The organism is Luteimonas sp. Soil_C_16 (genome assembly GCF_057657295.1).
The window spans coordinates 56783-111980 of record NZ_JBDGIS010000009.1; the positions used below are offsets into that span (position 1 = coordinate 56783).

Consider the following 55198-nt stretch of genomic DNA (forward strand, 5'->3'; position numbering starts at 1 on the left):
TAGACACGCCCGACACAACTCCGAGATAGGCGATGCACAGCGCCAGCATATTCGCATCGTAAGAAAGCGAGGTCGCCAGATAGAGCGACATGGGAACCGAGCCCAGTAAGAACAGCGCCCAACGACCGAATCCCGCCGCCCGCAAGCCGACAAAACCGAGAGCGAGATATATGAGGAGATTTAGAAACTGCGAACCGTAATAATAGAAACCGAAGTCCCCATCGACGCCACAAGTAACCGCATGTCCGAACCAAGGCGAGAGATACATGAGCGGCGAAGCGCCCGCAGGCGCAGCGACTCCTTCGCGCGGCGAATGTTGGCAGGCGAGTGGAGCCGCTGCAACGGCGCCCAGCTCCTCACGAGAGAACTTTTGGCCGTGCACCGTCTGGAACGGGCCGTAATTACCGAGTAGGTTGGGACGCTCACGACCTTCATCAGCTCCGACAATCTGGCCAGAGGCCATAAGCGCGATCTTGCTAGCATGCGCGAACTCGTCGGGAACCGCTCCGGGTGGCCGCACGACAATGAAGCCCAATCCAAGCACCAATCCCAGGATCAGGAACAGCTCGGGCAACCGTCTATCGAGACGTGCATGGACAGCGGCGGATGCTCGACCGATGCGCTGTCTGTCGTCGGAGGTCATTCGCCCACCAGCGCCGACGAGTGCAAAGAATGCGATCGTCCAGAGAAAATAGCGCGCGATGTTGAGGCCCTGCGCCAGAACCGCGCCCCCTGGCGCTGGCGGTACTATGAACACGGCCTGCGGATCGGGATGTCCATTCTCTACGCGCCAAGACGCACAGCCGTCAGTGGCAGAAATGGATTCGATCCCAGCTGACGCGATCGGCACAGGTTCTAGATCGATACTTTGTCCTATGCCCGGCAGCCAGCTGAGTGAAAAGGTAGGAGCGCAAACTGAAAACGCAGAGCCGGCAGGAGGATCAACGCGGAACGCGCGCGCCGACAATCCCCCAGACAGATCTACCATCCCGCTGTTGCGCCACACCGAACCCGACTCACTAAAGCCGGAACCGTTGTCATGGAAAATCTGAAAACCGCCGTCGCCGTTTAAGTGGAACGAAATCCTCGTAGCCGGATACAGCGTCAGGAGTGCCGCGAGCATCGCAGTCGCCGCGAATGCAAGCCAGTGCAAAGGTGACCTGCGCACGAGCGTACGAGCACCCCTTGCAGCGCGTTTGATCGTGGACACATTCGATCTAGTCATGTCCACTCACCCCTCAAGCATCGCAGACGCGACACCGGTCGCAGCAGTTGCTACGCCGCCTCCACCCACGAACGGATGCGCGACATCTGCAACATCGTAGGGTCGCATGTCCCTTGAAAGCGCCGCGCGGCACTCCGAAACGAGAGAGGCTGCGATGCCAGCCGGAGACAGCATGACGGCGGACTTCAGGCCCGGGAACGTGCCTTCCATGTTCTTGTTCTGGAAAGGGTTGGTTACGACCCCCATCCCGAATGCCGCCATCTCAAGCGGCGGGTAGCTGGGATGCGGCGAAACCATCAGACTCAACCCCACGGCAGAAGTACTTAAAAGCTCTCCGTACGCGCCGATATCGAGCTTGCCGAGCGCCCGAATCCGAACGCCCCCCAGATCGAGGTCCTCTCGCAGCTCGCCTGCCGAGACCACGTCCCATTCGGCAGCATCGGGCATCGTGGTCGCCCAGATGCGGAGGCTTTCGCAAATGAGTTCGAACGCATTTCGAGCTGTCGAAGGGCGACCGTACACGAGGATTTGCTTGCGTCGCTGGGACGGCGCGTCGATCTGCGCCGAAAGGGCGGGCCTGAGTCCATCGTTCAGCGTGGGCTCGAAAACGAAGCGGTCTTGGAATGCGATTCCAATAAGATCGAAATAGTCGGACAGCTGGGAGGTATTGAAGATGGCGATGTCCTGGTCAGGACGATACGTGCCCAGTGCCACAAACGACTGCGACGACCAGGGATAGAAGCCGGGTTCGAAATCCTGGATCAGATATCCCGAGCGGCTTTTGATGCCGTAATAATTCTGTTGCCAGGCAGAAAGCTGCTGCGCCGCATACGCCGTCCACCAAGCAGTCGACAGCCAGCGATCTCCCGCCGTCACGGGGAGCGTGCGAGCGTAACGATCATTGAAGGCGACGATCTGACGCGGTGCGGGATCGTCGTCCTCGAGGTTCACGAGGACGTGGTCAGGAAAATGCTGCAGCGCCTCCACTTCGGGCGCAGCGTCGGTCAGGATGATCCGACTGCGCGGAAAGCGCTCGAGCATCTCGCGATACAGTACGACGGCAGTGTGGATGCCGCCGAAATAATGGCGGGAGTTGATCGAAGGGAGTAAGAGATTGAGACGCGCACCTTCGCTTCCGGACACGCGCGCGTGACACGGCACGATTTCGGCGATACTCGTTTGAACGGGTGTTCCGGAAACGGGGCCCTCAAGCCGTGCTGCCGCCCAACGCAGTGCGCGTACCAGTGTCGAGCGCCTCACGGGGCAGCCGCCGGACGGAATCGTGGCAGCGGCGACATGGGGTCGAGATTGGGGCTGAAGAACGGATCGCCCTCCTCCCGATATGGCGCATACGCCACCATCGACATCTCGAAATCACCCTGTGGAACTTCGCGCGGATCCCGCGTCTTGGACTCGTGGTGGATCATCACGGAGTCGGCGACGTACAGATTCGAATACCCCGCCCGGTACGCACGCAGACACAACTCGACGTCGCTTCCGCAGACGACGAAGCCTTCATCGAAGCCGCCGAGCGACTCGAACTTCGCTCGTTCGATCGCCATGCACGCGCCAGTGACCGCCAGGACATTTCGCCGGAGTGCCGGTGAAACGAACAGATGCTGGTGGTGGGTTGGCGACGCGGCCTTGAACACGTGGTCGGCCCACCCGCCCATTCCCACGACCACGCCTGCGTGTTGGATCGTCCGATCCGCATACAGCAGCATCGGACCACACACCGCGATATCCCGCCTAAGCGCGTTCTCCACCAGGCGCTCCAGCCATTCGGGGGAGATCACCTCCGTGTCGTTGTTGAGGAATACAAGCACGCTGCCCCTGGCGTCCCTGGCCGCAATATTGTTGAGACACGACCAATTGAACGGAACGTGGGCAGGCAGCACACGCGTATCGGCTGTCGCGGCGACACCGGTCAGCCAGTCAAGCGTGTCAGGCTGAGTGGAACCGTTGTCGACGATCAGGATCTCGTAGTGACGATACGTCGTCTGTGCACGGATCGAATCGACGCACGCCCTCAACAGATCCAGCCCATCCTTGGTAGGGATGATGATGCTGACCAGAGGCGGGGGCGAAGGTATCGGGTAACGGACGTCGTAGCAGAACGCGTGCTCACCATCGCATGCGCGCGCACCGGGGGAAATCTCATCCAGATGGGCTTGGATCGCAGCGCGTCCGGCGTGGTGCGCATAAGGCTTGGACGACGCGTTCGCTGCCGTCGATCCGGAATGGGCGCGCCAGTGGTAGAGCACACGTGGCACATGTGCAACGCGCGCGCCTGCAGCGACGCAGCGCAGCACAAGATCGTAGTCCTGGGAGCCGTCGAAGTCTGGACGCAGCCCGCCCATCCGCTTCAAGAGTGCCATCTCGACGGCGACGAGGTGTCCCAGGTACATCTGGGACAAGAAAAGGTCGTGACTCCAGTCCGGTTTGAAGAACGGAGCGGCGCGGACGCCCTGCTCGTCAATGATGTCGTGGTCGGTGTAGACGACATCCGGAGCATCTTGCAGAAAAGCCGCCACGACGCTGGCCAAGGCTGCAGGATGCATCAGGTCGTCGTGATCGAGGAAGCAAGCCCAGCGACCGCGTGCCAACGCGAGTGCCGCGTTCGTAGCACCTGCGATTCCCGCTCCGCCGCTTCCGAAGTCGACTCTGATCCGAGGATCGCCAGCCAACTCGGTCAACAGCGCGAGGACGGCTGGCGAGTTGGACCCATCGTCGTGAATGCAAAGCTCCCAATTTCCGTACGACTGCCCACGCACACTCCCCACCGCCGCTCGCAGAAACTCGATCGGAGGGTTGTAGACGGGCATGACGATGCTCACCAGTTCGCCTTCGCGAACTTCAGCCACCACCCGCTCGCTCTCGGCCAGCCACGTGCGGTACTCGTCTAAAGTGACTGCGGCTGTGGTCGGCCGCATGGTGTCCGCTTGGGAATAGGCGATCAGCGCGTGAACGAAATGCCGCGGCCCGCCCCTCATCCTCGCGCGAGCGGCGCCGAGCATCGACCTAAAAGAACGGCCTTCCGACTTGGCTCTACGCAATGCACCGAGCGTTGCCGTGACGATCGACCGGATCTTCTGGGGGATTCCATTTGACGCCATTTGAGTGACCCGTAAATTGAATACAGCTAAGTGATCAGGACAGCGCGATTGCCGTAATTGCAGCGATCGAGGCGACCAAGACGATCGCGAGCGTGTACACAGCACGTGTCCGCCCGACGATGGCAGTGCTCGCAACGTGCTCCGCCTCTTGGCACCTTGCGTGCGCCTTTTCGAGTTGCATCTCGAAGTCCAGAATCCGCGCCTTACCTTCTTCTTGCGTCTGGACCAGCAGCTGTGCGGTCGCGGACCACTCGCGTTTCGCCGTATCGAGATCAGCGGATAGACGAGCAGCATCGTCTTGCAGACGGAGCGAGTCGACGCGTGTCGCCGCCAGCGTTGTCACGGCCTCTTCCCAGCCAGCGCGCGCGACATCGAGGTCCCGCGCCAGTGATGTTTCCCGCCGACGCAGCGTCGCGAGCGCGCCGACCGTCTCTTCCCAGCCTGCTTTCGCGACGTCCAGGTCGCGGACGAGCGCCGCCTCGCGGTCGCGAAGCGGCGCCAGTGTCGCCAACGCCTCCTCCCAACCAGCCTGTGCAACGCCGAAATCGCGCTCGAATCGCGCGGCATCTTTCCGGACTTGCTCAAGGGCGGCGGCGGTCTTCCCCCACTCGTTCTTCGTCGTCGTCAGATCGCGCTGCTGGTCCTGGTACATGCCCAAGGTGGATGTCCATTCCGCCTCCGTGCGCACGATGCCATCCACGACAGGGCGGATGACTTCCGGCATTGTCTCGAGAAACGCGGCCACGCCCGCGTGGGCGACCGCCGACCTTTCGATCCATTCGGCGACGCACGCGGCGTCTGTTTCGCGACGAAGTCCAATGAAATACTCGCGATAGCCCTCTGGTGGAAAATCGCTTTCGAACACTGCGGTGTTGTAGAGATGATCCAGGCGTGCAACGAGCGGGCCCAAGCTGGGAGCGCGCTCCTTCATGAAATGCGTGGCCATCAATGCAGACCAGAGTCCCGGACTCCCTTGGGAGACCCGCTGCAGATACGGAACGTGGGCCTCTAGTGTCGATTCCACCGCACCTGCGTCCACCAGACCGAACTCCTGATGTTCGGCAAGCCAAGGATAGTCGCCTCCGAAAAGCTCGGACCAGCACGCATTCGCCGAAGACTCGGCGTCTTTCACCCAAGACGCCTCGATCGGACATCCGATGATCACGAGCCTCGCGGCAACGCGCGCCATTTCCCGGACGGCGCCGTCTCGCAGGTCGGCTGGAATGTGTTCGAGAACATCGAGGCAGACCACCGCGTCAAATGCGGCATCGCCGAAGGGCAACGCAGCCGCGCTCGCGAGTACGAGATCGGCATCGTCGCCACTGGCGACAATATCCGTGTACAGGATGTCCGCTTCGGGGAAGGCCTTCGACAGAATCCGCTGCCGATTCGCCCCGACCTCGAGAATCCTCAGGCGCCCGGTACCCAGCCGCTCCAGTACGGAAACAGCGGTGCCATATCGCTGAAAGTGATCGAACGGCATCCGCGTGAGGTCAGTCTCCATGAACCCTCCACTCATGCTCGATGTAGACAAGCCCCTCACTGAAGTACGGTGCGGAGACGATCACCGTACCGGCACCTGCGATGTAATCGAGGCAGACGAGCCCCTTGTCGGTGAAGATGCCTACATCGATCCTATAAGTGCCGCTCAACAGTGGCAGCGCCGGAATCCGGTACTCGATGCGATGGTCGCCCTGCGCTTGCGGAATAATGACGCGCTCGAGATGCGTGTTGGGACCGAAGACGTGCATGTCGTCTAACGTCTTGATCGCCACGCCGACGAGCAGGCCCTCGACTGCCGCATCCCGAACCGAATAGCGCACTTCGACCGAAAGATCCTGAAAGGGCTCCATGTAGTCGCGTGAAACGGACACCGATCGGATGTGTGCCGGTATGCTGTCCTGCGCGCGCTCGCCCTCTGTGCTCGCGAGTGGATATTCGGTACCCAGCTCGCTGTCGCGGAATCGATCGGCGACGAAGCTCGCATCGCCGCGCAACTTGACCCGCCCGCCCTCGAGCCAGACCGCTGTCTGACAGAAGCGCTTGACCTGCTCAAGTGAGTGGGAAACAAACAGGATAGTCGCTCCATCCGAGCGCAATCGTTCAATTCTAGCCAGACATTTCATCTGGAAGCGGATATCACCCACGGAAAGCGCTTCGTCGATGATCAGCACATCCGGCTCGGTGTGGACAGCCACCGAGAACGCGAGCCTGACGTACATGCCGCTCGAATAGGTCTTGACCGGGCGATCGAAGAAGTCACCGATGTCCGCAAATGCGCGGATGTCGTCGAAACGTGCGTCGATCTCGTCTTTCGAAAGCCCCAGCAGCGAGGCGTTCAGATACACGTTCTCGCGTCCCGTGAAGTCGGGGTTGAACCCTGCTCCAAGCTCGAGCAATGCAGCGAAGCGACCTCGTATCTCGACGCTGCCCCTCGTGGGCTGCAGCGTGCCGCACAGGATTTGCAGAAGAGTGGACTTGCCCGCCCCGTTTCGGCCAATGATTCCCAGCGTCTCACCCTTCCTGACGTCGAACGAAACACCGTCCAGCGCGCGGAACGCACGCCCACCTGACTTCGAGAATCCGAGCGCCTCTGCCAGACGGTGCTTTGGGTCATCGAATACGCTGAAGTCCTTGGTGACGTTCTGGAATCGGATGGCCGGATCTGGCACTGCCGCGAGCAGGATGGAATCATTCATAGGACGTCGGAAAAACCGGTAGAGAGACGTCTGAAGCACGCCAACGCGAGACGTGCGAACACGCAGGAAACGCAGAAATAGAAGGACAAGGCAACCGCGTCGGGTGCTATGCCAGAAAGCGCGGTAGCCCGCAGCTCCTGCATAGGTATTACCAGCGGATTGATTCGGAGGACGAAGCGCAGCGCTTCGGGCATTGCAGAAGGCGGGAAGAAGATCGGGCTGACGAAAAGCATCACACTCGCGGTGATGCCGGTGAACTGGGAGATATCGCGAAGGTATACACCGAACGCGGACAGCAGCCACGCGATGCCGAGCAGCAAGGGGCACATCGCTACCAGCGGCAGGAATGCGGCAAGGAACCAGGCTTTCGGCATCCCGACGAACAACAGGTGCGCGGCGAACAGGATCACGACGCCTATGAGCGCGGTGATGAGCGCGGCAGCCACCCGCACCACGGCCAGCAACTCAATCGGAAATACGACCTTCTTCACCAGATTGGGCTGTCCAAGTACGAGCGCCGGCGAGGCCGTCAGGACCTCCGAGAAGAAATTGAACACGATCAGCCCGGCGAAGAGCATCAGCGCGAATCCGGCTGTGGATTCCGCACCGCTCCAGCGAACCTGGAAGATGAAATTGAACACCACCGTGTAGACGCAAAGCATCAGCAACGGCTGCATCACGATCCAGCCCGAACCCAGGAACGTCGACTTGTAACGGGCTGTCAGTTCGCGCGTCAGGAGCTGGCGAAACAGAAACAGCATGTTGGCGCTGTCACGCATGATGTCAGGTCTTGCCCGGCGCGGCGTGCGTCACACCGGAAAGCGCATGTACGACATCCGCCAGCAGATCGTCGAGACCTTCCACCCCCACACTCAGCCGCACCAGATCATCGTGCATGCCCAGCTCGACACGCCGTTCCGCCGGCACCGACGCATGCGTCATCACCGCAGGATGGTTGACCAGGCTTTCCACACCGCCGAGCGACTCTGCGAGGGTGAACAGTTCGGTACGTTCGCAAAACCGCTTCGCGGCCTCGAAACCGCCCTTGATGCGGACCGAGATGATGCCGCCGAAACCGTCCATCTGGCGCTTGGCAAGTGCGTGCTGCGGATGCGAAGCGAGGCCCGGATAGATCACCTGCTCGACTGCGGCGTGACCATCGAGGAACTCGGCCAGGGCCTGCGCGTTCTCGCAGTGTGCCTTCATGCGCAGGTGCAGGGTCTTCAGACCACGCAGCGCGAGGAAGCTGTCGAAGGGGCCCTGCACGGCGCCTGCGGAGTTCTGCAGGAACGCGAGTTGTTCGGCGAGTTCGGCGTTGTCGCCGACCACCAGCATGCCGCCGACCATGTCGGAGTGGCCATTGAGGTACTTGGTGGCGGAGTGCATGACGATGTCGGCGCCGTGCTCGATCGGGCGCTGCAGGATCGGCGAGGCGAAAGTGTTGTCGACGACGACGATCAGGCCATGCTTGTGAGCGAGGTCCGCGATCGCCCGGATGTCGACGATCTTCAGCATCGGGTTGGTCGGGGTCTCGATCCAGACCAGCTTCGTCTTCTCCGTGATCGCGGCTTCGAACGTAGACGGGTCGGTCATGTCGACATAGCTGAAGGACAGACCGGCGCTGCGGGTGCGCACGCGCTCGAACAGGCGGTAGCTGCCGCCGTAGAGATCGTCCATCGCGATGACATGGTCGCCGCTGTCGAGCAATTCCAGCAGGGTCGCGGTGGCGGCCATGCCGGAGGCGAACGCGAAACCGCGGGTGCCGCCTTCCAGACCCGCCACGCAGCGCTCGTAGGCGAAGCGCGTCGGGTTGTGGGTGCGCGAGTACTCGAAACCCTGGTGCTCGCCCGGGCTGGACTGGGCGTAGGTCGAGGTCGCGTAGATCGGCGGCATCACCGCGCCTGTCGAGGGATCGGGCGATTGGCCGGCGTGGATCGCCAACGTGGCCAGCGCGTAATTGCGATGCCGGGAACTGGATTCGGACATGACAGCTTCCTGAAAGGACGGGAGATTCTAGCCAGCAGCCCTGAACGACAGGTTCAGAGCCGCGGCGATCAACGCGAGGGCGTCACTGCACGCGGCGGCGCAGGTAGTTCAGCAGGTCGATCCGGGTGATCAGACCGAGGAATCTGTCGCCGTCGGTGACGATCGCGACCTGGCCGCGGTCGAACACCGGCAACAGGGCTTCGACCGGAGATTTGACGTCGAGGAAGTCGAGCTTGCTGACCATCGCCGACGACACCGGCTCGCGGAAGCGGGCTTCGTCGCCGTAGACATGCAGCAGCACGTCGCTCTCGTCGAGGATGCCGACGATGCGGTCGCCGTCCATGACCGGCAGCTGCGAGATTTCGTAGAGCTTCATGCGCTGGTAGGCCGTGACCAGCAGGTCGGTCGGCTGCAGGACCACCGTGTCGCGACGCGAGTACGGGCGCAGGATCAGGTCGCGCAGGTCGCCGTGCTGCTCACGCTCCAGGAAGCCGTTGTCGAGCATCCAGTAGTCGTTGTAGAGCTTGCTCAGGTACTTGTTGCCGGTGTCGCAGACGAACACCAGCACCTTCTTCGGCGTGGTCTGCGCGCGGCAGTACTTGAGCGCGGCGGCCAGCAACGTGCCGGTCGACGAACCGCCGAGGATGCCCTCGGTGCGCAGCAGTTCGCGCGCGGCGAGGAAGCTTTCCTGGTCGCTGATGGCGTAGGCCTGCTTGACCCGCGAGAAATCGGAGATGCCCGGCAGGAAGTCCTCGCCGATGCCCTCGACCATCCAGCTGCCCGACTTGTCGTTGAGCACGCCGTCGTTGATGTACTCGGCGAGGATCGAGCCGACCGGATCGGCCAGCACCAGCTCCACGTCGGGCGCGTCCTTGGCGAAGCAGCGCGACAGGCCGGTCATCGTGCCCGAGCTGCCACAGCCGAAGACGATCGCGTCCAGCCCGCCCACTTCACTCATCTGACGGAGGATCTCCGGCCCGGTGCCGTGCTCGTGCGCGGCCGGGTTGTCGGGATTGCCGAACTGGTTGATGAAGTAGGCGCCCGGGGTCTCGCGCGCGATGCGCTCGGCGAGATCCTGGTAGTACTCGGGGTGGCCCTTGGCGACGTCGGAGCGGGTCAACACGACCTCGGCGCCCATCGCCTTGAGATTGAAGATCTTCTCCCGGCTCATCTTGTCCGGAACCACGAGAATCAGCTTGTAGCCCTTCTGCTGGGCCACCAGTGCCAGGCCGATGCCGGTATTGCCGGCGGTGCCTTCCACGAGCGTCGCGCCAGGCGCGATGTCGCCGCGTGCTTCGGCGGCCTCGATCATGCGCAGGCCGATGCGGTCCTTGATGGAGCCGCCCGGATTCTGGCTCTCGAGCTTGAAATAGAGTTCGCAGGGGCCCGCGTCGAGGCGGCGCGCACGCACGATGGGCGTGTCGGCGATCAGGTCGAGAACGGAGTCGGCGATCGGCATTGCAGGTCCGGGTTGCAGCGAGACAGATCGCGATTATCGCATCCGCGGACAACATTCGCGGGCGATGGCAACCGACGAGGATGGCCACCACCGCCCGCGACAGACGAACCTAGTGTTTCTGCATCTGGTCGTACATCTGGGTCAGGCGATCCTTTGCCGCGAGCTTCTCGCGCTTCATCTGCGACAGCGTGGTCTCATCGACGGCGAACACGCCGAGCTCTGCGTTCAGCACCTTCTTGTCCAGCTCCTTGTGCCGGTAGTAGAGCTGCCGGAACTCGACGTTTCCTTTCATGATCTCTTCGAGTTCGGTCTGCGATTGCGCTTCGAACATGGAATCCTCCTGACTGGAAATACGAACGCCCCGACCGGCGACGGGCGGGGCGCTACGTGGGCTGCATCCAGGAACGTGGGGCGGACGATCCGATCAGGTCGCCGTGGCCGTCCTGTGGACGGAATACGGGAACCTCGTGGGGGATCATCTCGGTCATCGGCCTGGCTCAGTGACCGGATGGCGGAAGGAATCGGTGCCACCCGGACAACCGACCCTACTCCTCGGACCGGAGGCCCACAAGGGCGAAAAACCCGTTTGCGTACGCGGCGCCCGGTCAGACGCGAAAACGCTTCCAGCTTGCCCACCCGAGAACCGCGCCACGACGCGGCGCGCAGCCGGAAATCGGCGCAAGTAATTGATTTCAATTGGATTCAGTCTGACGAAAAACTAACAACCATTCGTCGGACGGCGCACTGCCGCGCGTTGGCGCGCAGTGCGTAGGCAGGCCGGTAGACCCCGGCCCGCGTCGCTCAGGGCTGCTCGAGACTCTTGAGCAGCTCGGCCTCGCGCCGACGCAGTTCCGCGTCGCGCTGGCGGGCCGCGCGCAGCTTGGCGGCCTCGCCGGTGGCCACGCCCTGCAGCACGGTCTCGGCCTGCTGACGGGCGGTGGTCTCTTCCTCGGCTGCCAGACGCAGGCGCGCGGCTTCCTCGGCCTGGATCTGGGCCTGGATGCGCAAGCGCTCGGCTTCCTGGCGGGCACGCACGGCGTCCGCGCGGCTGGCTTCGACGATCAGCGCACTGCGCTCGCGCTCGAGCTGGGTCAGTTCGCGACGCGTGGCCTCGGTGCGCGCGGCCAGTTCGGCCGTCTCCACGCGCCACTGGGCAATCTGCAGGGCCGCGGCCCGCTGGCTGCTGCGGACCGTGCCCAGCGCCGCCAGGGACTGACGCGCCTGCAGGCGTTCATAGGCGGCCGTACCGGCCGTGTCGGGATTGCTGTCGATCGCCTGCAGTCGCTGTTGCAGAAGCGCGGCCTCGCCTTCCGGCGCGGACTGGGCACTGGCGGCGAACGGCACCAGCAGTGCGAGGGCCAATGCGTAGGGCGTCATCGATCGCATCGTGCTCATTCCTCCACCCGCAGCCGCTGGCGCAGGTTGGTGATTTCCGCCCGGCGTGCGGACAGTTCGGATTCGGTTTCCGCCTGACGGGCACGGGCGTGCGCGAGGTCGGCGAGCGCGCTGGCCGACAGCGCCAGCGTGCGTGCCTCGTCGGCGCGGTCCATGCCCATCGCGGCCTGCGCCTGCGACAGCGCACGCCGCGCCTGGGTGATGTCAGTGGGCGCGTACTGGTCGGCATCGGCGTCACCGGCGCGGGCGATCGACAGCTGCGCGGCGGCGAGTTCCTCGGTCGGCGGCGGCGTACTCGCGCAACCGGCCAGCGCCAGCACACCTGCGAGCGCGAGGCCCTGCAGCATTGGACGGATGTATGCGAAGCTTGTGTTCATCGAGGAATCGTGCCCGGACGCTTGATCCGGATCATTGTGGTCAGCCGCAGCCGGATGCGCAACGCAGACCGGCAGCACGTGGGGGAGTTCGTACATGGATATCGGCTACTTCCTGAAGCTGATGACCGAGAAAAATGCGTCCGACATGTTCCTGAGCACCGGCGCGCCGGTGTACATCAAGGTCGAAGGCAAGCTCTACCCGCTGGGCAGCACGGGCCTGCCGCCGGGCATGGTCCGCAAGATCGCGTACTCGCTGATGGACGAGAGCCAGATCCAGCAGTTCGAGCGCGACTTCGAGCTCAACATGGCCTACTCGCTGCAGGACGCCGGGCGCTTCCGCGTCAACGTGTTCAAGCAGCGCGGCGAGGCGGGCATGGTCATCCGTGCGATCCGCAGCAACATTCCGAGCATCGAGGAGCTGCAGCTGCCGCAGGTGCTCAAGGACATCATCATGGCGCCGCGCGGGCTGGTGCTGATCGTCGGCTCCACCGGCTCGGGCAAATCGACCACGCTGGCCTCGATGATCGACCACCGCAACGCCAGCACCTCGGGCCACATCCTCACCATCGAGGATCCGATCGAGTACCTGCACCGGCACAAGAAATCGCTGGTCAACCAGCGCGAGGTCGGGCTGGACACGCTGACCTTCCATAACGCGCTCAAGAACGCGATGCGCGAGGCGCCGGATGTCATCCTGATCGGCGAGATCCTGGACGCGACGACGATGGAGGCGGCGATCTCGTTCGCCGAGACCGGCCACATCTGTCTGGCGACGCTGCACTCCAACAACGCCGACCAGACGATCGAGCGCATCCTCAACTTCTTCCCCGAGGCCGCGCACAAGAACGTGCTGATGAACCTCGCACTGAACCTGCGCGCGGTGGTGTCGCAGCGTCTGGTGGCCGGCAACGACGGCCGCCGCCTGCCGGCGACGGAGGTCCTGCTCAACACGCCGATGATCCGCGACCTGCTGCGCCGCGGCCAGGTGCACGAGATCAAGCAGGCGATGGAAGACTCACTGGAGGATGGTGTCGAAACTTTCGACCAGTGCCTGTTCCGACTGCACAAGGAAGGCCGGATCGATCGCGAGACCGCACTGCGTGCCGCCGACTCGCGCGACGGTCTGGACCTCAAGTTCCGGTTGTCCGAAGGCGGCTCCGGCAGCCACGACCCCTACGCGGACGTGTTCGGCACCGACCACTGACGCGATCAGGCGGGCGGCGCGTCCGCCTGTCGTTCCGGCGCTGCCGCCTCGAAGGCCGGCAGCGCGACGCAGGCCGCCTCGATCCGGCGGATCGCCGGATACGGCGCCAGATCGATGCCGAAGCGTCGTGCGTTGTAGAGCTGCGGCACCAGCGCGCAATCGGCGATCGTCGGCGCATCGCTGACGCAGAAATCGCCGGCACCGTGCTGCAGCAGCAGGGCCTCGAACGCGTCCAGTCCATCGCGCACCCAGCGCGCGACCCAGCGCGTGCGCGCATCCGCCGGCAGCTGCAATTCGTGTTCGAGGTACTGCAGCACGCGCAGGTTGCCGAGCGGATGGATGTCGCAGGCGATCACCTGCGCGAGCGCGCGAGCGCGTTGACGCGGAAGCGCGTCGCACGGCAGCAGCGGCACGCCCGGAAACGTCTCGTCGAGATATTCGATGATCGCCAGCGACTGGGTCAGCACCGCGTCGCCGTGCTGCAGCGTCGGCACCAGCCGCTGCGGATTGCGCGCGGCGAACGCCGGCAGGCGCTGTTCGCCGCCGCCCTGCACCAGATGCACCGGCACGCTGTCGAACGCCAGCCCCTTGAGATGCAGGGCGATGCGCACGCGGTAGGCCGCGCTGGAGCGCCAGTAGGTGTGCAGCGTCAGCGCGGCCGTCATCGGTGTTACGCCGGCAGCGCCTGGCGTTCGATCACCTGTTCGATCGCGCCGAAGATGCTCACGCCGTCGGCGTCGAGCATTTCGATGCGCACGGTGTCGCCGAACGTCATGAACGGCGTCTTCGGTGCGCCCTGCTCCAGCGTCTCGACGGTGCGCTTCTCGGCGAAGCACGACGCGCCCTTCGACGTGTCCGCGTTCGCGATCGTGCCCGAACCGACGATCGTGCCGGCGACCAGCGGGCGCGTCTTCGCCGCGTGCGCGACCAGTTGCGAGAAATCGAACTGCATGTCGACGCCGGCTTCCGGTGCGCCGAACCATGCGCCGTTGATGTGCGTGAGCAGCGGCAGGTGCAGCTTGCTGTCCCGCCAGGCGTCGCCCAGCTCGTCCGGGGTCACGAACACCGGGCTCAGCGCCGAGCGCGGCTTGGCCTGCAGGAAGCCGAAGCCCTTCGCGAGCTCGCCGGGAATCAGATTGCGCAGAGAGACATCGTTGACCAGACCGATCAACTGGATGTGGCCGGCGGCCTGCTCGGGCGTCACCGCCATCGGCACGTCGTCGGTGATCACGACGATCTCGGCCTCGAGATCAATGCCGTGGTCTTCGCTGGTCACCTTGACGGTGTCGCGCGGGCCATAGAAACCGGCGCTGGTCGCCTGGTACATCAATGGATCGGTGTAGAAGCTCTCCGGCACTTCGGCGCCACGCGCGCGGCGCACGCGCTCGACATGCGGCAGATAGGCGCTGCCGTCGACGAACTCGTAGGCGCGCGGCAGCGGCGCGGCGAGGCGCGCGACGTCGAGATCGAACACGCCGTCGGCGTCGCCGGCATCGAGCGATTCGGACAGCGCGTTGAGGCGCGGCGCGGCGTTCGACCAGTCGTCGAGCGCCTGCTGCAGCGTCGCGGCGATGCCGGTGGCGCGCACGGCGCGGCCCAGGTCGCGCGACACGACGATCAGGGTGCCGTCGCGGCCGCCCTCCTTCAAAGAACCCAGCTTCATGGCAACTCCGGTTGGCGTCGGCTATCTGTTGCGATTGTAACGAACTCGCGCGCGGCGACGCTCAGTCCTCGCCCTGGAAGGCGCCGGCGCGATAGGTCAGCACCAGCGTGTCGCGATGACCGGTGCCGTCTGCCGGCTGGATCGGCGTGGATTCGTGGATCACGCGATGGTCGTCGAGCAGCAGCACCGCCCACGGTTCGGTCAGGGTGAAGCGCTGCCCGGCCGGGCCGTCGGCCTCGAACACGCGCGTCTCGCCGCCCTTGATGCCACTGCGCCCGACCAGCAGCACCGCGACGAAATCCACGCCATCCCGGTGCGCACCTTCGGGGGTGGGCCGGCCGATGCCGTCGGTGGTGTCGATGCGGAACTGGTGCGCTTCGACGTGCCAGTCGCCGTCGTCGCGCACCTGCGCGAACACGCGGCCGAGTCCGGCGACGAGCCGTGTCCAGGTTGGATCGGCCGCGAGCCCCGGTGCCAGCGGCTCGAACCAGCGATGCATGCCGCCGTGCAGGGCGTTGTAATCCTCGGACTGCCAGTGCGCGCGATGCGCGACCTGCGCGAGCGTGTCGCCGTGTTGCACGAAGCACCCGTGCCGACGCCGGCGATAACGGCCGCCATCCTTGAGATAGGCATCGGGCGGCAGATCGTCCCAGCCCGCGCGCCACGCCTCGAGCGCATCGATGCGCACATTGCAGAGCGATGCGAGCGTCGAGGGTGCGAGCACCGCGCAGCCATGCACGCGCAGGGCGTCGACGACGGCGGCAGGAGCGGTATACGGCGGCGGGAACGCGTTCATCGCGGAATTCTAGAGCCGCATCGATGCGCGTGCATCGTGTCGCCGTGCGCAGACGTGGAATGCAGTCGTCCTGCGAACGGCACGTCGTGAATGCAATCGACACGCGTGAACAGACGCAAAGACGCCGGACGCGAAACTCGAGGCTGCAACGCCATGGCCTGCAGCGCACTCGCCGAAGACAACGGGCACAAAAAAGCCCACCTTTCGGCGGGCTTTTTCGTTTTCGATGTGGCAGCCCCGGAAGGATTCGAACCTCCGAATGCCTGAGTCAGAGTCAGGTGCCTTACCGCTTGGCGACGGGGCTATGAACATATTGTAACGCCGAAACCGCGGTGCTCCGCAAGCTTCGGCGACGCCGGATCCACGCAGTCGCGCGGATCCGGCAACGCACGATCAGCGCTTCGAGAACTGCGTGGCGCGACGTGCCTTGTGCAGGCCGACCTTCTTGCGCTCGACTTCGCGTGCGTCACGGGTCATGAAGCCCGCCTTGCGCAGCTCGACCTTCAGCGTCTCGTCGTATTCGACCAGCGCACGCGAGATGCCGAGGCGGATCGCACCGGCCTGGCCGGTCGTGCCGCCACCGGTGGTGGTCACCAGGATGTCGAACGTCTCGGTGTTCTGGGTCAGCTCGAGCGGCTGGCGCACGATCATGCGCGCGGTCTCGCGGCCGAAGAACTCGTCGAGCGGACGGTCGTTGACGGTGATCTTGCCGCTGCCCTTGCGCAGGAACACGCGGGCGACGGAGGACTTGCGACGGCCGGTGCCGTAATTCTGGGTAATTGCCATGATCAGAGTTCCAGGGGCTGCGGCTGCTGTGCGGCGTGCGGGTGCTCGGCACCCTTGTAGACCTTGAGCTTGCGGTACATGGCGCGGCCGAGGGTGTTCTTCGGCAGCATGCCCTTGACGGCGATCTCGATCACGCGCTCCGGGTGGCGCTCGAGCGCCTGGCCCAGGGTCTCGGTCTTCAGGTTGCCGATGTAGCCCGTGAAACGGTGGTAGAGCTTGTCCGTCATCTTCTTGCCGGTCACGGCGATCTTCTCGGCGTTGACCACGATGATGTAGTCGCCGGTGTCGACGTGCGGGGTGTAGACGGGCTTGTGCTTGCCGCGCAGACGGTGGGCGATTTCCGCGCTCAGGCGGCCCAAGGTCTTGCCGGATGCATCGACGAGATACCAGTCGCGCTGGACGGTCTCGTTCTTGGCAATAAAGGTCTTCATGGAAATACTCGGTGGGTGACTGGTCGGGCTGGTTGCGCCGGTGGCCGGCGGAACGTCGCCTCGCGTTGTAGAGCGTGCAACACAGAAGCGGAATGATAGCCGCCCGCCCTTCGCCACGCAAGCTGGCGGGGCGTCGCGACGCCGGACGCTGGCGCGGCATGGAACGAGGGCCGAGAATGGTACGCGACGCGGCCACCTGCCGCGCTGCAGGAATCCGACCCGATGGCCCTCCCCCGGCCCCGTTTAAATCCCGTCGACCACTTGCTGGTCGAGACCCAGCGCGCGCTCGACACGGTGTTCGGCAATCCGCCGGCCACCCGCCCCAACCCCGCCGTCGAGACGCCCGATGTCGTGCTCAACGACGCGGAGCGTCGGCATGCCGCCGGCCTGATGCGGATCAACCACGTGGGCGAGATCTGCGCGCAGGGCCTGTACTTCGGCCAGGCCGCGGTCGCACGCGAGGCCGGGACGCGCGCGCATCTGCTCGACGCCGCGCAGGAGGAAACCGATCACCTGGCCTGGTGCGCGCAGCGGCTGCGCGAGCTCGACAGCCGCCCCAGCCTGTTCAACCCGCTGTGGTACGGCGGCAGTTACGCGCTCGGCGTCGTGGCCGGTCTGCGCGGCGACGGCTGGAATCTCGGCTTCGTCGTGGAGACCGAACGTCAGGTCGAGGCGCACCTCGACGCGCATCTGCAGACCTTGCCCGAAGCCGACCAGCGCAGCCGCGAGATCCTCAAGCAGATGAAGGAAGACGAGGCGCGCCACGCCGAACACGCCGAGCAGGCCGGCGCGCGCGTGCTGCCATGGCCGGTGCCGTCACTGATGGCGACCGCCTCGAGCCTGATGAAAGCGGTGGCGTACAGGCTGTAGCGCCGTCAGGGCATCAGGGCGGAAGACGTGAGGGCTCGAGTCCTCACGGACGTAAAACGGCCCCGTCATGCGGGGCCTTTTTGCGTCGACCGGCAGCGTGCGCCGGTCAGTCGATCAGGTTGCGACCGTGATAGAGCTCTTCGATCTCGCGGCGCAGGCGCGCTTCGATCTTCATGCGCTCCTTGAACGAGAGATTGCGGGCCTTCTCTTCGAACAGGTACTGGTCGAGATCGAATTCCTTCAGGTGCATCTTCGTGTGGAAGATGTTTTCCTGGTAGACGTTCACATCGAGCGCGTCGTAACGCGACTTGATGTTCTTCGCCAGGTAATCCTGGATCGAATTGATCTTGTGGTCGATGTAGTGCTTGCGGCCCTTCACGTCGCGGGTGAAGCCGCGCACGCGGTAGTCCATCACCACGATGTCCGACTCGAGGCTCTCGATCAGATAGTTCAACGCCTTCAGCGGCGAGATCACGCCGCAGGTGGCGACGTCGATGTCGGCGCGGAACGTCGCGATGCCGTTGTCCGGATGGGTCTCCGGATACGTGTGCACCGTGATGTGCGACTTGTCGAGGTGCGCGACGACGGCGTCGGAGATCACGCCCTTCGCGTCCTTGCGGTCCACCACCGGCTCCTCGGAAATGAGGATGGTGACCGACGCGCCCTGCGGGTCGTAATCCTGGCGCGCGACGTTGAGGATGTTCGCGCCGATGATCTCGGCGACATCGGTCAGGATCTGGGTCAGCCTGTCGGCGTTGTACACCTCGTCGATGTACGCGATGTAGCGCTGACGCTCGTCTTCCGACGCGGCGTAGCACACGTCGTAGATGTTGAACGACAGGGCCTTGGTCAGGTTGTTGAAACCCTGGAGCTTCAGGCGCGGGAGCGGTTTGACCACAGCGGTCGACCCTCGGGGGTTGGGCGAAACGACGATTATGCGGCAAAGCACCCGTAAGCCGCGACCTTGCCGATCACGCGGGTTTGCCCCGGGCAGCCGGAGCGCCTACTCTGCGGCATTCCCCCGATCCGAAGCCCATGACACCAACACCTGTGGCCCTGATCAATCCTCACGCCCCCCGCCCACCGCACCCGATGGCGCCCACGCCGGCCGCCATCGAGCGCTTTCTCGCCCATTGCCACCGCCGCCGCTACCCGCCGCGCAGCGAAGTGTTCCGTCCCGGTGATCCGGCCGGCACGCTGTACTACGTCGTCAGCGGCTCGGTCAGCATCATCACCGAGGAAGACGACGGTCGCGAGCTGATCCTCGGCTACTTCGGTACCGGCGAGCTCGTCGGCGAGATGGGCCTGTTCATCGAGTCCGACGTGCGCGAGGTCATCCTGCGCACGCGCACGCAGTGCGAACTGGCCGAGATCAGCTACGAGCGCCTGTACCAGCTGTTCGACGGCGTGCTGGCCAATGACGCGACCTCGATCATGTACGCGATCGGCGCGCAGCTCTCGCGGCGTCTGCTCGACACCAGCCGCAAGGCCGGTCGTCTGGCGTTCCTCGACGTCACCGACCGCATCATCCGCACCCTGCACGACCTGACCCGCGAGCCGGAGGCGATGAGCCATCCGCAGGGCACCCAGCTGCGGATCTCGCGGCAGGAGCTGGCGCGGCTGGTCGGCTGCTCGCGCGAGATGGCCGGACGCGTGCTCAAGAAGCTGCAGGCGGAGAACAAGCTGACCGCCCGCGGCAAGACCATCGTGCTGTTCGGCACGCGCTAGGAACACCGGCATGAGCCTCGGACATTTCGGCCCGCGGGGCGACCTGCCCGACGCCGACCTGCGCAGTGCGTCGGTGATCGATGCAGACGACGTGGCTGCGCTGCTGTCGGAGATGGGCTATCCCTGCACAGAGCGCGAAGCCCGCGACCGCATCCGCCTGATCACCGACAACGACCGCCAGGCCCTGGTGGTCGCGCGCAGCGGCGGCCGGGTCTGCGGCCTGATCGCGCTCGATTTCATGTATTACCTGCCGCTCGGCTCGACGACCTGCCGCATCACCGCGCTGGTCGTCACCAGCGATTCGCAGGGCAAGGGCCTGGGCCGCGAGCTGCTCAAAGAAGCCGATCGCCGCGCGCGTTTCGCCGGCGCGGCGCGGCTGGAGCTGGTCAGCGGTTCGCAGCGCGCCGACGCGCATGCGTTCTACAAGGCCTGCGGCTTCTCCGACGGCACCCTGCGTTTCATCAAGCGGCTCGGCGACGCCTGACGGGACACACGTCCCGGTCACGCCGTCCTTGCAGACTGTCCTGACCTTCCGGAGTCTGCGCCATGGAACTCGGCGACCAATTCCTGTTCTTCGTGCTCGTCGGACTCGCCGCGCAGCTGATCGACGGCGCGCTGGGCATGGCCTTCGGGCTGGTGTCGTCCTCGGTGCTGCTGAGCATGGGCGTGCCGCCGGCGGCGGTCAGTGCCAGCGTGCACACCGCCGAAGTGTTCACGACCGGCGCCTCGGGCGCTTCGCATCTGGCGATGCGCAACGTCGACAAACGGCTGTTCCTGCGGCTCGCCCTGCCGGGCATGATCGGCGGCGCGATCGGTGCCTACGTGCTGACGCAACTGCCCGGCGACGTGATCCGGCCTTTCATCTACGCCTACCTGCTGATCCTGTCGATCGTGATCCTGCTGCGCGCGGCCGGCCGGCTGATGCCCAAGCGCGAAGTGCGCCGGGTGCCGCTGCTGGGCTTCTTCGCCGGCCTGCTCGATGCCACCGGCGGTGGCGGCTGGGGCCCGGTGGCCACATCCACCCTGCTCGCCCGCGGCGGTACAGCGCGCACGACGATCGGCACCGTCAACGCGGCCGAGTTCCTGGTCACCGTGTCGATCTCGGTGACCTTTTTCCTGACGATGGGCCTGCAGCACCTCGACGTGATCCTCGGGCTGCTGGTCGGCGGCATGATCGCCGCGCCGCTGGCCGCGCTGTTCGTCAAGCACGTCCGCGAGCGCTGGGTGCTGCTCGCGGTAGGTCTGCTGGTGATGGCGATCAGCCTCTACCAGATCGGCCGCACGCTGCTGGCCTGAGACTTCAGACCGCGGGCGTAGCGATCGGATCGCCGCCGCGGTCGGCGCAGCCCCAGTTGAGCACCGGCGTGCCCGGCGGCAGGGCGCGGCGGAACATGTCGACGTTGGCCGCCTTCGGATTCACCACCACCGGCGCCTTCGCGGCCTTGAGCAGCGGCAGGTCGGCGGAGGAATCCGAATACGCGATGTCGATCGCGCCGTAGCCGCGCTCGCGCAGCATGCGCATCTTCTCCTCGGCGTGGCAGTGGCGCGTGGCGACGACCGCGCCGAACTTCGGGCCGACCGCGGTGCCGATCACCGGCACGGATTCGTGCGCGACGAACGCGAGAATGGCGCGGGCGAGTTCCGGCGGCGCGCCGGTGGCGATGACCACGTTGTCGCCGGCGGCGCGATGCGCGTGCAGCACGTCGAGCGCGATCGGCAGCAGCTTGGGTTTGATCTGCGCGGCGTTGTCGGCGACGTAGCGATCGATGAGCCGGTCCAGCACGCCGCGGCTGTGCAGGCCGACGGTGCCGATCCACACGAATCCGGAAATGCCGTAACGACGCGTCGGCAGGGACGCGATCATCGGCCCGAGCACCGGCGCGGCCAGACACGCCAGCGCGGTGCGCCAGACGCTGCGGGTGATCAGCCAGCGGAACAGATGGGTGCCCGAGTCGCCGTCGTAGAGCGTGTGGTCGAAATCGAAGACCACGGTGCGCACGGTGTCGTTCGCGGCGGTGTCCTTGAGCAGCTGGGCGACGACCGGCGTGCCGGTGTCCGCACCGGCGGTGTCCGTCTCGACCGGTGCCGGCGTCGTCGCGGCGGCGATCGCGATCGCCGAGATGTCGGCGACCGGACGGCTGTCCGTCGTCGTGGGCGCGCCCGGCATCGCGAACAGCGTGCGCAGCGCGGTGCCCGGATCGGGCTCGCGCATGAAGGCCTCGCCGACCAGGAACGCGTCGATCCCGGCCGCGCGCATGCGCGCGACATCGGCGGCGGTGTGGATGCCGCTTTCGGTGACCAGACGACGGTCGCGCGGCACTGCGCTGCGCAGTTCCAGCGTGGTGTCGAGCGAGACTTCGAACGAACGCAGGCTGCGGTTGTTGATGCCCAGCAGCGGCGCCGGCACCTGCAGCGCGCGCTCGAGTTCGTCGATGTCGTGCACTTCGACCAGCACGTCGAGATCGATCGACATCGCCAGTTCGGCGATCTCGACCAGCTGACGGTCGTCGAGCGCGGCGACGATCAGCAGCACGCAGTCCGCGCCGAGTGCGCGCGCCTCATAGACCTGCCAGGGATCGACGATGAAGTCCTTGCGCAGCACCGGCAACGCGCAGGCTGCGCGCGCCTGCACGAGGTAGTCGTCGGCGCCCTGGAAGAAATCGATGTCGGTCAGCACCGACAGGCAGGCTGCGCCGCCGGCCGCGTAACTGCGCGCGATCTCGGCCGGCTGGAAGTCGGCGCGGATCACGCCCTGCGAGGGGCTGGCCTTCTTGACCTCGGCGATCACCGCGGCCTGGCCGGCGGCGATCTTCGCTTCGATCGCGGCGGCGAAGCCGCGCACCGGCGCCGCCGCAGCGGCGCGTGCGGCGATGTCGGCCAGCGGCAATGCGGCACGACGTGCCGCGACTTCTTCGTGTTTGCGCGCCAGGATGCGCTGCAGGACGTCGTTCAAGATCAACACCGTGGGCCAGCGCGACGCGCCGGTCTGGAAGGGCCGCCCACGATAACGCAGGCGACGGTGCCCCGGACCGTCAGACCGGGAACACGGCCCCGGGCGCGTCCACGTCTTCCGCCTCGTCGCCGGCTGCGTCGCGCGACCACGCGTAGGCACGTTCGACGCGCGCGATCTGCAGGGCGTACTCGGTGTACCAGCCGCGCCGGTCCTTCTCGCGGATCACGCCCTGACCGTCCTGCGCGCGCCAGGCGCGGATCGAGGCCTCGTCGGTCCAGTAGCTCAGCGTGACGCCGTCGCCGCTCGCGTCGTCGACCGACTCCATGCCGAGAAAGCCGGGCTGCAGCTGCGCCATTTCGACCATGTCGCGCAGCGCTTCGTTGTAACCGGCCGCGTCCTCGCCATTGCGGCGGTAACGGAGGATGGCGACGTGATACGGGGGACGGGGTAACGCGGGATGACGCATGCAGGGATCGCTTCTTCAACCGAAAGGGCAGCATCCATGCGACCTATTCAGCATACGCGTCCGCCGGGGCCCGGGGAACCAGAAACTTCCGATTCAGCTGCCCACGTGCTGCGTCTGTGCGACGAATGCGTCCAGCCGGCGCAAGGCCTCACCTGATGCGACGGTCGTGCGCGCGAGCGCGACACCATCGGCGATCGACGCCGAGACGCCGGCCACGTACAGCGCCGCGCCGGCATTGAGGCAGACGATGTCCTGGGCCAGCCCCGCGGTGCCGTCGAGCGCCTGGCGCACCAGGGCCTTCGATTCGTCGGCATTCTCGACGCGCAGATTGCGGCTGGCCGCCATGGCGATGCCGAAATCCTCGGGATGGATCTCGTACTCGCGCACTTCGCCGTCGCGCAGCTCGCCGACCAGCGTGCCGGCGCCGAGCGAGATCTCGTCCATGCCGTCGCGGCCCCAGACCACCAGCGCGCGCTGCGCGCCGAGTTCACGCAGCACGCGGACCTGGATGCCGACGAGATCGGGGTGGAACACGCCCATCAGGATGTTCGGCGCACCGGCCGGATTGGTCAGCGGGCCGAGGATGTTGAAGATTGTGCGCACGCCCATCTCGCGACGCACCGGCGCGACCGCCTGCATCGCCGGGTGGTGCACGGGCGCGAACATGAAACCGATGCCGGTCGCCGCGATGCAGCGCGCGACGTCGTCGGGCTGCAGATCGATGCGCGCGCCGAGTGCTTCGAGCACATCGGCACTGCCGGACTTCGACGACACGCTGCGGTTGCCGTGCTTGGCCACCTTCGCGCCGGCCGAGGCGACGACGAACATGCTCGCCGTCGAGATGTTGAACGTGTGCGCGCCATCCCCGCCGGTGCCGACGATGTCGACCAGATGCGCCAGGTCTCCATCCGCGACCGGCACCGGCAGCGCGAACTCGCGCATCACCTGCGCCGCGCCGGCGATCTCGTCGACGGTTTCCTTCTTGACCCGCAGGCCGGACAGGATCGCCGCGGTCATCAACGGCGACACCTCGCCGCGCATGATCTGGCGCATCAGCTCGACCATTTCGTCGCGGAAGATCTCGCGGTGCTCGATGGTGCGTTGCAGGGCTTCGTGGGGGGTGATGGGCATGGGGAGACCGATGGTTCGTAACAGCGAATCTTGATGATGCGTCATCCCGGCGAACGCCGGGATCCAGTGTCTTCCGTGCCGACTTCAAGTCGCTGGATCCCGGCGTGCGCCGGGATGACGGTCGAATGCGTCAGCGCTCGAGGAAGTTCTTCAGCAGCGCGTGCCCATGCTCGGTCAGGATCGACTCGGGATGGAACTGCACGCCCTCGACCGGATGCGTGCGATGGCGCAGGCCCATGATCTCCTCGCGGCTGCCGTCGTCGTGCTCGGTCCACGCGGTGACTTCGAGACAGTCCGGCAGCGACGACTGTTCGACGACCAGCGAGTGGTAGCGCGTCGCCTCGTAGCCATCCGGCAGACCCGCGAACACACCGCGGCCCTCGTGGCGGATCGCCGAGGTCTTGCCGTGCATGATCCGCTGCGCGCGGATCACCTTGCCGCCGTAGGCCTGGCCGATGCTCTGGTGTCCGAGACACACGCCGAGAATCGGCGTCGTCGCGCCGAGGCGTTCGATCAGCTCCAGCGACACGCCGGCTTCGTTCGGTGTGCATGGGCCCGGCGAGATCACGATGCGCTCGGGCGCGAGTTTCGCGATCGCATCGACCGACAACGCGTCATTGCGCTCCACCCGGACCTCGGCGCCCAGCGCCTGCAGATACTGCACGAGGTTCCAGGTGAAGCTGTCGTAGTTGTCGATCATCAACAGCATGGGTCAGTCCGCGAGCAGGAAAATGGCGTAGAGGTGTTCGGCGATGGTGACCGTGCCGACGGCGAGGCTTTCGGGCGTGATGCGGCTGCCGCTGACCTGGATGCGGTCGAACGCAACACCGGGGCTCGCCGCGGGCGGCGGTGATGCGCCGCTGCGCGACGATGGCCACTGCCCGGCCTGGATGCCGTAGGCGAAGCTCGGCGCCACGTCGGACACGCTGTACAGCGAACCCAGGCGCGCACCGTAGCTCGTGGCCAGCAGCGCAGCGGTGTCGCGGGTCTGGCGCATGGCTTCGGCTTTCAGCTCTCCGCGCAGCGCAGCCTCGCCGGAGAACGTCGGCTCGATGCTGCCCAGCTGCACGTCCTCACCGGCGGGCAGCTTCGCGAGAAACGCGCGCGTGGCCTCAGCGTTGGGGAACGTCACCCGCAGCGCACGCGTCGCGCGGATGCCGCGATACACGCGTTTCTGGGATTCGTAGTCGTGCTCGGGTTGCACCGAGAACGTGCTGGCATCGATCGAATCGGCGATCGCCCCACCCGACTTCAACCCGTTCAGCAGTGCGCCGAGGTTCGTCTGCACACGCTCGCGCGCGACCTCGGGCTGCATGTCCAGCGCACTGAGCGTGATCGACACGGTGAACCGGTCGGGCACCACGTCACGCGTCGCCTCGCCCTTGACCAGCAGGTGCGGCAGTGAAGGCAACGCATTGACCTGCGCCGCGGCGAACGGCGCACACACCACCAGCAGCAGACCCGCACATCCGCGAACGAAACATCCTTTCATCGTCGTCTCCCTGATCCATGGTGAAAACAGATGTGACGGCTCACAGCCCCTTCGCCGCCTGCGCGACCGCGCGGAACAATGCGCGACCCTTGTTCATGGTCTCGGCCCATTCCATTTCGGGATCCGAGTCGTAGACGATGCCGGCGCCGGCCTGCACGTAGAGACGGCCGTCCTGGATCACCGCGGTGCGGATCGCGATCGCGGTGTCGGCATCGCCGTGCCAGCCGATGTAGCCGACCGCGCCCGAATAGACGTTGCGCTTGACCGGCTCGAGGCTGCGGATGATCTCCAGCGCGCGCACTTTCGGCGCGCCGCTGACGGTGCCGGCCGGGAACGTCGCGCGCAGCACGTCGGCATAGCTCAGCCCGTCCTTCAGGCGACCGGTGACTTCGCTGACGATGTGCATGACGTGGCTGTAGCGCTCGATGACGAAGCGCTCGCCGACCTCGACCGTGCCCGCGCTCGACACATGACCGACATCGTTGCGGCCCAGGTCGATCAGCATCAGATGCTCGGCACGCTCCTTGGGATCGGCCAGCAGTTCGGCTTCGAGCGCCTGATCCTGCGCCGGCGTCTCGCCACGCGGACGCGTGCCGGCGATCGGGCGCACGGTGACTTCACCATCCTTGAGACGCACCAGGATTTCAGGCGAGGAGCCGACGACCTGGGTGCCGCCGACATCGAGGAAATACATGTAGGGCGACGGATTCAGCGCGCGCAGCGCGCGATAGACGTCGACCGGGCGCGCCTGGAACGGCACCGACATGCGCTGCGACAGCACGACCTGGAAGGCATCACCGGCGGCGATGAATTCCTTGGTCTTCGCGACGGCTTCGATGAAGCCCTCGCGAGTGAAGCCGGACACGAAATCGGACTCGTCGAGCGCAGCGGGCTGCAGCGTTTCCGGATACCCGGCGCCGCCCTGGCGCAGGCGATGCGTCAGCGCATCGAGGCGGCGGTTCGCACGCAGCCAGGCCTGCGGTTCGCGCGTGTCGGCGTGGACCACGAGATACAGCCGGCCCTTGAGGTTGTCGAACACCGCGACCTCGGTGCTCAGCATCAGCAGGATGTCGGGCGTACCGAGTTCGTCGCGCACGTCGGCGCGCTGGCCGCTGCGCAGACGCGGCTCGATGTACTCGATGCATTCGAAGCCGAACCAGCCGACCAGGCCGCCGGTGAACCCCGGCAGGCCTTCGATCTGCGGCACCGAATGCGCGGTGCGCAAACGCTCGACTTCGGCGAACGGATCGTCGACCTCGCGCGTCTCGATGACCTCGCCGTGCTCGCGCACGGTCAACGTGTGGCCGTGGAACGCGTATACGCGTTCGGCCGGCAGACCGATGATCGAATAGCGGCCGAAGCGTTCGCCGCCTTCCACCGATTCGAACAGATAGGTGTGCGGGCCGTCGGCGAGCTTGAGGTAGACCGAGAGCGGCGTATCGAGATCGCTCAGGACCTCGCGGACCACCGGTACGTGGGTGTGGCCTTCAGCGGCGTAGTGCTGGAACTCGGTCTGCGTGATCACGCGGCATTTCCTGGACAGTCGGACGAACGGGGGCGACAGAGGCAGTACGCCACCATCGCCAGCCGGCGTCGGACGAACGGAAATGCGGGAAGGCGGACGCGTGCATGGCGGCTACTGTAGCGGCTCGGCCGCGCGCGCGCGACCGCCTCAGACGACCGGGTGCGGCGACGCGACGAGCAGCGGGCAGTCCTTCGGCAGATGCAGCCGCAGGCGTCCGGGCTGGCAGCTGATCGCGAAGCGCCGCGCGCGCGCGGGCTCGCCGTCGAGGTTGAGCACCAGCGGCGTGTCGGACTCGACGACCAACTCCGTCAGCTGGGTGCGCACGGCCACCTGGTCGAGCGCGGCCACCTTGCCCTCGGTCAGCGCGGTGCGCAGCGTGTTGAGCAGTTCGCCTTCGAGCTCGGGCACGATGGTGACGTCGATCAGGCCGTCGTCGATGCAGGCATCGGGACACAGGGCCTGTCCGCCGCCGGCCTGACGCCCGTTGCCGATGCCCAGCGCGATGAAGCCGCCCTGCCACGCGAAGTCCGGGCCGGTGATGCGCGCTTCCAGCGGCTCGATGCGGCCGAGCCGCGACAGGCCGGTGATGAAATACGCGAGGCCGCCGAGCACCTTCTTCAGCCCCGCATGCGTCTCCACGGTGACTTGGGTGCCGAAGCCGCCGGAGCCGAGATTCGCGCACCAGTGCACACCGTCGTCGGTGTCGATGCGCAGCACGTCGATCGGCACGGCCGGCTGGTCGAGCGCCAGGGTCAGCGCGTCCTCGGGGAGGTTCGGCACTTCGGCGGCGGTGGCGAAATCGTTGGCGGTGCCCAGCGGCAGCAGGGCCAGCGACGGCAGCGCATCGGCATCGGCGGTCTGCGCGGCCAGCACTGAGACCACGGCGTTGAGGGTGCCGTCGCCGCCGGCGGCAATGATCGTATCCACCGATTCCGCCAGTGCCTCGGCGGCGTAGCGCTCGGCGTCGCCGGCTTCCCAGGTCACCCGGACGTCGATGTGGACGCCCCGCGCGCGGAGTGCGGCGACCGCGGTGCGCACGGCCTCGTCGCCCGCGGATTTGCCATTGAGGATCAGGCGCCAGAGCGGTGCAGGCATGCGGAGGGTCGTGCGGGTGGTGGAGGTGGCGCGGAGCGTAGCGGATGCCCGGCGCATCGCCGTTAACCGGCCCTCACGCGTGTCATCAGCCGGTCATCGAGGTCCCGGAGCATGGAAGGCCATAGCAGGGACGACGGGCGGAGGCGGGATCAGCCTCCAGAACAAATGCCGCTTCCGCGCAGCGGAAGTTGCCGAGGCCCCTCTCCCGCGTGCGCGGGAGAGGGGGGAACCGTCCGCGGCGCGGACGGCGGGGTGAGGGCAGCAGCCCGACAATTCCTCGAAATGCGAACAACGCGCGACTGCGCAGCGCTCAGACCAGCGGACGATCCGCCACCAGCACGCCATCCGCATCCGCGGCCAGCCAGTCGCCGGGCCGGATCGTCACACCGCCGAAGCACACCGGCACATCGCGCACGCCCTGCCCGCGCTTGTCGGTCTTCAGCGGCACCGTGCCCAGTGCCTTGACGCCGAGATCGAGCTGACCGATTGCGATGCTGTCGCGGATCGCGCCGTGCACCACCACGCCGGCCCAGCCGTTGGCGACCGCCTGTTCGGCCAGCAGGTCGCCCAGTATCGAGCGGCGCGTCGAACCGCCGCCGTCGATCACCAGCACGCGGCCCGCGCCGGCTTCCGCCACCGCTTCGCGCACGCGCGAGTTGTCTTCCAGCGCGTGCACCGTGCTGACGATGCCGGCAAACGCCACGCGCCCGCCGAAATCGCGCAGCGGCAGATCGAGCACGCGCACCGCATCCGGGTGCGCGTCGCAGAGATCGCAGGTGACGACGTCCACGCTCACGCGCGCAGCGAAGTCGCGCGTGCGATTTCGGCGCGCATCGCGTCGACCACCGCGCGATAGTCCGGCTTGCCGAAGATCGCCGAGCCGGCGACGAAGGTGTCGGCGCCCGCCGCGGCGATCTCGCCGATGTTGTCCGGCTTCACCCCGCCATCGATCTCGAGCCGGATCGGCTTGCCGAGTGCGTCGATGCGCGCGCGCACCTGACGCAGCTTGTCGAGCGTCGACGGAATGAAGGCCTGGCCGCCGAAGCCGGGATTGACCGACATCAACAGCACCATGTCGAGATCCTCGAGCACGTAGTCCAGCACTTCGATCGGCGTCGCCGGATTGAGCACGAGGCCAGCCTGGCAGCCTTCGGCCTTGATCAGCTGGATCGTGCGGTGCACGTGGCGGCTGGCTTCGGGATGGAAGCTGATCAGCGACGCGCCGGCCTTGGCGAAGTCCGGCACGATGCGATCCACCGGTTCGACCATCAGATGCACGTCGATCGGCGCGGTCACGCCGTGCTTGCGCAGCGCCTCGCAGATCATCGGACCGATCGTCAGGTTCGGCACGTAGTGGTTGTCCATCACGTCGAAGTGCACCCAGTCCGAGCCGGCGGCGAGCACGTTGTCGACCTCCTCGCCGAGGCGGGCGAAATTCGCGGACAGGATCGAGGGTGCGATGACGGCGGGCTGCATGTGCGATTCCAGGTCGTGAAGTGGGGCGCGGCATGACGGCCGCAGCGCGACATTCTAAGGGGCGGCGACCGCATTGACCTGCTGGAACACACTGACCGCGCCGGCGCCCGCCTGAATTGAAGCGCCGCATTCATTCACTTTTGCAGAGCGTGCATGCATCCCGATTCACGCCCACCTGCGTATCACTCTCGCGCGGCCGCTTCCCCGGCGACCGTGCCCCGCACCGCGCCGACGCAGTTCGGCCGGCAAAAACAAGAATGGAGAGTGACCCCATGAAGATGATCCACGCCGCATCCGCCAGCATCGCGCTGCTCGCCGCCAGCACCGGCGCCGCATTTGCCCAGTCCACCGACGACACCTGGACCGGCGGCTACGTCGGCCTGTACGGCGGCGTCGTGGACAGCCCCGAAGACAACAGCGACGACCGCTTCGTCTTCGACAACAATCTCGATCGCGTGTACGGCGACACCGTGCGCACCGCCGCCGGCGCCGACGCGTTCTCGCCCGGCTCCTGCAATGGCGCCGCCCAGGGCGCGACCCCGGCCGCAGGCTGCACCAAGAACCGTGGCGGCGCCGATTACGGCGTGCGCGGTGGTTACGACTGGCAGATGGGCAGCTGGGTCTTCGGTGTCGTCGGCGAGTACGGCGCGAACGACGTCCGTGACGCGGTGAGCTCATTCAGCACCACGCCGGCCTATTACACGATGTTCCGCAAGGTCGATCGCGTGGCCGCCCTGCGTCTGCGTTCGGGTTACGCCTTCGGCGCCGACTCGGCGAACCTGATCTACCTGACCGGTGGTATGGCGCACGCCAAGATCGACAACGAATTCACCACCAGCAACGCCGCCAACTCGTTCACCAGCAACGGCGACACCTCCGGCTTCGGCTGGCAGGCGGGCGTGGGTTACGAGCGCAAGCTGGGCGAGAACGTCTCGGTCGGCCTGGAATACCTGTTCACGAGCCTGGAAGCCGACGACCAGCGCGTGCGCACCGGTCCGGGCACCGCGCCTGCGACCAACCCCTTCCTGATCGTCAACCGCGCCGGTACCGACATGCGCCGCAGTGACAAGGACTTCGACTACGGCGCAGCGCGCGCCACGGTCAACTGGCGCTTCTGATCCATCGCGCCTGAGTGATTGCGATACCGAGAAGCCGGCGAAAGCCGGCTTCTTCTTTTTGCGTTCGCAGGATGGGTCGAGCGCAGCGAAACCCATCGCGCTTCGCGCAACGCACGTCGTGTGCGAATCGAGGCGCCAGACAGCGCTCTTCGTCATCCGCCCGAACGTCCATCCGCGACGCACAGCGGTATTCCGCGAACTGATTTCGCGAGCGGCGGGATTGCAATAATGGGCGTCGCTGCGCGCGACCCATCCTACGTCGCGCGATACGCACGCATCCGCGATGTCGCGAGACGCGTCAGCGGCGGGTCTTGCGACCGTCGCGGCCACGACGCAGGCGGTCGTAGGCGGCATTGAGTTCGGCGGCGCGGGCCTCGGCCTGGGCGCGCAGTTCCGGCGCGGCCCCGGCGACGCGGTCCGGGTGATATTGCGAGATCAGCTTGCGATAGGCCTGGTCGATCTCCTCGCGCGTCGCCTCCGGCCCCAGGCCGAACACCTGGTGGTCCTTGTAGCGTCGCGGCGCGAGCCAGCCGGCATCGAAGGCGTGGCCGATGATCGCGCCGATCACGCCGCCGGCCGGGTGGCGCAGCAGCAGCCATCCGGCGATGAAGCCCAGCAATTTTCCGTACCAGCGTTGCATGGCCGACAGTGTAGCCGGCCACGGTGCTGCCGGTGCCCGCGACTCACTGCAAGGCGCTGCGGTTCGCACTACACTTGCCGGCCGCTCGCGATCCACCCGGAAATGTCAACCGTGTCGACGACTCTTCTCGAAGCGAACCTCCCCGGCCTCCACCTGCGTCACCGCGGCAAGGTCCGCGACGTGTTCGACCTCGGCGACGAGCGTCTGCTGATCGTCGCGACCGACCGGCTGAGCGCGTTCGACGTGGTGCTGCCCGACCCGATTCCCGGCAAGGGCGAGATGCTCTGCCAGATCAGCAATTTCTGGTTCGAACAGACCGCGGCGCTGATGCCCAATCACCTGACCGGCATCGATGTCGCCAGCGTGCTGCCCGAGGGCGTCGACCCGGCGCTGTACGCGAAGCGCGCGGTGGTGACGAAGAAGCTCAAGCCGGTCCCGGTCGAAGCGATCGCGCGCGGCTATCTGATCGGCAGCGGCTGGAAGGACTACCAGCGCACCGGCCGCGTCAGCGGCATCGCCCTGCCCGACGGCCTGCGCCAGGCGCAGCGCCTGCCCCAGCCGATCTTCACCCCGTCGACCAAGGCCGCCGTCGGTGACCACGACGAGAACATCGATTTCGACACGATGGTCCGCATCATCGGCGCCGACCTCGCCGAACAGGTGCGCGAGGCCACGCTGCGTCTGTACACGTTCGCCGCGGCCTACGCGGCCGAGCGCGGCATCATCCTGGCCGACACCAAGTTCGAGTTCGGCACCGATGCCGACGGTCGCCTCTACGTCATGGACGAAGTGCTGACGCCGGATTCCTCGCGCTACTGGCCGGCCGATGCGTACGAAGTGGGCACCAGTCCGCCGAGCTACGACAAGCAGATCGTCCGCGACTATCTGGAAACCACCGACTGGGACAAGACCGCGCCCGGCCCGACGCTGCCGGCCGAAGTCATCGAGCGCACCCGCGCCCGGTATGCCGAAGCACTGCAGAAGCTGGCCGACATCTCGATCGACTGAGCGCGCTTCAACGCGCGCGGTGCCGGTAGTCTCGGAAGCTGCTCCAGTCTGGGGATCGCACGCCCATGCAGATCGAATCCGTATCGCCCGTTTTCACGGTGGACGACCTGGCCGCTTCGCTGGACTTCTACGTGCGGACACTCGGCTTCGCGCTGGCCTGGTCCTGGGGCGAACCCCCGCACATCGCTTCGGTCTGCCGCAACGGCGTCGAGATCATGCTCAGCCAGCGCACCGACCCCGGCACACCTGGCGCTGCACAGATCTATCTGGGCGCGTCGGATATCGACGCGTGGTACGACGCGTTGACGTCCGCGGGTGTGGACGTGCGCGTTCCGATCGGTGACCGGCCGTACGGCATGCGCGATTTCAGGATCGTCGATCCCAGCGGGAACGCACTGAGCTTCGGACAGGCGATCACAGGCGTAATCTAGGCACCGACACGACCGGATCGACCCTCGGGAGGGGCAGATGGACGCGACGCACGACGACGCACAGGCGCGTCCGATCGACCGCTGGTTCGCCAGTTACTCGGCCGACCACCGCGACGACACCAACCAGTGGATCCACGTGTTCGCCGTGCCGGCGATCCTGTGGAGCGTGATCGCGCTGCTGTGGTGCATTCCCACCGGCACGTTGTTCAAGCCCGGGTTGTGGGCGGGTCTGGCGATGTTCGGCGCGTGGATGTTCTATTACCGCGCCTCGCGCGCGATCGGCCTCGGCATGCTGCTGGTGTTCGTGGCGATGTCGGCATTGACCTGGTGGCTGCAGCGCGACTTCGGCACGCCGTTCCTGTTCCGGCTGGCGCTGGGCGTGTTCGCGATCGCGTGGGTGGCGCAGTTCGTCGGCCACAGCAAGCTGTTCGAAGGCCGCAAGCCGAGCTTCTTCACCGACCTGCGCTATCTGCTGGTCGGCCCGGCGTGGGTCCTGTCGAAGCTCTACCGGCGGCTGCACCTGACTTATTGAGGCGCCACACGTGCGATCCTGTCGCGCCACGCAGGTGCATCGCCCGTGTCGCCCCGCGATCTCGTTCTGGTTCTCGTCGTCTGCATCGCCTGGGCGCTGAACTTCCTCGTCTCGGCCAATGCGCTGCGCGAGATTCCCCCCTTCCTGTTCACCGCGGTGCGCTTCGCGATGCTGGCGCTGCCGCTGGTGTGGCTGCTGCGACCGCCCGCGCCGGGGCAATGGCCGCGGCTGATCGCGGTGTGCCTGTGCATCGGCGTGCTGCATTTCGGCCTGAGTTTTCTCGCGCTGCGGCTGTCGACGGATCTCTCGTCGCCGGCGATCGTCATGCAGAGCTACATCCCGATGACCGCGCTGCTGGCCTGGGCGGTGCTGGGCGAGCGCTTCGCCTGGCGTACGGGCCTGGCGATCGGCGTGAGCTTTTGCGGCGTGCTGGTGCTGGGGTTCGATCCGGTGGTGCTGGCCAATCCGGCCGCGCTGCTGACGATGCTGGCATCGGCCGCGATGCTCGCGATCGGCACCGTGCTGATGAAGCGCCTGCGCGATGTCGACATGTGGAACATGCAGGGCTGGACCGCGGTCTTCAGCGTGCTGCCGCTGCTGGCGATCAGTCTGGTGTTCGAGCCCGGCGGTTTCGACCGGCTCGGCGAGGCCGGCTTCGCCGGCTGGGGTGGCGCGGTCTACGCGGCGTTCGTGTCCTCGCTGCTCGGCCACGGTCTGTACTACGTGCTGATGCAGCGCTATCCGGTCGCGATGGTCACGCCGTGGCTGCTGCTGGTGCCGGTGATGGCGATCGGTCTGGGCGTCGCGTTCTGGGGCGACCGGCCGGGTCTGCGGCTGTGGATCGGCGGGGCGATGGTGCTCGGCGGCGTGCTGGTGATCGCACTGCGCGCGCTGCAGAAGTCGCGCAAGCTGGTCGAGGAACCGATGGCGGGGCCTTGATCCGATCCGGATCCGCCAACGCGCGTCAGCCGATGCCGAACATCGACGGCGCCGGCCGGAACGCCCGCGGCGCATAGCCGAACGCCGCCTGCGCAGGCGCGGCATCGAACACCAGATCCTCGCGCATGCGTGTCACCGCGCCCGGCGGCAGACCCTGCAGACGGCCGGCGCGATGTGCCGCCCACAGCGCCGCATCGAACAGCACGCCCGGCAGCACCAGCAGACGCGGCGCCGGCTGCAGGCAGGCCAGCGTGCGCGCGACCATCGTCCGGTAGTCGAGCGTCTCCCCGCCCGGCAATGCGAACGCCTGGCCGTGCGCGGCCGGCGCATCGGCCGCGGCCTCCGCCGCCGCCGCGAGATCGTCGACATGCACCGGCTGACGCCGGCCGCGCGCATCGGCCGGCAACACGAACACGCCGCTACGCCGCGCCAACGCGACGATCAGGCTGAGGTTGCGATCGCGTCCGCTGCCGTAGACCAGCGTCGGCCGCAGCAGCGTCGCCGCGGCGCTACGCGCCTGCGCGGCCGCGAACACGCGCTCTCCCGACGTGCGCAGGCGCATCGCCAGTTCGCGCTCGCCCGGATCGCTGGCCGCCTGCTTGGTCGCATCGCTGGTCGAACCGAAGGCGACGACGCGCGGGCATTCGATCGCGGCACCGGCGTACCACAGCGAGAATTGGTCCAGCGGGCCGCAGCTGAAGATCGCATCGGCGTGCGCCGGCAGCGTGTCCGGCATCGCGGCGAACGCACCGGTGTGCCAGCGCAGCTGGGGGCCGTCGGCGCGTGGCACGCGCGACAGGGCATCGACGGTCCAGCCGGCGTCGAGCAATCGCGCCAGCAGGGCCGCGCCGATCGCACCACTTGCACCGAAGACCAGCGCATGGCGCGCGCGCGGGGGCGTGGAGGCGGACATCGACGTCATGGGACATAGCATATCGAGCCACGACGACGCTCCGTCGACGGGCATCGGTTAGACTGCCCGGCCCTTGCGTGACCCGCCGGCCGACTGGCCGACCTGCCTCCACAAGGAGCCCGATGCTCGAACTTCTCTTGGCCCTGCCCTTCGTGCTGGCGCTCGCCGTAGCGCTGTCCGCGAATGCGTCCCGCCGCACCATCGCCTGGCTGGCCGGTCTCGTGCCGTTGCTGGGTCTGGGCGTATTGGCCCTGCTGGCCGGCGGCGTCTTCGACGGCACCATTCTCAAGACTCAGTACGCATGGATTCCCGAAGCCGGGCTGGATTTCAGCCTGCGCATGGACGGGCTGGCCTGGACGTTCGCATCGATGGTGCTGGGCATCGGCGGGCTGGTCGTGCTCTACGGCCATTACTACCTGTCGGCCAAGGACAGTCCGCGGCGGTTCTTCACCTATCTGCTGCTCTTCATGGGCGCGATGCTCGGCATGGTCATCGCCGGCAACCTGCTGCTGCTCGCGGTGTTCTGGGAGCTGACCTCGATCAGTTCGTTCCTGCTGATCGGCTTCTGGTCGCATCGCCAGGACGCCCGCCAGGGCGCGCGCATGGCGCTGACGATCACCGGCATGGGCGGTCTGGCGCTGCTGGGCGGCGTGCTGCTGATCGGCCGCATCGTCGGCAGCTACGACCTCGATGTCGTGCTGGCCTCGGGCGATCTGATCCGCGCGAGCCATCTGTATCCGTGGGCGCTGGGTCTGGTGCTGCTGGGCATCTTCACCAAGAGCGCGCAGTTCCCGTTCCACTTCTGGCTGCCGCACGCGATGGCCGCGCCGACGCCGGTCTCGGCGTACCTGCATTCGGCGACGATGGTGAAGGCCGGCGTGTTCCTGCTGGCCCGCCTGCATCCCGCGCTGGCCGGGACCGATCTCTTCTTCTACGTCGTCAGCGGCATCGGCGCGACGACGCTGGTCATGGGCGCGTGGTTCGCGATCTTCCAGCACGACCTCAAGGGCCTGCTGGCGTACTCGACGATCTCCCACCTCGGCCTGATCACGCTGCTGTTCGGCCTGTCGACCGAGATGGCGGTCGTCGCGGGCCTGTTCCACATCCTCAACCACGCGATGTTCAAGGCCTCGCTGTTCATGGCCGCGGGCATCATCGACCACGAGACCGGCACGCGCGACATGCGCCGGCTCGGCAATCTCAGACGCCTGATGCCGATGACCAGTGCGCTGGCGATCGTCGCGTCATTGGCGATGGCCGGCATCCCGCTGCTCAACGGCTTCCTGTCGAAGGAGATGTTCTTCGCCGAGGCGCTGGAGATCGGCGGCCACGGCACGATGCGCTGGGTGATCAGCATCGCGGCGCTGCTGGCCGGCGTGTTCGGCATCGCCTACAGCCTGCGCTTCGTGCACGACACCTTCTTCGGCCGCGGTCCCCGCGCGCTCGACGTGGTGCCGCACGAACCGCCGCGCTGGATGCGCATTCCGGTCGGCGTGCTGGCGATCCTGTGCTTGGTGATCGGCATCATTCCGGCGCTGACCGTCGGCCCGCTGCTGCACACGATGGCGCGCGGCACGCTCGGGGATGCGACGCCGGACTTCAGCCTGTCCGTGTGGCACGGCATCAACCTGCCGCTGATGATGAGCGTCGCCAGCCTGGTGTTCGGCGTGCTGCTGTATTTCGGCCTGCGCAAGCTGCTCGATTTCCATGCGGTGGTCACGCGCTCGACCGGCCGCCAGGTCTTCCAGGTCAATCTGGAGCGCCTGTTCTCGCTGGCCCGCGCGTTCACCGCGCGCGTCGCCAACGGCAGCCTGCAGCGCAGCCTGTTCGGTCTGCTGCTGGTCGCGCTGGTGCTGGCCGGCTGGCCGCTGCTGGGCAACTTCGCCGAGCTGATCGCCAACGGCCCGGGGCCGCGTCCGTTGCCGGTGATGGGCTGGATGATCTGGGCGGTGATCGTGGCCGCGTCGATCGGCACCGTGGTCGTGCACGGCAAGCGCCTGACCGCGCTGATCGTGATCGGCGGCGTCGGTCTGGCGGTGAGTCTGCTGTTCGTCTATCTGTCCGCGCCCGATCTCGCGCTGACCCAGCTGCTGGTCGAGATGGTGACGATCGCGCTGATGATGATGGCGCTGAACTATCTGCCCAAGCAGTCGAAGAGCACGCGCCGTCCGCTGCGCAAGTTCCGCGACGTCGCGATCTCGATCGTCGCCGGCGGCGGTCTCGGCGCGCTGGCCTACGCGATGATGGTCTCGCCGGCCGATACGATCTCCAACGAACTGCTGGTGCGGTCCTTGCCCGAGGCCTACGGCCGCAACGTGGTCAACGTGATCCTGGTCGACTTCCGCGGCTTCGATACCTTCGGCGAGATCACCGTGTTCGGCACGGCCGCGCTGGTGGTCCACGCGATGCTGCGCTGGGCACGCCTGAAACCCGATGAAGTGATGCCCGGCCCGCCGGTGCAACTGCCGATCGCAGCCGATCTCACCCAGCTGCTGTTCCCGCTGGCGCTGACGGTGTCGATCTACCTGTTCCTGCGCGGCCACAACGCGCCGGGCGGCGGCTTCATCGCCGGCCTCGTGTTCGCGGTGCCGGTGCTGGTGAAGTACGTGCTGCAGGGCGCGCGCGCGGTCGAGGCGACGTTCGGCTTCGACTACCTGCGCGGCATCGGCGTCGGCCTGCTGCTGGCGGTGATCGGCGGTGTCGGTTCGTGGTGGTTCGACGTGCCGTTCCTGACCAGCGGGCATCTCGATCTCGAGCTGCCGCTGATCGGTCTGCTGCCGCTTGCCAGCGCCCTCGTGTTCGACACCGGCGTCTACGTGGTCGTGTTCGCCGGCACCCTGCTGATGCTCTCGACGATGGGCACGGTCAAACAACGTCAGGCTGCGGAGGAGGCGCACTGATGGAACTCGCAATCGCTTCCGCCATCGGCGTGCTCGCCGCCTCGGGTGTCTACCTGCTGCTGCGCGCACGCACCTTCGACGTGATCCTCGGGCTGACGCTGCTCTCGTATGCGACCAACCTGCTGATCTTTTCGTCCGGCCGTCCCGTCGTCGGCAAGCCGCCGGTGCTCAAGGACGGCCTGGCCGAGACGCTGGCCAACTACACCGATCCGCTGCCGCAGGCGCTGGTGCTCACCGCCATCGTCATCGCCTTCGCGATGACCGCAGTGACCGTCGTCATCGCGATGCGCGAGCACTCGGACCTGCACACCGACCACGTCGATGGTGAGGAACCCGACGAAGAACAGCGTGGAGGCCGTCGATGAACCACATCGCGATCGCCCCCGTCCTGGTGCCGCTGGTCACCGGCGCGATCCTGCTGCTGCTCGAGCGCAGCCATCGCGCGTCCGTGCTGCGGATGTGGGCGTGGATCGGCATGGCCGCGCTGCTGGTGACGAACGTGGCCCTGCTGCGCGAAGTGCTCGACGGCGACACCGTGGTGTATCTGCTCGGCGACTGGCCGGCGCGTCTCGGCATCGCGCTGGTCGTCGATCGCCTCTCGGCGTTGATGGTCACGACCACGACGCTGCTGGCGATTCCCTGCCTGCTCTACGCCTGCGCGGGTTGGGACAAGCGCGCCCTGCACTTCCACGCGCTGTTCCAGGTGCAGCTCGCCGGCCTCAACGGCGCGTTCCTGACCGGCGACGTGTTCAACCTGTTCGTGTTCTTCGAGGTGATGCTGATCGCCTCGTACGGCCTGCTGCTCAGCGGCGCGCGCGGTGCGCGCATCAAGGCCGGCATGCACTACGTGGTGTTCAACATCGCCGCGTCCACCGTGTTCCTGCTCGCGCTCGGCCTGCTCTACGGCATGCTCGGCACGCTCAACATGGCCGAGATGGCGGTGCGCGTGGCGGCACTCGGACCGGACCAGGCGCTGCTGGTGCGCGCCGGCGCCGGTCTGCTGCTGCTGGTGTTCTGCGCCAAGGCCGCATTGCTGCCGCTGTATCTGTGGTTGCCGGAAGCCTATGCACGTGCGCCGGCCGCAGTCGCCGCACTGTTCACCATCATGACCAAGGTCGGTCTGTACGCGGTGCTGCGCATCTACACGCTGGTGTTCGGCAGCGAGGCCGGCCTGCTGGCCGATTTCGCCTGGCCGTGGCTGCTGCCTGCGGGCGCAGCGACGATGGTGCTGGCCGCGCTCGGCGTGGTCGGTGCGCCGCGGTTGCGCATCGGCGTCGCGTATCTGGTGCTGCTGTCGGCGGGCACGCTGTTCGTCGCGTTCTCGCTCGGCAATGCCGGTGCGATCTCGGCCGGCCTGTACTACCTGCCGCAGAGCGTGTTCGTCACCGCCGCACTGTTCCTGCTGGCCGACATCATCCAGCGTCATCGCGGCGGCACCGGCGACTATCTGATGCCGATCGCGTCGATGCCCGGCAAGACCGTGCCGGCGCTGCTGTTCCTCGTTGCCGCGGTGTCGGTCTCGGGTCTGCCGCCGCTGTCGGGCTTCATCGGCAAGCTGCAGCTGCTGAACTCGGTGCCCGAGGACGTGATCGGCTGGGTCTGGGCCGCGATCCTCGGCAGCAGCCTGATGGCGGTGATCGGCCTGTCGCGCAGCGGCACGCGTCTGTTCTGGCGCGTCGATCCCGTCGCCGAAGGCGTCGAAGCGCCGCCGCTGCGTCGCAGCGAGCTCGCCGCGACGATGCTGCTGCTCGGCTACGGCGTCGTCATGACCGTGTTCGCCGGTCCGATCCTGCGCTACACCGAAGCAACCGCGGCGCAACTGCTGGCGCCGTCGGAGATGATCGAACGCGTCATCGGCGAAACGCCCGTGCTCAGGGAGCCTTCGCGATGACGTCCCGTCAGCCCTTCATGCGGCGCTTCCTGCCGTCGATCCCGCAGAGCCTGACGGTCTTCCTGTTCTGGCTGCTGATGGCCGAGGACTACGGCCCCGGCAACATCGTCATGGCGCTGCTGCTGGCCTGGCTGATGCCGCAGCTCGCCGCCCGCCTGGAACGCGAGTTCGCCCAGCTCGGTCGCCTGCGCGGCATCTGGACGCTGATCGGGCGCCTGCTGTGGGACATCCTGATCGCCAACCTCACGGTGGCGAAACAGGTGCTCGGCCCGAACCACAAGCTGCATTCGCAGTTCGTCTGGGTGCCGCTGGACCTGACCAACATCCACGGCATCTCGGCGCTGACCAGCGTGATCACGCTGACGCCGGGCACCGTGTCCGCCGAGTTGTCGGAGGACCGCAAACACCTGCTGATCCACTGCCTCAGTACCGATGATCCGCAGGCGCTCGTCGCCGAGATCAAGAGCCGTTACGAGGCACCGTTGCGCGAGGTATTCCCATGATCACGATCGCGATCATCGTCGGCATGCATCTGGTCGGCATCGCCATGCTGCTGTCGCTGTGGCGGCTGCTGCGCGGTCCCACCGCGCCCGACCGCATCCTGGCGCTGGACACGCTCTACGTCAGCTCCATCGCCCAGCTGATCCTGTTCGGCATGCTGATGAACACCGAGATCTATTTCGAGGCCGCCCTGGTCATCGCGATGCTGGGCTTCGTCGGCACCGTCGTGCTGAGCAAATACGTCATCCGCCGGGACATCGTCGAATGAGCACCGTTCTCGACGCCGTCCTCGCCTTCCTGCTCGTGGTGGGTTGCTTCTTCACCCTGCTCGGCGCGATCGCGCTGCTCAAACTGCGCGACTTCTTCCAGCGCGTGCACGGTCCGGCGAAGGCCAGCACGCTCGGCGTGGGCTGCATCCTGTTCGCGTCGATCGTCTATCACTGGGTCAACGGCAGCGGCGTGCATCCGCGCGAACTGCTGATCACCGTGTTCCTGTTCCTGACCGCTCCGATCAGCGCACATCTGATGTCGCGTGCGGCGCTGCCGCTGATGGACGACCGTCCGCCGCATCCCGATCGTGTGCCCGATGCGCAGCAGAAGGTCGTCGACGAGGAAGACCCGGCGCCTGCCGAGCGCCAGTAACTCCGGGTCGCGGCGCGTCGCGACCCGGACGTCGCCTGATCAGCCGCAGCGTTCGACGTAATCGACCTGCGGCGGCACGCCGATCCGCCAACCGGTGACCTTGCCGGCCGCATCGGTCTCGAACACCAGCGCGGCGTTGCCGCCACCGGTGTCGGTCACGCGCAGCGTGTGCGCGCCTTCGACGTACTTGTGCGGTGAGGCTTCGACGCGACCTGCATACAGGCGCTCGATCTCCGCGCGCTCCATACCGACCTTGCCGCCGCCCGGCGCGGTATAGCCGTCGTTGCCGACGTCGATGCGCGAGAAGCGGTCGCCTTCGATCATGAAACCGATGTCGTAACGCGCGGTGCCCATCGGCGGCGGCGTCAGGTAGTAGCAGCCGCCCGGCTCGGACGGCTTCGCATCGCCGAGATCATTGCCCCAGGCCATGCGGACCTGCTCGGCATCGCTGCCGAATGCGGCCGGGCCGAAGCCCTGGAACGTCACGACGCCATCGACGACCTCGGGCACGTTGGTGCCCATCGCATTGGCCGGCGGCACGTGCGCATCGGGCTGATCGCCCGGCGGCGCCGGTTCGGCGGCCACGGCCGGCGCGGACGCCGCGGGCACGGGCTCGGCGGGCGGCGCTTCGTCGCGTTGGCACGCGGCGAGTGCGAGGGACAGCACGGCGATGGCCGGCAGGGCGCGATGGAAATGCATGCGACAACTCCTGGAAGGTGACCGGCGGGAGACTAGCGCGCCCGCGTGAACGGGACGTGGCCCACGCTTCCGCCCACCGGGCCGCGGCGTGTCATGGATGTTTCATCGGCGCTTCCCATGCTGCACGCCTGCCGCTGGAAGCCACCGCCGTGCCCGCCCGCAAGACCGAACTCGCGCATCGCGCACTCGCCACCCACGCCGGCTCTCTGGATCTGCGGCAGCGGCGTGCGCTGATCCTGTGCGACGGCCAACGCACCACCGTCGAGCTCACGCGCATGCTCGGCGCGGGCACGCCCGCGCTGCTGCTGCAGTTGCAGACGCTGGGCTATCTGGACGCACTCGATGCGGGGATGTCGGTGCCTGCGCCCGAAGGCGATGCGGACGCGTCCACGGCGGCACCCGCGTCCACGCGTCGCCGTTCGCTGAGCGCAGCACGCATCTACGTGCAGGGCATGCTGGAACTGCAGCGCGCGCCGGCTGCCACGGCGCTGCGTGCACGCCTGGTCGGCAGCGCCGACGAAGCCGAGACGGTGACCGCGATCCTCGAAGCGCTCGCGGGCCTGCCTGTGTTCACCAAACCCGGATACGCGGCGCGCGTGCGCGAGCGCGTGGCGGAAGTGCTGCCGGAACCGCACCTGCCGGCACTGGCCGCGCTGGCGCTCGAAGGCGAAGCCGACGCGGTGGCCTGACGCTGGCGCTCGAAGGCGAAGCCGACGCGGTGGCCTGACGCCGCCGCGCATGGCTCAGCCGCGCGGTGGCACGAAGTTGCGCTGCAGGCCCGCCCAGCAGGCCTGGTAATCGCCCTGGCGATGCACGGCGTCGAGCGCCTGCCGTGTCGGGCGGATCACCGCGCGCGTCTCGAACATGAAGGCCATCGTGCCGCTGATGACGTCGGGCTTGGACAGATCGGCGGCGCTGGCCTTCTCGAACGTCGCTGCGTCCGGGCCGTGTCCGCTCATGCAGTTGTGCAGTGAGCACGCGCCGGGCGAAAAGCCGTCGGCCTTGGCGTCGTACTGGCCGTGCACCAGCCCCATGAACTCGCTGGCGACGTTGCGGTGGAACCACGGCGGCCGGAACGTGTCCTGCGCCACCAGCCAGCGCGGCGGGAAGATCGCGAAATCCATGTTCGCCGTGCCGGGCGTGTCGCTGGGCGAGGTGAGCACGGTGAAGATGCTCGGGTCGGGGTGGTCGAAGCTGATCGAACCGATCGCGTTGAAGCGGCGCAGGTCGTACTTGTACGGCGCGTAGTTGCCGTGCCAGCCGACGACGTCGAGCGGCGAGTGGTCGATCGGCGCCTGCCACAGATGGCCCTGGAACTTGGCGATCAGGGTGAAGTCGCCTTCGGTGTCTTCGTACGCCGCGACGGGCGCGAGGAAGTCGCGTGGATTGGCCAGGCCGTTCGCGCCGATCGGACCCAGATCGGGCAGGCGCAGCGCATGCCCCTGGTTCTCGCACACGTAGCCGCGGCTCGGCCCGTCGGGCAGTTCGACGCGGAAGCGCACGCCGCGCGGGATCACCGCGATCTCCTGCGGCTCGACTTCGAGCACACCGAATTCGGTCGCCAGGGTCAGCCGTCCCTGCTGCGGCACGATCAGCAGTTCGCCGTCTGCGCTGTAGAAAAAACGGTCGGTCATCGACATGTTCGCGGCATAGACGTGGATGCCCACGCCCTCGTGCGCACCCGGCCCGCCGGTGCCGGCCATCGAGAACAGGCCGTCGACAAAATCGACCGGCGTCTCGGGGATCGGCAACGGACTCCAGCGCATCTGGTCAGGCGGCACCGGACCGCGATCGAAACCGTCATGGAATCGCGGCTGCTGGAACGGCGAGAACGTGCCGTGCATCGCCGCAGGACGGATGCGGTAGAGCCAGCTGCGCCGGTTCTCGCCGCGCGGCGCGGTGAACGCGGTGCCCGAAAGCTGTTCGGCGTACAGGCCATGCGCCACGCGCTGCGGCGAATTCCGCCCGATCGGCAGCGTGCCGGGCTCGGCCTGCGTCGCGAACTCGTTGCCGAAACCGGACATGTACCCGCGCGGACCGCGCACTTGCGCGTGGTCCAGCGGCAGCGCCGTCACCGTGTCGTCCGTCGATGCGTTCATGGCTTCACCCGAATGAATATTCCGCCGTGCATCCCCGCGATCGGGGATGACGGCTGCAGACCCGCCTGCGCCGCTCCGCGCCTCAATGGCGCGGCGCACGACGCCGCGCTGGACTCAGAGCACGCCGCGCTGCATCTGGTCGCGTTCGATGCTCTCGAACAGCGCCTGGAAGTTGCCTTCGCCGAAGCCCTCGTTGCCCTTGCGCTGGATGATCTCGAAGAAGATCGGGCCGAACGCGTTCTTGGTGAAGATCTGCAGCAGCTTGCGCTGCTTGGTCTCCGGATCGGCGTCGATCAGGATCTTGTTGCGGCGCAGACGCTCGACGTCTTCGCCGTGCGCCGGAATGCGCTGGTCGATGACGTCGAAGTAGGTTTCCGGCGTGTCGAGGAAGTCGATGCCCTTCTCGCGCATCTGTTCGATCGACGCATAGATGTCGTCGGTGAAGCAGGCGATGTGCTGGATGCCCTCGCCCTTGTACGCGTCGAGATATTCGTTGATCTGCGACTTCGGATCGTTCGACTCGTTGAGCGGAATGCGCACCACGCCGTCGGGCGCGGTCATCGCTTTCGACTTCAGGCCGGTCTTCGCGCCCTTGATGTCGAAGTAGCGGATCTCGCGGAAGTTGAACAGCTTTTCGTAGTAGTCCGACCACTTCTGCATGTTGCCGAAGTAGAGGTTGTGCGTGAGGTGGTCGATGAAGGTCAGGCCGAACCCGGTCGGGTTCTGGTCGGCGCCGTCGATCGCGACGTAGTCGTCGCCGTAGATCGAGCCCGCACCGCCGTAGCGATCGACCAGATACAGCATGCAGTCGCCGATGCCCTTGACCACCGGCGCGTCGACGGCCTTGCTCGATTCGCGATCACCGATCGCCTCGCCACCGTTGTCGAGCACCTTGCCGTAGACGTCGCCGGCCGGCTGCTTGAAGCGGATCGCGAAGCCGCAGGCGGACGGGCCGTGCGCCTTGGCGAAATCGGATGCGAACGAATCCGGATCTTCGTTGAGCAGGAAGTTCACCCCGCCCTGCCGGTACACGGTGATCGCCCGCGTCCTGTGCTTGAGCACCGCGGTGAAGCCCATGTTGCGGAAATAGGTGTGCATGAAATCCGCCTGGCCCGCAGGCGCGGCGAACTCGACGAACTCGAAGCCGTCGATGCCCATCGGGTTCTCGAACGTGGTCACTTCCATGCCGAGATTGGGGGCGGTGTGTGCGTGAGCGCTCATGGGATACTCCGTCGCGATGGGGCCGGCCGGGAACGGGCGGTTTCAGACCGTCCTTTATAGTTACGCATGCAACCTAATTGCAAGGCGCATCGCACCATGACCCAGACCGCGGCCCCTCCTGCTGCCCTGTCCGACCCCGCCGACGCCCACGACGGCCACGGGCACCACCGCCTCGATCTCGAGCAGTTCCTGCCGTACCGGCTGAGCGTGCTGACCAACCGCATCAGCCGCGGACTGGCCGACATCTACAGCGAGCGCTTCGGCATCAGCGTGACGGAATGGCGGGTGATCGCGGTGCTGGGCCGCTATCCGGGCCTGTCGGCGAACGGCGTGGCCGAACGCACGGCGATGGACAAGGTGGCGGTGAGCCGCGCGGTCGCGCGCCTGCTCGAGCGCGCACTGATCGAACGCGAGATGCACGACAGCGATCGCCGCCGCTCGGTGCTGGAACTCAGCGAGGCCGGCTACGCGGTCTACGACGTCGTCGTGCCGCTGGCGCTGGAGTACCAGCGCAACGTGCTGGCGCCGCTGGACGAGGCCGAGCGCGCGACCTTCGCCGCGATGATGGCCAAGCTCGAGGCGCCGCTGAAGGATTGAGTCCGCGCGCTGCGCGAATCGCTCGGCTCAAACAAAAACAGCGCCCAAGGGCGCTGTTTTCGTGTCGAAATCACCGTCCGGTTACGGGCGGCGTTCCTGGTCGAGCCTGGTGCCGGCGGCGACCGGCTCACCGATGCCGTCCTGACCTGCAAGCGTCGGCTCGTCGTCCTTGAGCGTGTCGAGATGCATCAGGCGACGGATCAGCGGCGCGATCAGCAGCATGACCACACCCACGCCGACGGCCAGCCAGCCGACGTTGGAGTAGACCTCCATGACGCGCGCGACACCGCCGCCTTCACCGCCCGTGGCCGCCGAAATCAGGCCGGCCGCGAAATTGCCGGTGGCGGATGCGAAGAACCAGGCGCCCATGATCAGGCTGGCCATGTTCGCCGGGCTGAGGCGGTTCATCGCCGACAGGCCGACCGGCGACAGGCACAGCTCGCCCAGTGTGTGCAGCAGGTAGATCAGGAAGATGAAGATCACCGGGGTGGCGCCCGCGCCTGCGGACTTCGCACCGGCCACCAGCACAAGGAAGCCCGCACCGACCAGCACCACGCCGAGCGCGAACTTGGCCGGCGCCGACGGTTCGAATCCGCGCTTGGCCAGCCACAGCCACACCATCGCGAAGATCGGCGCCAGGGTGATGATGTAGAACGAGTTCAGCGACTGGAACATCGACGCCGGGACTTCCCATCCGAAGATGGTGCGATCCACGGAGCGATCGGTGAACAGGTTTAGCGATGCGCCGGCCTGCTCGAACAGCGCCCAGAACAGCACCGAACCGATGATCAGATACAGCGCCGCGAGGATGCGGTCGCGGTCCTGGCGTTCCAGCTTGAACACCGCCTTCCACAACACGAAGCCGATCAGCAGCACGCCCGAGGCACCGAGCAGACCGCCCACCAGCTTCTGGTGCTGCAGCAGGAACCACACCAGACCGACGGCCGCGACACCGAGGATGTAGAGCATCCATTCGAACCGCAGGCCGCCCAGCACGGGCGCCGCCAGGCGCTCGGGGACACGCGATTCACCACGGCCCATCAGCAGCGGCTTGCCCATCACGAACACCACCAGGCCGAGCAGCATGCCGACACCCGCCGCGCCGAAGCCGTAGGCCCAGCCGTAGGTCTGGCCGAGATAACCGGCGATCAGCGAACCGAGCATCGCGCCCAGGTTGATGCCCATGTAGAAGATCGTGTAGGCCGGATCGCGACGGATGTCCGTGCGCGGGTACAGCTGACCGACCATCACCGAGATGTTGGCTTTCAGGAAGCCCGAGCCCACGATGATGAAGGCCAGCGCCAGCCAGAAGATGTTGATCTCGGCCGCGGACTGGCCGCCGTCGCCTTCGAACGCCATCAGGAAGTGGCCGAAGGTCAGCAGCACGGCGCCGAACAGGACCGCCTTCCGCTGTCCCAGATAGCGGTCGGCGAGGTAGCCGCCGACCACAGGCGCGATGTACACCAGCGCGGTGTAGGCGCCGTAGATCACCGAAGCCTCGGAATCCGAGTACATCCAGTGCTGCACGAGATAGAAGATCAGCAGCGCGCGCATGCCGTAGTAGGAGAACCGCTCCCACATTTCGGCGAAGAACAGCACGAACAGGCCGCGCGGATGGCCGAGGATGGTTTTCTGTTCCTCGGCGGCGTACGGATTCATTGACACGTAGGGCGACTCCTGACGTTGATCGATGCCGCGGACCGGGCCGGGCGACGCGCTAAGTTAGCGGCGCCCGGACCACATGGAAAGTGACCTTCGCCATCCCTGGCCCGTGATCCCGTGCAGTTGCGGCGGTGCAGCAGAACGCGTCAGCGCATTCAGCCGGCGGGGTACACGTAGCTCGCACCCACGCCCAGCGGAATGCCCAGACCCCAGAACGCGAGCAGGAACAGCGTCCACAGGATCGACAGCGCGATCGAATACGGAATCATGATCGACACCAGCGTGCCGATGCCGGCCGAGGTCACGTAGCGCTGGCAGAACACGACGATCAGCGGGAAATACGGCATCAGCGGCGTCAGGATCGTGGTCATCGAATCGCCGACGCGGTAGGCCGCCTGGGTCAGATCGGGCGACACGCCGAGCTGCATCATCAGCGGCACCATGATCGGCGCGAGCAGCGCCCACTTCGCCGACGCCGAACCGATGAACAGGTTCACGACGCCGGTCATCAGGATCAGGCCGATGATCGTCAGCCACATCGGCAGGCCGAGGCCCTTGAGGAAATCCGCGCCTTCGACCGCCATCAGCGTGCCGAGGCCCGAGCCGTTGAAGCCGGCCAGGAACTGCGCGATGAAGAACGCGATGACGATGTAGTAGCCCATGCCACTCATCGACTTGGTCATCGCCGCGATGATGTCGCGATGCGTCTTGACGGTGCCGGCGATGTAGCCGTAGACCACGCCCGGCAGCAGGAACAGCACGAAGATCAGCGCGACGATCGACTGCATCACCGGCGCGGCGGCAACGAGCAGCGGATGGCTGCCATCGGGCACGGCTTCGGCAGGTGCGCGCCACGGCGAGGTCTCGGGCATCAGCGTCAGCGCGAACAGTGCAGCGGCCACCAGCATCGCGACCACCGCCCACAGCAGGCCGCGCTTCTCGGCGGCGTTGAGCTCGTCCATCTTCGGCAGATTCGCCGGATCGCCGTCGACGACCGTGCGCTTGAGGCGCGGCTCGACGATGCGGTCGGTGACGAACCAGCCGATCGCAATGATCAGCAGGCTCGATGCGCTGGTGAAGATCCAGTTGTTGAGCGGATTGACGATGAGCGCCGGGTCGAGGATGCGGCCCGCTTCCTGGGTGAAACCGGCGAGCAGCGGATCGAGCGAGGATGGCACCAGCAGCGTCGCCGAGAAGCCGCCCGACACACCACAGAACGCCGCTGCGATACCCGCCAGCGGATGCCGGCCCGCGGCGTAGAAGATCACCCCGCCGAGCGGAATCACCAGCACGTAGCCGGCGTCGACCGCGACGTGGCTCAGCACCGCGACCGCGACCAGTGCCGGGGTCAGCAGCTGCTTCGGCGTCACCGACAGCACGCGACGCAGCGCGGCGTTGATGAAGCCGGTGTGCTCGGCAACGCCGAGTCCGAGCATCGCCACCAGCACCACGCCCAGCGGCGCGAAGCCGAGGAACACGCGGACCATGTTCGCCATGAAGGCGGTCAGCGATTCGCCCGAGAGCTGGTTGATCACCTGGATCGGCGTGCCGGTACGCGGATCGATCGCCTGGAAATCCACACCCGACAAGGCCCACGACAGTGCCCACACCGCGAGCATCAACAGCAGGAACAGCATCGCCGGATCCGGCAGTTTGTTGCCCACGCGTTCGACCGTATCGAGGAACCGGGCGATGGCGCCGCGTGGCGCTGCGGTGTCCGGAGAAGGCTGGCTCATGCGGTGTCGTCCCCTGTTTCGTCAGCCCCGCATCCTAGCAGCCGGGCGCCGCGCGAGACTCCGCAGCCGGCCCGGGAACGAAAAACCCCGGCACGTGGCCGGGGTTTTCCGTTGCATCCGGATCGCGATCAGGGCGTGTAACTGGCGCGCACCGTCAGGCGACCGAAGGCGCGTTCGCCGACCACGCGCACGTACCACGTGCCCGCCTGCGGCGCCGCGAGCGTCACGGTTTCGTTGTTGCCCGGACGCTGCGAACGCAGCTGCCACGCATCGACCGTCGGCAGCACGTCGCGACTCGCATACAGCGTCACGTCGCCGGTTCCGCCGGCGGTGAGGATGCGCAGGTTGCGCGCGCCGGCCGGCACGTCGATGCGGAACAGACGCGATTCGCCCGCAACACCTTCGATGCCGCCGAGCTGCACGCCGTTGACCAGCGGCTGCGCGGCCGTCGCCGGATCCTCGACGATCGACACCGCGGCGATGGCACTGTCGTTGGCCGCATTCGGATCCTGCGTCTGCGACGTGGCCGCGACGGTCAGCGTCACGGTCTCGTCGATCAACGCGTCGGGGGCGACCGCCGACAGTGCGAACACCGCCTGCCCCGCGTTCGCCAGCGTTTCGCTGCTGCACGATAGCGTGGTCTTGCCGTCGGCGACGGCCGGCGCATCACAGCTCCAGTCGGCAGGCGGCGTGACCAGCAGATCATCGAGTTCCGCATCCAGCACCGCGCCGAAGCCCGGGAACTGCGCGGCATCGGGACCGCCGTTGGCCAGCGTCGCAGTGAACGCCAGCGTGTCGCCCGCGAACACTTCCGCATTCGCGGCCGCGACAGTGATGCCCAGATCGGCGACCGTCGCCGGCTGCAGACGCACCAGCAGCACCGTCGGATCGTGATCGGACAGACGCGTCGGCGTGTTGGCGTCATTGCGCGCGACTTCGGGGAAGTCGGCATTGATGCGCGCGTGGCTGACGTCGAGGCCGACGACCAGCGGCGAATCCACCAGCGCCTGGTTCACCAGCACGTGGTCGAGCGACTGCGCCTGGTAATCGAACACGAAGGAGTAGCGCTCCTCGGCAGACGCTTCCAGCGTCATGTTGAGCAGCGACGGTGCGATCAGCACCGCGCCGTCGTTGTCCACCGCGGTTTCGCCGTCGGGCGACGGCAGGCCGGTGACCGTGCCCATCGCGTCGACGTAGCCGTCGTTGAACTCGAACGCGTTGAAATCGCCGAGCACCACGATCTGGCGCGTCGCGTCGGCCTTCTGCATGCCGTCGATCAGCGTGGCCAGGTATTCGGCCTGCTTCTGGCGCTTGTCGCGCACCCGCTGGCCACCGGTGGCCCAGCCGTTGGTGCCGGCGGTATCGGCTTCGATGCCGCTCAGCGAACGCTGGTGCACGACGATCGCGGTGAACGGATAGCGGCGGCCGTCGGTGAAGTGAGCCACGGCGTCGAGCACCAGCGGCGGACGGTCGTTGAGCACGCTGGTCGAACCGTTCGGATTGGTCAGCACTTCCTCGGTGCCGACCTGTTCGACAGCGCCCACCGCGATGCGGGCGACGCTGCCGACCGACGCGGTCTTGACCAGGAAGCCGACGTCGATGCCGCCGACGTCGAAGCCTTCTTCGAGATACGCGACGTAAGCAGGATCCGGCTGGCCCGCGGCGATCGCATCGGCATTGATGCGGTTGGCGAGCGTGGTCAGCACCGGGAGGTTCTCCACCTCGGTGACGCCGACGACGTCCGGGGTGTGCAGATACGCGCGGATGCCGATCGAGGCCTTCGACAGGCGACGCTCCAGCGCGGCCGGCGTCAGGGTCGGACCGCTGTTGGCGTCGTTCACCGTGTCGAAGAAGCGCTGCAGGTTGTAGGTCGCGAAGGTCACGTGGTCGGGGCCCGGCAGCATCGACGGACGCGGTTCGCCGGCGCCGGTGCAGTCGCTGGTGAGCGCGCTTTCGGGGTAGATCGTGTAGCGGCGGAAGGTGTAGTCGAGCGGACCGGTCAGCGTGCCGCCGGTGATGCGGCAGCCGGCGGCGAGATCGGCGGTCGGCGCACCGATCGTGGTGCTGTTGACCGCGATCAGTTCCGGGTTGTAGTCCCAGCGCGGAATGTTCGGCGCGCTGCTGCCCAGCGGATCGGGATCCGGAATCTGGATGCCCGCCTCGCGGAACGGACGCGCCGTGCCGGTGACGACAACGGCGAAACGGCCATTGCTGCTGCCGGTCGCCTGCGCTTCGTTGGTGTTGCCCGTGGTCGGCGCGACGACGGTGAAGCTCGGCGCGGTGACGCGCATGCCTTCCAGATGCTCCAGCTGCTCGAGGCCGCCGGTGGCATTGGGCATGTCGTTGGTGAGCACGATCGCGGCTGGGAGCGCGTGGCCTTCCGACAGCTTGACCACCGATGCATTGGTGATCTGGGTCAGCGGCAGCTGCAGCGGATCGGCAGTCGGCACGTACTCGGTCACCATGCCCTGCACCAGCACCTTGTTGCCGACGGCGACATCGGCCGAGGGCGCGCTGCTGGTGAACACGAACAGGCCTTCCGACGTTGACGGATCACCGTCGTCTTCGCCGTCCGGCGTCTGGATGAAGAAGCCGTTGTTCTTGCGGCCGGTGACGATGCCCGTGGTCGCGACCGGCTGGCCCTCGACCGGCGAACGCGCGCCGCGGCCCTGGATCGCGTGGATCGGCAGCGTGGTCACGTCGTCGTTGAGGATGGTGACGACGGCCTGGCCCTTCGCCACTTCCGCGCCCGACACGTCGCTGAGGTTGATGTAGAAGATCTCGTCCGGCTCGACCGTCTCGTCGCCGACGACCTCGACGCTCAAGGTCATTTCGCGCTCGCCTTCACTGAAGGTGAGCGTGTTCGAGCGCGCGATGTAGTCGTTGTCGGCAACGGTCGCCGTGCCGTCGGCGGTCGCGTAGGTGAAGCGCACGCCGTCCGGGCCGGCTGGCTGGTTCAGCGACACGGTCACGAAGAACGGTGTTCTGCCGCTGTCGCCTTCGGCGCCGCTGGTGTCGGTGATGCTCAGATAGAGCGTGCCGCCACCGCTGCAGATGTTCGGAACGCTGGCGCTGTTGCGTGGCGCCGCCAGCACCGCGGTGAAGTCGGCCGCGTTGTGATTGGTGTCGGTGCACCCCTCGCCCGCGCGCAGCGCTGCGGTCGTGTTGGTCAATGCAGGCGCCGCACCGGCGCCTTCGAAACAGTTTGCCGTGCCGTAGCCGACGAAATCGACCACGTTGGTCGGACAGGCGCCACTCAGCGCACCGCCACCCTCCACCAGCGCCACCTTGCCGTTGGCGCCGGCCATGGCGATGGTGCCAGTCGCATCCGGTGTCGGCAGCGCCTGGGTGCCGCCGGTGCCGTCGGCCTGCTTGACGAGGTAGTACGCGCCCGGCGCGATGCTCCCCTCGAGGGCGGTGAGCTGCCAGCTCGTGCCGCTGGTCGATGCGTACTGGACCGTCCAGCCGCTCACGTCGACCGGCAGGTCACCGTTGTTGTGCAGTTCGATGAAGTCGCTGCGATACGTCGCACCGCTGTTGCCGCCACCGCCGTATACCTGGCTGATGACGACCTCGCCGTGCGCGGCGCCCGCGCCGCAACACAGCAACAAGGCCGACAACAGCCGGCTGGTTGTTCGAGTCATGCGTGAATCCCCAAGAGTCCCCGGGCGACAGCGCCCCACGCCCGATTGTGCCGGGCTTGGATGGCGATTGCATGACGCCGGCCGGCACTTGTCGCCGCGCAGCGTCAGCGCGCACGGGAGCGGAGGGCCTGCGGTACCCTGCGCCGATGACGATCGACCGCAACCAGCGTCCTCTCGAAGACGGCATCCACCGCGACCTGTCCGGCCGCATCACCTACGGCGGCTACCTGCGTCTGGACCTGCTGCTGGCGGCGCAGCAGCCGCTGTCGCAGCCGCCACATCACGACGAGATGCTGTTCGTCGTCCAGCACCAGGTCTCGGAGCTGTGGCTCAAGCTGCTGATCCACGAACTGTCGGCGGCGATCGGCCATCTGCAGCGCGACGAGGTCTGGCGCTGCCGCAAAGTGCTGGCGCGCTGCAAGCAGGTGCTGCGGCAGCTGACCGAGCAATGGTCGGTGCTGGAGACGATGACGCCGGCCGAGTACATGGAGTTCCGCGACGTGCTGGGCCCCTCGTCGGGCTTCCAGTCGCTGCAGTACCGCACCGTCGAGTTCCTGCTGGGCAACAAGAACGCGGCGATGCTCGACGTGTTCGCCCACGAGCCCGACGGCCAGGCAGCGCTGCAGGCCGTGCTCGACGCGCCCGGCCTCTACGACGAATTCCTGTGCTATCTCGCCCGCTGGGGCCATCCGGTCGATCCGCGGCACCTGCAGCGCGACTGGCGCCAGCCGCACACCTTCGATGCCACGCTGGTGCCGGTGTTCGAGTCGATCTATGAGGACACCGAACGCCATTGGCGCGAGTACTCGCTGTGCGAGGACCTGGTGGATCTCGAATCGCAGTTCCAGCTGTGGCGCTTCCGCCACATGCGCACGGTAATGCGCATCATCGGCTTCAAGCGCGGCACCGGTGGCTCGAGCGGCGTCGGCTTCCTCAAACAGGCGCTGGAGTTGACGTTCTTCCCCGAACTGTTCGAAGTCCGGACCCACGTCGGACCGGGGCGCGGCAGCGACGCCTGAGCCGCGCCGCGCGCGCAAGCTGGGGCGTGCCCCAGCATTTCCCTCACATCGCACGGTCTACAGTCCGCGCCCATTCATCTAAAAAGAAAGGCGGCGCGATGTCGATCATGATCTGGGCGATCCTCGGTGGTCTGGTTGGATTCGCGGCGCTCGTCTTCACCGCGAACCGGGCGAAGAGCGCGAACAACCCCTGGGACGAGCGCACGTTCAACGCCGAGGGCGACGTGCTCGCACGCATCGACGCCTGGGCATCCGCCAACGGCTACAAGCTGCGCAGCGATGACGGCCGCCGCCGCGTCTACCAGAAGGGCGTCAACTTCCTGACCGCGCCGATGCGCTTCGAAGTGGACCGCGATGGCGACCGCTACACCACGCGCAGCTACGTGCACGTCGACGCGCTGGTGATGCAGGGCAATCTGGCGCTCACGCATCCCGGCGTGGTCGCCAAGGTGCCGCGCTCGAACGCGCGCAAGGCGCAGAACCTGCTGTTCGCCGAGCTCGGTCAGCCGCTGCTGCCCTGATCACACCGGCTGTGCGATCGGCGCGCGATCCTCCGGTGCATCTACATCGGAGGATCGGAGATGCCGCACCACAGCCGTCTGTCCACGTTCGTGCTCGACTGCCAGGTCGAGGATCTCGCGCCGCACGTCGAATTCTGGCGTCAGGCGCTCGGCAAACCGGTCAGGCCGTTGCCGCTCGAAGACGATGACGGGCGGTACGCCGTGCTGGACACCGCCGACGACGAGCCGGTGCTGATGCTGCAGAAAGTCGACCACGCATCGCGCATCCATCTCGATATCGAAGCCGACGACGTCGATGCCGAAGTCGCACGCCTGGAGCGACTCGGCGCCGTGCGCGTCGAGCAGGTGCAGACCTGGTGGGTCATGCAGGCACCGAGCGGACACCGCTTCTGCGTCGTGCGCCCGCAGCGCACGCCGATGGGCCCGCACCGCAATACCTGGGACTGACGCGCGCGGCCTCAGCCGGCGCGTGTCTGCCGGTCAAGCCACACGCCGAGACCCTGCGCGTTGATGACAATGTCGCCGTCGAGGATCGCCTGCACACGCGCATCTGCCTCTTCGATGCCGTGCGCACGCGCGCGGTCGGCGTAGAGCCGCGTCAGTCCGTCGACG

The 55198-nt window shown here is 66.8% G+C and carries 56 protein-coding genes, 1 tRNA gene and 1 pseudogene (2 of these 58 cut by a window edge); 21 read left to right on the top strand and 37 right to left on the bottom strand.

The features are described from left to right. The 11 genes from AC3A5T_RS15580 to AC3A5T_RS15630 form a co-directional block, all read right to left on the bottom strand. Positions 1-1123, bottom strand: the 5' portion of a protein-coding gene (locus AC3A5T_RS15580; RefSeq protein ID WP_487629334.1) for a DUF2142 domain-containing protein. It extends 734 nt beyond the left edge of the window; only the first 1123 of its 1857 coding nucleotides appear in the window; the start codon lies at positions 1121-1123; its stop codon lies beyond the left edge, outside the window. Positions 1124-1231: 108 nt separating this feature from the next. Beyond that, complete coding sequence (locus tag AC3A5T_RS15585; protein ID WP_487629335.1) at positions 1232-2368, bottom strand: rhamnosyltransferase WsaF family glycosyltransferase; 1137 nt, start codon at positions 2366-2368, stop codon at positions 1232-1234. A gap of 113 nt (positions 2369-2481) precedes the next feature. Beyond that, on the bottom strand, positions 2482-4158 hold the full coding sequence (locus AC3A5T_RS15590) for a glycosyltransferase family 2 protein (protein ID WP_487629336.1): 1677 nt from the start codon (positions 4156-4158) through the stop codon (positions 2482-2484). A 217-nt stretch (positions 4159-4375) separates the two neighbouring features. Next, positions 4376-5845 carry a class I SAM-dependent methyltransferase gene (locus tag AC3A5T_RS15595; RefSeq protein ID WP_487629337.1) on the bottom strand — a complete coding sequence of 490 codons (1470 nt, stop codon included), beginning with the start codon at positions 5843-5845 and terminating at the stop codon, positions 4376-4378. Continuing rightward, positions 5835-7040 (bottom strand): ABC transporter ATP-binding protein, encoded by a 1206-nt coding sequence (locus tag AC3A5T_RS15600; protein WP_487629338.1) that lies wholly within the window; start codon positions 7038-7040, stop codon positions 5835-5837. Before AC3A5T_RS15600 ends, AC3A5T_RS15595 begins: the two co-directional genes overlap by 11 nt. Then, positions 7037-7819 (bottom strand): ABC transporter permease, encoded by a 783-nt coding sequence (locus AC3A5T_RS15605; protein ID WP_487629339.1) that lies wholly within the window; start codon positions 7817-7819, stop codon positions 7037-7039. Before AC3A5T_RS15605 ends, AC3A5T_RS15600 begins: the two co-directional genes overlap by 4 nt. 4 nt (positions 7820-7823) lie before the next feature. Beyond that, the gene (locus tag AC3A5T_RS15610; RefSeq protein WP_487629340.1) at positions 7824-9026 is read right to left on the bottom strand and encodes a cystathionine gamma-synthase; all 1203 of its coding nucleotides are present in this window, start codon (positions 9024-9026) and stop codon (positions 7824-7826) included. 82 nt (positions 9027-9108) lie between these two features. Then, positions 9109-10485 (bottom strand): pyridoxal-phosphate dependent enzyme, encoded by a 1377-nt coding sequence (locus tag AC3A5T_RS15615; protein ID WP_487629341.1) that lies wholly within the window; start codon positions 10483-10485, stop codon positions 9109-9111. Between the two features lie 109 nt (positions 10486-10594). Beyond that, a complete protein-coding gene (locus AC3A5T_RS15620; protein WP_055246405.1) occupies positions 10595-10816 on the bottom strand; it encodes an HP1242/YdcH family protein in 222 nt (73 codons plus the stop codon). Positions 10817-11286: 470 nt separating this feature from the next. After that, positions 11287-11880: a hypothetical protein gene (locus AC3A5T_RS15625; RefSeq protein WP_487629342.1), complete on the bottom strand. Its 594-nt coding sequence runs from the start codon at positions 11878-11880 to the stop codon at positions 11287-11289. After that, positions 11877-12257, bottom strand: a complete 381-nt coding sequence (locus AC3A5T_RS15630; RefSeq protein ID WP_332078240.1) for a DUF4398 domain-containing protein — start codon at positions 12255-12257, stop codon at positions 11877-11879. Before AC3A5T_RS15630 ends, AC3A5T_RS15625 begins: the two co-directional genes overlap by 4 nt. 94 nt (positions 12258-12351) lie before the next feature. On the opposite strand from AC3A5T_RS15630, the gene AC3A5T_RS15635 reads away from it, so the two are divergent. Further along, entirely contained in the window at positions 12352-13461 is a 1110-nt protein-coding gene (locus AC3A5T_RS15635) for a PilT/PilU family type 4a pilus ATPase (RefSeq protein WP_332078239.1), read from the top strand. A 5-nt stretch (positions 13462-13466) separates the two neighbouring features. On the opposite strand, the gene maiA is transcribed toward AC3A5T_RS15635, so the two are convergent. The 6 genes from maiA to rplM all read right to left on the bottom strand — a co-directional run bounded on the left by maiA (position 13467) and on the right by rplM (position 17137). Then, a complete protein-coding gene (gene maiA / locus AC3A5T_RS15640) occupies positions 13467-14126 on the bottom strand; it encodes a maleylacetoacetate isomerase (RefSeq protein ID WP_487629343.1) in 660 nt (219 codons plus the stop codon). 5 nt (positions 14127-14131) lie between these two features. After that, entirely contained in the window at positions 14132-15124 is a 993-nt protein-coding gene (locus AC3A5T_RS15645) for a fumarylacetoacetate hydrolase family protein (RefSeq protein WP_487629344.1), read from the bottom strand. A 61-nt stretch (positions 15125-15185) separates the two neighbouring features. After that, positions 15186-15920 carry a 2OG-Fe dioxygenase family protein gene (locus AC3A5T_RS15650; RefSeq protein ID WP_487629345.1) on the bottom strand — a complete coding sequence of 245 codons (735 nt, stop codon included), beginning with the start codon at positions 15918-15920 and terminating at the stop codon, positions 15186-15188. A 229-nt stretch (positions 15921-16149) separates the two neighbouring features. Then, a tRNA-Gln gene (locus AC3A5T_RS15655) sits at positions 16150-16224 on the bottom strand. Between the two features lie 89 nt (positions 16225-16313). Beyond that, on the bottom strand, positions 16314-16706 hold the full coding sequence (rpsI, locus tag AC3A5T_RS15660) for a 30S ribosomal protein S9 (RefSeq protein ID WP_332078235.1): 393 nt from the start codon (positions 16704-16706) through the stop codon (positions 16314-16316). A gap of 2 nt (positions 16707-16708) precedes the next feature. Beyond that, complete coding sequence (gene rplM / locus AC3A5T_RS15665; RefSeq protein ID WP_159677749.1) at positions 16709-17137, bottom strand: 50S ribosomal protein L13; 429 nt, start codon at positions 17135-17137, stop codon at positions 16709-16711. Between the two features lie 222 nt (positions 17138-17359). Here rplM and coq7 point away from each other — a divergent pair, with 222 nt between their 5' ends. Then, the gene (gene coq7 / locus AC3A5T_RS15670; protein ID WP_487629346.1) at positions 17360-18007 is read left to right on the top strand and encodes a 2-polyprenyl-3-methyl-6-methoxy-1,4-benzoquinone monooxygenase; all 648 of its coding nucleotides are present in this window, start codon (positions 17360-17362) and stop codon (positions 18005-18007) included. Between the two features lie 106 nt (positions 18008-18113). Here coq7 and speD read toward each other — a convergent pair whose 3' ends face one another. Further along, positions 18114-18905 (bottom strand): adenosylmethionine decarboxylase, encoded by a 792-nt coding sequence (gene speD / locus AC3A5T_RS15675; protein ID WP_232137969.1) that lies wholly within the window; start codon positions 18903-18905, stop codon positions 18114-18116. A gap of 194 nt (positions 18906-19099) precedes the next feature. On the opposite strand from speD, the gene crp reads away from it, so the two are divergent. From crp to AC3A5T_RS15690, 3 genes are all read left to right on the top strand, one after another. Continuing rightward, the gene (gene crp / locus AC3A5T_RS15680; RefSeq protein ID WP_332078732.1) at positions 19100-19735 is read left to right on the top strand and encodes a cAMP-activated global transcriptional regulator CRP; all 636 of its coding nucleotides are present in this window, start codon (positions 19100-19102) and stop codon (positions 19733-19735) included. Positions 19736-19745: 10 nt separating this feature from the next. Further along, positions 19746-20219, top strand: a complete 474-nt coding sequence (locus tag AC3A5T_RS15685; protein WP_232137971.1) for a GNAT family N-acetyltransferase — start codon at positions 19746-19748, stop codon at positions 20217-20219. Between the two features lie 62 nt (positions 20220-20281). Next, positions 20282-21031: a sulfite exporter TauE/SafE family protein gene (locus AC3A5T_RS15690; protein WP_332078233.1), complete on the top strand. Its 750-nt coding sequence runs from the start codon at positions 20282-20284 to the stop codon at positions 21029-21031. Positions 21032-21035: 4 nt separating this feature from the next. Here the strand turns inward: AC3A5T_RS15690 and AC3A5T_RS15695 are convergent, their stop codons facing one another. The 10 genes and pseudogenes from AC3A5T_RS15695 to rpe form a co-directional block, all read right to left on the bottom strand. Beyond that, entirely contained in the window at positions 21036-21764 is a 729-nt protein-coding gene (locus tag AC3A5T_RS15695) for a haloacid dehalogenase-like hydrolase (RefSeq protein ID WP_332078731.1), read from the bottom strand. A gap of 141 nt (positions 21765-21905) precedes the next feature. Continuing rightward, positions 21906-22688, bottom strand: a pseudogene (gene trpC / locus AC3A5T_RS15700) (indole-3-glycerol phosphate synthase TrpC); the annotation flags it as partial. A 79-nt stretch (positions 22689-22767) separates the two neighbouring features. After that, on the bottom strand, positions 22768-23154 hold the full coding sequence (locus tag AC3A5T_RS15705) for an antibiotic biosynthesis monooxygenase family protein (protein ID WP_487629347.1): 387 nt from the start codon (positions 23152-23154) through the stop codon (positions 22768-22770). A 93-nt stretch (positions 23155-23247) separates the two neighbouring features. Beyond that, positions 23248-24285: an anthranilate phosphoribosyltransferase gene (gene trpD / locus AC3A5T_RS15710; protein WP_487629348.1), complete on the bottom strand. Its 1038-nt coding sequence runs from the start codon at positions 24283-24285 to the stop codon at positions 23248-23250. 130 nt (positions 24286-24415) lie between these two features. Beyond that, positions 24416-24994: an anthranilate synthase component II gene (locus tag AC3A5T_RS15715; protein WP_487629349.1), complete on the bottom strand. Its 579-nt coding sequence runs from the start codon at positions 24992-24994 to the stop codon at positions 24416-24418. Between the two features lie 3 nt (positions 24995-24997). Continuing rightward, positions 24998-25777, bottom strand: coding sequence for an SIMPL domain-containing protein (locus AC3A5T_RS15720; protein ID WP_487629350.1), 780 nt, complete (start codon positions 25775-25777; stop codon positions 24998-25000). Between the two features lie 40 nt (positions 25778-25817). After that, positions 25818-27302: an anthranilate synthase component I gene (gene trpE, locus AC3A5T_RS15725; RefSeq protein WP_487629351.1), complete on the bottom strand. Its 1485-nt coding sequence runs from the start codon at positions 27300-27302 to the stop codon at positions 25818-25820. A 147-nt stretch (positions 27303-27449) separates the two neighbouring features. Further along, positions 27450-28397 carry a lipid kinase YegS gene (yegS, locus tag AC3A5T_RS15730; protein ID WP_487629352.1) on the bottom strand — a complete coding sequence of 316 codons (948 nt, stop codon included), beginning with the start codon at positions 28395-28397 and terminating at the stop codon, positions 27450-27452. A 310-nt stretch (positions 28398-28707) separates the two neighbouring features. Continuing rightward, complete coding sequence (gene rraA / locus AC3A5T_RS15735) at positions 28708-29187, bottom strand: ribonuclease E activity regulator RraA (protein ID WP_487629420.1); 480 nt, start codon at positions 29185-29187, stop codon at positions 28708-28710. A gap of 2 nt (positions 29188-29189) precedes the next feature. Continuing rightward, complete coding sequence (gene rpe, locus AC3A5T_RS15740) at positions 29190-29873, bottom strand: ribulose-phosphate 3-epimerase (protein WP_487629353.1); 684 nt, start codon at positions 29871-29873, stop codon at positions 29190-29192. A gap of 272 nt (positions 29874-30145) precedes the next feature. Here rpe and AC3A5T_RS15745 point away from each other — a divergent pair, with 272 nt between their 5' ends. Next, positions 30146-30991: an outer membrane protein gene (locus tag AC3A5T_RS15745; RefSeq protein ID WP_487629354.1), complete on the top strand. Its 846-nt coding sequence runs from the start codon at positions 30146-30148 to the stop codon at positions 30989-30991. 298 nt (positions 30992-31289) lie between these two features. Here AC3A5T_RS15745 and AC3A5T_RS15750 read toward each other — a convergent pair whose 3' ends face one another. Next, positions 31290-31631: a J domain-containing protein gene (locus tag AC3A5T_RS15750; RefSeq protein ID WP_332078223.1), complete on the bottom strand. Its 342-nt coding sequence runs from the start codon at positions 31629-31631 to the stop codon at positions 31290-31292. 111 nt (positions 31632-31742) lie between these two features. On the opposite strand from AC3A5T_RS15750, the gene AC3A5T_RS15755 reads away from it, so the two are divergent. The 4 genes from AC3A5T_RS15755 (at position 31743) to AC3A5T_RS15770 (ending at position 34541) form a co-directional block, all read left to right on the top strand. Beyond that, positions 31743-32639 carry a phosphoribosylaminoimidazolesuccinocarboxamide synthase gene (locus tag AC3A5T_RS15755; protein ID WP_487629355.1) on the top strand — a complete coding sequence of 299 codons (897 nt, stop codon included), beginning with the start codon at positions 31743-31745 and terminating at the stop codon, positions 32637-32639. 65 nt (positions 32640-32704) lie between these two features. Further along, positions 32705-33070, top strand: a complete 366-nt coding sequence (locus AC3A5T_RS15760) for a bleomycin resistance protein (RefSeq protein WP_487629356.1) — start codon at positions 32705-32707, stop codon at positions 33068-33070. Positions 33071-33107: 37 nt separating this feature from the next. Further along, on the top strand, positions 33108-33602 hold the full coding sequence (locus AC3A5T_RS15765; protein WP_487629357.1) for an Mpo1 family 2-hydroxy fatty acid dioxygenase: 495 nt from the start codon (positions 33108-33110) through the stop codon (positions 33600-33602). 45 nt (positions 33603-33647) lie between these two features. Continuing rightward, a complete protein-coding gene (locus AC3A5T_RS15770) occupies positions 33648-34541 on the top strand; it encodes a DMT family transporter (protein ID WP_487629358.1) in 894 nt (297 codons plus the stop codon). 25 nt (positions 34542-34566) lie between these two features. Here AC3A5T_RS15770 and AC3A5T_RS15775 read toward each other — a convergent pair whose 3' ends face one another. Then, a complete protein-coding gene (locus tag AC3A5T_RS15775; protein ID WP_487629359.1) occupies positions 34567-35463 on the bottom strand; it encodes an NAD-dependent epimerase/dehydratase family protein in 897 nt (298 codons plus the stop codon). A gap of 113 nt (positions 35464-35576) precedes the next feature. On the opposite strand from AC3A5T_RS15775, the gene AC3A5T_RS15780 reads away from it, so the two are divergent. From AC3A5T_RS15780 to AC3A5T_RS15805, 6 genes are read left to right on the top strand one after another with little or no spacing between them, the layout of a single operon-like run. Then, positions 35577-38354 carry a monovalent cation/H+ antiporter subunit A gene (locus AC3A5T_RS15780; protein WP_487629360.1) on the top strand — a complete coding sequence of 926 codons (2778 nt, stop codon included), beginning with the start codon at positions 35577-35579 and terminating at the stop codon, positions 38352-38354. Continuing rightward, complete coding sequence (locus AC3A5T_RS15785; protein ID WP_232137992.1) at positions 38354-38719, top strand: Na+/H+ antiporter subunit C; 366 nt, start codon at positions 38354-38356, stop codon at positions 38717-38719. Before AC3A5T_RS15780 ends, AC3A5T_RS15785 begins: the two co-directional genes overlap by 1 nt. Further along, positions 38716-40245, top strand: a complete 1530-nt coding sequence (locus tag AC3A5T_RS15790; RefSeq protein WP_487629361.1) for a monovalent cation/H+ antiporter subunit D — start codon at positions 38716-38718, stop codon at positions 40243-40245. Before AC3A5T_RS15785 ends, AC3A5T_RS15790 begins: the two co-directional genes overlap by 4 nt. After that, positions 40242-40748 (top strand): Na+/H+ antiporter subunit E, encoded by a 507-nt coding sequence (locus tag AC3A5T_RS15795; protein WP_487629362.1) that lies wholly within the window; start codon positions 40242-40244, stop codon positions 40746-40748. The genes AC3A5T_RS15790 and AC3A5T_RS15795 overlap by 4 nt, the downstream gene beginning before the upstream one ends. Next, entirely contained in the window at positions 40745-41014 is a 270-nt protein-coding gene (locus AC3A5T_RS15800) for a K+/H+ antiporter subunit F (protein ID WP_232137995.1), read from the top strand. The genes AC3A5T_RS15795 and AC3A5T_RS15800 overlap by 4 nt, the downstream gene beginning before the upstream one ends. Then, positions 41011-41388, top strand: coding sequence for a Na+/H+ antiporter subunit G (locus AC3A5T_RS15805; RefSeq protein WP_487629363.1), 378 nt, complete (start codon positions 41011-41013; stop codon positions 41386-41388). Before AC3A5T_RS15800 ends, AC3A5T_RS15805 begins: the two co-directional genes overlap by 4 nt. Before the next feature lie 39 nt (positions 41389-41427). Here AC3A5T_RS15805 and AC3A5T_RS15810 read toward each other — a convergent pair whose 3' ends face one another. Beyond that, a complete protein-coding gene (locus AC3A5T_RS15810) occupies positions 41428-42087 on the bottom strand; it encodes a lectin (RefSeq protein ID WP_425497235.1) in 660 nt (219 codons plus the stop codon). 149 nt (positions 42088-42236) lie between these two features. On the opposite strand from AC3A5T_RS15810, the gene AC3A5T_RS15815 reads away from it, so the two are divergent. After that, positions 42237-42776 (top strand): hypothetical protein, encoded by a 540-nt coding sequence (locus tag AC3A5T_RS15815; protein ID WP_487629364.1) that lies wholly within the window; start codon positions 42237-42239, stop codon positions 42774-42776. A 54-nt stretch (positions 42777-42830) separates the two neighbouring features. Here AC3A5T_RS15815 and hmgA read toward each other — a convergent pair whose 3' ends face one another. Both hmgA and hppD read right to left on the bottom strand, forming a co-directional pair. Beyond that, positions 42831-44111: a homogentisate 1,2-dioxygenase gene (hmgA, locus tag AC3A5T_RS15820; protein ID WP_487629421.1), complete on the bottom strand. Its 1281-nt coding sequence runs from the start codon at positions 44109-44111 to the stop codon at positions 42831-42833. 189 nt (positions 44112-44300) lie between these two features. Beyond that, positions 44301-45371 (bottom strand): 4-hydroxyphenylpyruvate dioxygenase, encoded by a 1071-nt coding sequence (gene hppD, locus AC3A5T_RS15825; protein WP_487629422.1) that lies wholly within the window; start codon positions 45369-45371, stop codon positions 44301-44303. 132 nt (positions 45372-45503) lie between these two features. Between hppD and AC3A5T_RS15830 the strand changes: the two genes are divergently transcribed. Further along, positions 45504-46004, top strand: coding sequence for a MarR family winged helix-turn-helix transcriptional regulator (locus AC3A5T_RS15830; protein WP_487629365.1), 501 nt, complete (start codon positions 45504-45506; stop codon positions 46002-46004). Positions 46005-46085: 81 nt separating this feature from the next. On the opposite strand, the gene AC3A5T_RS15835 is transcribed toward AC3A5T_RS15830, so the two are convergent. From AC3A5T_RS15835 to AC3A5T_RS15845, 3 genes are all read right to left on the bottom strand, one after another. After that, positions 46086-47663, bottom strand: a complete 1578-nt coding sequence (locus tag AC3A5T_RS15835; RefSeq protein ID WP_487629423.1) for a peptide MFS transporter — start codon at positions 47661-47663, stop codon at positions 46086-46088. Between the two features lie 158 nt (positions 47664-47821). Further along, positions 47822-49402, bottom strand: a complete 1581-nt coding sequence (locus AC3A5T_RS15840) for an AbgT family transporter (protein ID WP_487629366.1) — start codon at positions 49400-49402, stop codon at positions 47822-47824. A 128-nt stretch (positions 49403-49530) separates the two neighbouring features. Then, complete coding sequence (locus tag AC3A5T_RS15845) at positions 49531-53046, bottom strand: Calx-beta domain-containing protein (protein ID WP_487629367.1); 3516 nt, start codon at positions 53044-53046, stop codon at positions 49531-49533. Between the two features lie 146 nt (positions 53047-53192). Here AC3A5T_RS15845 and AC3A5T_RS15850 point away from each other — a divergent pair, with 146 nt between their 5' ends. The 3 genes from AC3A5T_RS15850 (at position 53193) to AC3A5T_RS15860 (ending at position 55033) form a co-directional block, all read left to right on the top strand. Further along, positions 53193-54065 carry a tryptophan 2,3-dioxygenase gene (locus tag AC3A5T_RS15850; protein WP_487629368.1) on the top strand — a complete coding sequence of 291 codons (873 nt, stop codon included), beginning with the start codon at positions 53193-53195 and terminating at the stop codon, positions 54063-54065. A 98-nt stretch (positions 54066-54163) separates the two neighbouring features. Continuing rightward, the gene (locus AC3A5T_RS15855; protein ID WP_487629369.1) at positions 54164-54586 is read left to right on the top strand and encodes a hypothetical protein; all 423 of its coding nucleotides are present in this window, start codon (positions 54164-54166) and stop codon (positions 54584-54586) included. A gap of 60 nt (positions 54587-54646) precedes the next feature. Beyond that, positions 54647-55033 (top strand): VOC family protein, encoded by a 387-nt coding sequence (locus tag AC3A5T_RS15860; protein ID WP_487629370.1) that lies wholly within the window; start codon positions 54647-54649, stop codon positions 55031-55033. Positions 55034-55044: 11 nt separating this feature from the next. Here the strand turns inward: AC3A5T_RS15860 and AC3A5T_RS15865 are convergent, their stop codons facing one another. Continuing rightward, positions 55045-55198, bottom strand: the end of a protein-coding gene (locus AC3A5T_RS15865) for an MBL fold metallo-hydrolase (RefSeq protein ID WP_487629371.1). The gene runs 782 nt beyond the window's last position; only the last 154 of its 936 coding nucleotides appear in the window; its start codon lies beyond the right edge, outside the window; it ends in the stop codon at positions 55045-55047.

What these genes read in the sequence shown, in the direction of transcription:
- AC3A5T_RS15590 (WP_487629336.1), bottom strand. Translation starts at nt 4,158, where the DNA reads ATGCGGCCGACCACAGCCGCAGTCACTTTAGACGAGTACCGCACGTGG.
- AC3A5T_RS15595 (WP_487629337.1), bottom strand. Translation starts at nt 5,845, where the DNA reads ATGGAGACTGACCTCACGCGGATGCCGTTCGATCACTTTCAGCGATAT.
- AC3A5T_RS15600 (WP_487629338.1), bottom strand. Translation starts at nt 7,040, where the DNA reads ATGAATGATTCCATCCTGCTCGCGGCAGTGCCAGATCCGGCCATCCGA.
- AC3A5T_RS15605 (WP_487629339.1), bottom strand. Translation starts at nt 7,819, where the DNA reads ATGCGTGACAGCGCCAACATGCTGTTTCTGTTTCGCCAGCTCCTGACG.
- AC3A5T_RS15610 (WP_487629340.1), bottom strand. Translation starts at nt 9,026, where the DNA reads ATGTCCGAATCCAGTTCCCGGCATCGCAATTACGCGCTGGCCACGTTG.
- AC3A5T_RS15615 (WP_487629341.1), bottom strand. Translation starts at nt 10,485, where the DNA reads ATGCCGATCGCCGACTCCGTTCTCGACCTGATCGCCGACACGCCCATC.
- AC3A5T_RS15620 (WP_055246405.1), bottom strand. Translation starts at nt 10,816, where the DNA reads ATGTTCGAAGCGCAATCGCAGACCGAACTCGAAGAGATCATGAAAGGA.
- AC3A5T_RS15625 (WP_487629342.1), bottom strand. Translation starts at nt 11,880, where the DNA reads ATGAGCACGATGCGATCGATGACGCCCTACGCATTGGCCCTCGCACTG.
- AC3A5T_RS15630 (WP_332078240.1), bottom strand. Translation starts at nt 12,257, where the DNA reads ATGAACACAAGCTTCGCATACATCCGTCCAATGCTGCAGGGCCTCGCG.
- AC3A5T_RS15635 (WP_332078239.1), top strand. Translation starts at nt 12,352, where the DNA reads ATGGATATCGGCTACTTCCTGAAGCTGATGACCGAGAAAAATGCGTCC.
- maiA (WP_487629343.1), bottom strand. Translation starts at nt 14,126, where the DNA reads ATGACGGCCGCGCTGACGCTGCACACCTACTGGCGCTCCAGCGCGGCC.
- AC3A5T_RS15645 (WP_487629344.1), bottom strand. Translation starts at nt 15,124, where the DNA reads ATGAAGCTGGGTTCTTTGAAGGAGGGCGGCCGCGACGGCACCCTGATC.
- AC3A5T_RS15650 (WP_487629345.1), bottom strand. Translation starts at nt 15,920, where the DNA reads ATGAACGCGTTCCCGCCGCCGTATACCGCTCCTGCCGCCGTCGTCGAC.
- rpsI (WP_332078235.1), bottom strand. Translation starts at nt 16,706, where the DNA reads ATGGCAATTACCCAGAATTACGGCACCGGCCGTCGCAAGTCCTCCGTC.
- rplM (WP_159677749.1), bottom strand. Translation starts at nt 17,137, where the DNA reads ATGAAGACCTTTATTGCCAAGAACGAGACCGTCCAGCGCGACTGGTAT.
- coq7 (WP_487629346.1), top strand. Translation starts at nt 17,360, where the DNA reads ATGGCCCTCCCCCGGCCCCGTTTAAATCCCGTCGACCACTTGCTGGTC.
- crp (WP_332078732.1), top strand. Translation starts at nt 19,100, where the DNA reads ATGGCGCCCACGCCGGCCGCCATCGAGCGCTTTCTCGCCCATTGCCAC.
- AC3A5T_RS15685 (WP_232137971.1), top strand. Translation starts at nt 19,746, where the DNA reads ATGAGCCTCGGACATTTCGGCCCGCGGGGCGACCTGCCCGACGCCGAC.
- AC3A5T_RS15690 (WP_332078233.1), top strand. Translation starts at nt 20,282, where the DNA reads ATGGAACTCGGCGACCAATTCCTGTTCTTCGTGCTCGTCGGACTCGCC.
- AC3A5T_RS15705 (WP_487629347.1), bottom strand. Translation starts at nt 23,154, where the DNA reads ATGCGTCATCCCGCGTTACCCCGTCCCCCGTATCACGTCGCCATCCTC.
- trpD (WP_487629348.1), bottom strand. Translation starts at nt 24,285, where the DNA reads ATGCCCATCACCCCCCACGAAGCCCTGCAACGCACCATCGAGCACCGC.
- AC3A5T_RS15715 (WP_487629349.1), bottom strand. Translation starts at nt 24,994, where the DNA reads ATGCTGTTGATGATCGACAACTACGACAGCTTCACCTGGAACCTCGTG.
- AC3A5T_RS15720 (WP_487629350.1), bottom strand. Translation starts at nt 25,777, where the DNA reads ATGAAAGGATGTTTCGTTCGCGGATGTGCGGGTCTGCTGCTGGTGGTG.
- yegS (WP_487629352.1), bottom strand. Translation starts at nt 28,397, where the DNA reads ATGCCTGCACCGCTCTGGCGCCTGATCCTCAATGGCAAATCCGCGGGC.
- rpe (WP_487629353.1), bottom strand. Translation starts at nt 29,873, where the DNA reads ATGCAGCCCGCCGTCATCGCACCCTCGATCCTGTCCGCGAATTTCGCC.
- AC3A5T_RS15745 (WP_487629354.1), top strand. Translation starts at nt 30,146, where the DNA reads ATGAAGATGATCCACGCCGCATCCGCCAGCATCGCGCTGCTCGCCGCC.
- AC3A5T_RS15750 (WP_332078223.1), bottom strand. Translation starts at nt 31,631, where the DNA reads ATGCAACGCTGGTACGGAAAATTGCTGGGCTTCATCGCCGGATGGCTG.
- AC3A5T_RS15760 (WP_487629356.1), top strand. Translation starts at nt 32,705, where the DNA reads ATGCAGATCGAATCCGTATCGCCCGTTTTCACGGTGGACGACCTGGCC.
- AC3A5T_RS15765 (WP_487629357.1), top strand. Translation starts at nt 33,108, where the DNA reads ATGGACGCGACGCACGACGACGCACAGGCGCGTCCGATCGACCGCTGG.
- AC3A5T_RS15775 (WP_487629359.1), bottom strand. Translation starts at nt 35,463, where the DNA reads ATGACGTCGATGTCCGCCTCCACGCCCCCGCGCGCGCGCCATGCGCTG.
- AC3A5T_RS15780 (WP_487629360.1), top strand. Translation starts at nt 35,577, where the DNA reads ATGCTCGAACTTCTCTTGGCCCTGCCCTTCGTGCTGGCGCTCGCCGTA.
- AC3A5T_RS15785 (WP_232137992.1), top strand. Translation starts at nt 38,354, where the DNA reads ATGGAACTCGCAATCGCTTCCGCCATCGGCGTGCTCGCCGCCTCGGGT.
- AC3A5T_RS15790 (WP_487629361.1), top strand. Translation starts at nt 38,716, where the DNA reads ATGAACCACATCGCGATCGCCCCCGTCCTGGTGCCGCTGGTCACCGGC.
- AC3A5T_RS15795 (WP_487629362.1), top strand. Translation starts at nt 40,242, where the DNA reads ATGACGTCCCGTCAGCCCTTCATGCGGCGCTTCCTGCCGTCGATCCCG.
- AC3A5T_RS15800 (WP_232137995.1), top strand. Translation starts at nt 40,745, where the DNA reads ATGATCACGATCGCGATCATCGTCGGCATGCATCTGGTCGGCATCGCC.
- AC3A5T_RS15805 (WP_487629363.1), top strand. Translation starts at nt 41,011, where the DNA reads ATGAGCACCGTTCTCGACGCCGTCCTCGCCTTCCTGCTCGTGGTGGGT.
- AC3A5T_RS15810 (WP_425497235.1), bottom strand. Translation starts at nt 42,087, where the DNA reads ATGCATTTCCATCGCGCCCTGCCGGCCATCGCCGTGCTGTCCCTCGCA.
- hmgA (WP_487629421.1), bottom strand. Translation starts at nt 44,111, where the DNA reads ATGTCCGGTTTCGGCAACGAGTTCGCGACGCAGGCCGAGCCCGGCACG.
- hppD (WP_487629422.1), bottom strand. Translation starts at nt 45,371, where the DNA reads ATGGAAGTGACCACGTTCGAGAACCCGATGGGCATCGACGGCTTCGAG.
- AC3A5T_RS15830 (WP_487629365.1), top strand. Translation starts at nt 45,504, where the DNA reads ATGACCCAGACCGCGGCCCCTCCTGCTGCCCTGTCCGACCCCGCCGAC.
- AC3A5T_RS15835 (WP_487629423.1), bottom strand. Translation starts at nt 47,663, where the DNA reads ATGAATCCGTACGCCGCCGAGGAACAGAAAACCATCCTCGGCCATCCG.
- AC3A5T_RS15840 (WP_487629366.1), bottom strand. Translation starts at nt 49,402, where the DNA reads ATGAGCCAGCCTTCTCCGGACACCGCAGCGCCACGCGGCGCCATCGCC.
- AC3A5T_RS15845 (WP_487629367.1), bottom strand. Translation starts at nt 53,046, where the DNA reads ATGACTCGAACAACCAGCCGGCTGTTGTCGGCCTTGTTGCTGTGTTGC.
- AC3A5T_RS15850 (WP_487629368.1), top strand. Translation starts at nt 53,193, where the DNA reads ATGACGATCGACCGCAACCAGCGTCCTCTCGAAGACGGCATCCACCGC.
- AC3A5T_RS15855 (WP_487629369.1), top strand. Translation starts at nt 54,164, where the DNA reads ATGTCGATCATGATCTGGGCGATCCTCGGTGGTCTGGTTGGATTCGCG.
- AC3A5T_RS15860 (WP_487629370.1), top strand. Translation starts at nt 54,647, where the DNA reads ATGCCGCACCACAGCCGTCTGTCCACGTTCGTGCTCGACTGCCAGGTC.